The organism is Vibrio amylolyticus, from assembly GCF_023145695.1.
GTDB classification, from domain to species: Bacteria; Pseudomonadota; Gammaproteobacteria; order Enterobacterales; family Vibrionaceae; genus Vibrio; species Vibrio amylolyticus.
In genome coordinates, this window is record NZ_JAJHVV010000018.1 from 1 (window position 1) to 57671 (window position 57671).

At 42.8% G+C, this 57671-nt stretch carries 52 protein-coding genes (1 of these 52 running past the window's edge); 27 read left to right on the forward strand and 25 right to left on the reverse strand.

Going from position 1 to position 57671, the window contains the following annotated elements; translation table 11 throughout:
• Positions 1 to 94: 94 nt before the first annotated feature.
• The 5 genes from KP803_RS20595 to KP803_RS20615 all read right to left on the reverse strand — a co-directional run bounded on the left by KP803_RS20595 (position 95) and on the right by KP803_RS20615 (position 3764).
• On the reverse strand, positions 95 to 925 hold the full coding sequence (locus KP803_RS20595) for a hypothetical protein (RefSeq protein WP_248010725.1): 831 nt from the start codon (positions 923 to 925) through the stop codon (positions 95 to 97).
• A gap of 161 nt (positions 926 to 1086) precedes the next feature.
• Positions 1087 to 1509: a VOC family protein gene (locus tag KP803_RS20600; RefSeq protein WP_248010726.1), complete on the reverse strand. Its 423-nt coding sequence runs from the start codon at positions 1507 to 1509 to the stop codon at positions 1087 to 1089.
• Between the two features lie 536 nt (positions 1510 to 2045).
• Positions 2046 to 2507 (reverse strand): RidA family protein, encoded by a 462-nt coding sequence (locus KP803_RS20605; protein ID WP_248010727.1) that lies wholly within the window; start codon positions 2505 to 2507, stop codon positions 2046 to 2048.
• Between the two features lie 143 nt (positions 2508 to 2650).
• Positions 2651 to 3130, reverse strand: a complete 480-nt coding sequence (locus KP803_RS20610) for a hypothetical protein (RefSeq protein WP_248010728.1) — start codon at positions 3128 to 3130, stop codon at positions 2651 to 2653.
• 139 nt (positions 3131 to 3269) lie between these two features.
• Positions 3270 to 3764 carry a GNAT family N-acetyltransferase gene (locus KP803_RS20615; RefSeq protein WP_248010729.1) on the reverse strand — a complete coding sequence of 165 codons (495 nt, stop codon included), beginning with the start codon at positions 3762 to 3764 and terminating at the stop codon, positions 3270 to 3272.
• Positions 3765 to 3996: 232 nt separating this feature from the next.
• Here KP803_RS20615 and KP803_RS20620 point away from each other — a divergent pair, with 232 nt between their 5' ends.
• The 3 genes from KP803_RS20620 to KP803_RS20630 all read left to right on the forward strand — a co-directional run bounded on the left by KP803_RS20620 (position 3997) and on the right by KP803_RS20630 (position 6587).
• Positions 3997 to 4971 (forward strand): integron integrase, encoded by a 975-nt coding sequence (locus KP803_RS20620; protein WP_248010730.1) that lies wholly within the window; start codon positions 3997 to 3999, stop codon positions 4969 to 4971.
• Between the two features lie 142 nt (positions 4972 to 5113).
• Complete coding sequence (locus KP803_RS20625) at positions 5114 to 6106, forward strand: Gfo/Idh/MocA family protein (RefSeq protein WP_248010731.1); 993 nt, start codon at positions 5114 to 5116, stop codon at positions 6104 to 6106.
• A gap of 82 nt (positions 6107 to 6188) precedes the next feature.
• Entirely contained in the window at positions 6189 to 6587 is a 399-nt protein-coding gene (locus KP803_RS20630; RefSeq protein ID WP_248010732.1) for an OsmC family protein, read from the forward strand.
• Positions 6588 to 6663: 76 nt separating this feature from the next.
• Here KP803_RS20630 and KP803_RS20635 read toward each other — a convergent pair whose 3' ends face one another.
• The 3 genes from KP803_RS20635 to KP803_RS20645 form a co-directional block, all read right to left on the reverse strand.
• Positions 6664 to 8184: a DUF1254 domain-containing protein gene (locus tag KP803_RS20635; RefSeq protein ID WP_248010733.1), complete on the reverse strand. Its 1521-nt coding sequence runs from the start codon at positions 8182 to 8184 to the stop codon at positions 6664 to 6666.
• Between the two features lie 161 nt (positions 8185 to 8345).
• The gene (gene fghA, locus KP803_RS20640) at positions 8346 to 9185 is read right to left on the reverse strand and encodes an S-formylglutathione hydrolase (RefSeq protein WP_248010734.1); all 840 of its coding nucleotides are present in this window, start codon (positions 9183 to 9185) and stop codon (positions 8346 to 8348) included.
• 118 nt (positions 9186 to 9303) lie between these two features.
• Positions 9304 to 10452 carry an S-(hydroxymethyl)glutathione dehydrogenase/class III alcohol dehydrogenase gene (locus KP803_RS20645; RefSeq protein ID WP_248010735.1) on the reverse strand — a complete coding sequence of 383 codons (1149 nt, stop codon included), beginning with the start codon at positions 10450 to 10452 and terminating at the stop codon, positions 9304 to 9306.
• A gap of 204 nt (positions 10453 to 10656) precedes the next feature.
• Between KP803_RS20645 and KP803_RS20650 the strand changes: the two genes are divergently transcribed.
• Positions 10657 to 11538, forward strand: a complete 882-nt coding sequence (locus tag KP803_RS20650; RefSeq protein ID WP_248010736.1) for a LysR family transcriptional regulator — start codon at positions 10657 to 10659, stop codon at positions 11536 to 11538.
• Here KP803_RS20650 and KP803_RS20655 read toward each other — a convergent pair.
• Positions 11528 to 12112 (reverse strand): LysE family translocator, encoded by a 585-nt coding sequence (locus KP803_RS20655; protein ID WP_248010737.1) that lies wholly within the window; start codon positions 12110 to 12112, stop codon positions 11528 to 11530. The genes KP803_RS20650 and KP803_RS20655 overlap by 11 nt on opposite strands.
• Positions 12113 to 12227: 115 nt before the next feature.
• Between KP803_RS20655 and KP803_RS20660 the strand changes: the two genes are divergently transcribed.
• Both KP803_RS20660 and KP803_RS20665 read left to right on the forward strand, forming a co-directional pair.
• Positions 12228 to 12668 (forward strand): Lrp/AsnC family transcriptional regulator, encoded by a 441-nt coding sequence (locus tag KP803_RS20660; RefSeq protein ID WP_248010738.1) that lies wholly within the window; start codon positions 12228 to 12230, stop codon positions 12666 to 12668.
• Between the two features lie 257 nt (positions 12669 to 12925).
• The gene (locus tag KP803_RS20665) at positions 12926 to 14128 is read left to right on the forward strand and encodes a diguanylate cyclase domain-containing protein (RefSeq protein ID WP_248010739.1); all 1203 of its coding nucleotides are present in this window, start codon (positions 12926 to 12928) and stop codon (positions 14126 to 14128) included.
• Between the two features lie 214 nt (positions 14129 to 14342).
• Here the strand turns inward: KP803_RS20665 and KP803_RS20670 are convergent, their stop codons facing one another.
• Positions 14343 to 15803 (reverse strand): DUF3360 family protein, encoded by a 1461-nt coding sequence (locus KP803_RS20670; RefSeq protein WP_248010740.1) that lies wholly within the window; start codon positions 15801 to 15803, stop codon positions 14343 to 14345.
• A 365-nt stretch (positions 15804 to 16168) separates the two neighbouring features.
• Between KP803_RS20670 and KP803_RS20675 the strand changes: the two genes are divergently transcribed.
• Complete coding sequence (locus tag KP803_RS20675) at positions 16169 to 18727, forward strand: DUF294 nucleotidyltransferase-like domain-containing protein (RefSeq protein ID WP_248010741.1); 2559 nt, start codon at positions 16169 to 16171, stop codon at positions 18725 to 18727.
• Between the two features lie 111 nt (positions 18728 to 18838).
• Here the strand turns inward: KP803_RS20675 and KP803_RS20680 are convergent, their stop codons facing one another.
• Positions 18839 to 20953, reverse strand: coding sequence for a methyl-accepting chemotaxis protein (locus tag KP803_RS20680; protein ID WP_248010742.1), 2115 nt, complete (start codon positions 20951 to 20953; stop codon positions 18839 to 18841).
• A gap of 225 nt (positions 20954 to 21178) precedes the next feature.
• On the reverse strand, positions 21179 to 22066 hold the full coding sequence (locus KP803_RS20685; RefSeq protein WP_248010743.1) for a PA4780 family RIO1-like protein kinase: 888 nt from the start codon (positions 22064 to 22066) through the stop codon (positions 21179 to 21181).
• Between the two features lie 280 nt (positions 22067 to 22346).
• Here KP803_RS20685 and KP803_RS20690 point away from each other — a divergent pair, with 280 nt between their 5' ends.
• The 4 genes from KP803_RS20690 to KP803_RS20705 all read left to right on the forward strand — a co-directional run bounded on the left by KP803_RS20690 (position 22347) and on the right by KP803_RS20705 (position 26802).
• Positions 22347 to 22820, forward strand: a complete 474-nt coding sequence (locus tag KP803_RS20690; protein WP_248010744.1) for a peptide-methionine (S)-S-oxide reductase — start codon at positions 22347 to 22349, stop codon at positions 22818 to 22820.
• 280 nt (positions 22821 to 23100) lie between these two features.
• Positions 23101 to 25071, forward strand: a complete 1971-nt coding sequence (locus KP803_RS20695) for a methyl-accepting chemotaxis protein (protein WP_248010745.1) — start codon at positions 23101 to 23103, stop codon at positions 25069 to 25071.
• Positions 25072 to 25108: 37 nt separating this feature from the next.
• On the forward strand, positions 25109 to 26338 hold the full coding sequence (locus KP803_RS20700) for an ABC transporter substrate-binding protein (protein ID WP_248010746.1): 1230 nt from the start codon (positions 25109 to 25111) through the stop codon (positions 26336 to 26338).
• A 245-nt stretch (positions 26339 to 26583) separates the two neighbouring features.
• A complete protein-coding gene (locus KP803_RS20705) occupies positions 26584 to 26802 on the forward strand; it encodes a hypothetical protein (protein ID WP_248010747.1) in 219 nt (72 codons plus the stop codon).
• Between the two features lie 45 nt (positions 26803 to 26847).
• Here KP803_RS20705 and KP803_RS20710 read toward each other — a convergent pair whose 3' ends face one another.
• Complete coding sequence (locus KP803_RS20710; protein WP_248010748.1) at positions 26848 to 27477, reverse strand: SGNH/GDSL hydrolase family protein; 630 nt, start codon at positions 27475 to 27477, stop codon at positions 26848 to 26850.
• Between the two features lie 181 nt (positions 27478 to 27658).
• Between KP803_RS20710 and KP803_RS20715 the strand changes: the two genes are divergently transcribed.
• The 3 genes from KP803_RS20715 (at position 27659) to KP803_RS20725 (ending at position 30468) form a co-directional block, all read left to right on the forward strand.
• Positions 27659 to 27919 carry a DUF5062 family protein gene (locus KP803_RS20715; protein WP_248010749.1) on the forward strand — a complete coding sequence of 87 codons (261 nt, stop codon included), beginning with the start codon at positions 27659 to 27661 and terminating at the stop codon, positions 27917 to 27919.
• A gap of 236 nt (positions 27920 to 28155) precedes the next feature.
• Positions 28156 to 29157 carry a CobW family GTP-binding protein gene (locus KP803_RS20720; RefSeq protein ID WP_248010750.1) on the forward strand — a complete coding sequence of 334 codons (1002 nt, stop codon included), beginning with the start codon at positions 28156 to 28158 and terminating at the stop codon, positions 29155 to 29157.
• 36 nt (positions 29158 to 29193) lie between these two features.
• Positions 29194 to 30468: a peptidoglycan DD-metalloendopeptidase family protein gene (locus KP803_RS20725; RefSeq protein WP_248010751.1), complete on the forward strand. Its 1275-nt coding sequence runs from the start codon at positions 29194 to 29196 to the stop codon at positions 30466 to 30468.
• 94 nt (positions 30469 to 30562) lie between these two features.
• On the opposite strand, the gene gcvP is transcribed toward KP803_RS20725, so the two are convergent.
• The 3 genes from gcvP to KP803_RS20740 all read right to left on the reverse strand — a co-directional run bounded on the left by gcvP (position 30563) and on the right by KP803_RS20740 (position 35299).
• The gene (gene gcvP / locus KP803_RS20730) at positions 30563 to 33439 is read right to left on the reverse strand and encodes an aminomethyl-transferring glycine dehydrogenase (RefSeq protein ID WP_248010752.1); all 2877 of its coding nucleotides are present in this window, start codon (positions 33437 to 33439) and stop codon (positions 30563 to 30565) included.
• A 135-nt stretch (positions 33440 to 33574) separates the two neighbouring features.
• Positions 33575 to 33955 (reverse strand): glycine cleavage system protein GcvH, encoded by a 381-nt coding sequence (gcvH, locus tag KP803_RS20735; RefSeq protein ID WP_102405231.1) that lies wholly within the window; start codon positions 33953 to 33955, stop codon positions 33575 to 33577.
• Positions 33956 to 34003: 48 nt separating this feature from the next.
• The gene (locus KP803_RS20740) at positions 34004 to 35299 is read right to left on the reverse strand and encodes a serine hydroxymethyltransferase (RefSeq protein ID WP_248010753.1); all 1296 of its coding nucleotides are present in this window, start codon (positions 35297 to 35299) and stop codon (positions 34004 to 34006) included.
• A 390-nt stretch (positions 35300 to 35689) separates the two neighbouring features.
• On the opposite strand from KP803_RS20740, the gene KP803_RS20745 reads away from it, so the two are divergent.
• From KP803_RS20745 to KP803_RS20765, 5 genes are all read left to right on the forward strand, one after another.
• Positions 35690 to 36313: a helix-turn-helix domain-containing protein gene (locus KP803_RS20745; RefSeq protein ID WP_248010754.1), complete on the forward strand. Its 624-nt coding sequence runs from the start codon at positions 35690 to 35692 to the stop codon at positions 36311 to 36313.
• 401 nt (positions 36314 to 36714) lie between these two features.
• On the forward strand, positions 36715 to 37848 hold the full coding sequence (gcvT, locus tag KP803_RS20750) for a glycine cleavage system aminomethyltransferase GcvT (protein ID WP_248010755.1): 1134 nt from the start codon (positions 36715 to 36717) through the stop codon (positions 37846 to 37848).
• A gap of 142 nt (positions 37849 to 37990) precedes the next feature.
• Complete coding sequence (locus KP803_RS20755; protein ID WP_248010756.1) at positions 37991 to 39034, forward strand: S1 family peptidase; 1044 nt, start codon at positions 37991 to 37993, stop codon at positions 39032 to 39034.
• Positions 39035 to 39279: 245 nt separating this feature from the next.
• Positions 39280 to 39954: a response regulator transcription factor gene (locus KP803_RS20760; protein WP_248010757.1), complete on the forward strand. Its 675-nt coding sequence runs from the start codon at positions 39280 to 39282 to the stop codon at positions 39952 to 39954.
• Positions 39938 to 41230, forward strand: a complete 1293-nt coding sequence (locus KP803_RS20765; RefSeq protein ID WP_248010758.1) for a sensor histidine kinase — start codon at positions 39938 to 39940, stop codon at positions 41228 to 41230. Before KP803_RS20760 ends, KP803_RS20765 begins: the two co-directional genes overlap by 17 nt.
• Positions 41231 to 41330: 100 nt before the next feature.
• Here the strand turns inward: KP803_RS20765 and nagE are convergent, their stop codons facing one another.
• Together nagE and KP803_RS20775 are read right to left on the reverse strand one after the other, a co-directional pair.
• Positions 41331 to 42812: an N-acetylglucosamine-specific PTS transporter subunit IIBC gene (nagE, locus tag KP803_RS20770; RefSeq protein ID WP_248010759.1), complete on the reverse strand. Its 1482-nt coding sequence runs from the start codon at positions 42810 to 42812 to the stop codon at positions 41331 to 41333.
• A 165-nt stretch (positions 42813 to 42977) separates the two neighbouring features.
• Positions 42978 to 43595 carry a DUF1294 domain-containing protein gene (locus tag KP803_RS20775; protein WP_248010760.1) on the reverse strand — a complete coding sequence of 206 codons (618 nt, stop codon included), beginning with the start codon at positions 43593 to 43595 and terminating at the stop codon, positions 42978 to 42980.
• A 136-nt stretch (positions 43596 to 43731) separates the two neighbouring features.
• Here KP803_RS20775 and yddG point away from each other — a divergent pair, with 136 nt between their 5' ends.
• Positions 43732 to 44619, forward strand: a complete 888-nt coding sequence (gene yddG / locus KP803_RS20780; RefSeq protein WP_248010784.1) for an aromatic amino acid DMT transporter YddG — start codon at positions 43732 to 43734, stop codon at positions 44617 to 44619.
• A 50-nt stretch (positions 44620 to 44669) separates the two neighbouring features.
• Here yddG and KP803_RS20785 read toward each other — a convergent pair whose 3' ends face one another.
• On the reverse strand, positions 44670 to 45569 hold the full coding sequence (locus tag KP803_RS20785) for a cation diffusion facilitator family transporter (protein ID WP_248010761.1): 900 nt from the start codon (positions 45567 to 45569) through the stop codon (positions 44670 to 44672).
• Between the two features lie 203 nt (positions 45570 to 45772).
• The gene (locus KP803_RS20790; protein WP_248010762.1) at positions 45773 to 46651 is read right to left on the reverse strand and encodes a LysR family transcriptional regulator; all 879 of its coding nucleotides are present in this window, start codon (positions 46649 to 46651) and stop codon (positions 45773 to 45775) included.
• Positions 46652 to 46788: 137 nt separating this feature from the next.
• On the opposite strand from KP803_RS20790, the gene KP803_RS20795 reads away from it, so the two are divergent.
• Complete coding sequence (locus KP803_RS20795; protein ID WP_248010763.1) at positions 46789 to 47370, forward strand: class I SAM-dependent DNA methyltransferase; 582 nt, start codon at positions 46789 to 46791, stop codon at positions 47368 to 47370.
• A gap of 178 nt (positions 47371 to 47548) precedes the next feature.
• Here KP803_RS20795 and KP803_RS20800 read toward each other — a convergent pair whose 3' ends face one another.
• Complete coding sequence (locus KP803_RS20800) at positions 47549 to 49525, reverse strand: acetoacetate--CoA ligase (RefSeq protein ID WP_248010764.1); 1977 nt, start codon at positions 49523 to 49525, stop codon at positions 47549 to 47551.
• A 221-nt stretch (positions 49526 to 49746) separates the two neighbouring features.
• On the opposite strand from KP803_RS20800, the gene phhA reads away from it, so the two are divergent.
• Both phhA and KP803_RS20810 read left to right on the forward strand, forming a co-directional pair.
• Complete coding sequence (phhA, locus tag KP803_RS20805) at positions 49747 to 50541, forward strand: phenylalanine 4-monooxygenase (protein ID WP_248010765.1); 795 nt, start codon at positions 49747 to 49749, stop codon at positions 50539 to 50541.
• Complete coding sequence (locus KP803_RS20810) at positions 50531 to 50866, forward strand: 4a-hydroxytetrahydrobiopterin dehydratase (protein ID WP_248010766.1); 336 nt, start codon at positions 50531 to 50533, stop codon at positions 50864 to 50866. The genes phhA and KP803_RS20810 overlap by 11 nt, the downstream gene beginning before the upstream one ends.
• A 24-nt stretch (positions 50867 to 50890) precedes the next feature.
• Here KP803_RS20810 and KP803_RS20815 read toward each other — a convergent pair whose 3' ends face one another.
• Entirely contained in the window at positions 50891 to 51487 is a 597-nt protein-coding gene (locus KP803_RS20815) for a DUF3570 domain-containing protein (protein ID WP_248010767.1), read from the reverse strand.
• Positions 51488 to 51636: 149 nt separating this feature from the next.
• Here KP803_RS20815 and KP803_RS20820 point away from each other — a divergent pair, with 149 nt between their 5' ends.
• From KP803_RS20820 to KP803_RS20830, 3 genes are read left to right on the forward strand one after another with little or no spacing between them, the layout of a single operon-like run.
• Complete coding sequence (locus tag KP803_RS20820) at positions 51637 to 52287, forward strand: SH3 domain-containing protein (RefSeq protein WP_248010785.1); 651 nt, start codon at positions 51637 to 51639, stop codon at positions 52285 to 52287.
• 24 nt (positions 52288 to 52311) lie between these two features.
• The gene (locus KP803_RS20825) at positions 52312 to 52746 is read left to right on the forward strand and encodes a VOC family protein (protein WP_248010768.1); all 435 of its coding nucleotides are present in this window, start codon (positions 52312 to 52314) and stop codon (positions 52744 to 52746) included.
• A 12-nt stretch (positions 52747 to 52758) separates the two neighbouring features.
• A complete protein-coding gene (locus KP803_RS20830) occupies positions 52759 to 53532 on the forward strand; it encodes a phosphotransferase enzyme family protein (RefSeq protein WP_248010769.1) in 774 nt (257 codons plus the stop codon).
• A gap of 133 nt (positions 53533 to 53665) precedes the next feature.
• Here KP803_RS20830 and KP803_RS20835 read toward each other — a convergent pair whose 3' ends face one another.
• The 3 genes from KP803_RS20835 to KP803_RS20845 form a co-directional block, all read right to left on the reverse strand.
• Positions 53666 to 54898, reverse strand: a complete 1233-nt coding sequence (locus KP803_RS20835; protein WP_248010770.1) for a quaternary amine ABC transporter ATP-binding protein — start codon at positions 54896 to 54898, stop codon at positions 53666 to 53668.
• On the reverse strand, positions 54891 to 55790 hold the full coding sequence (locus KP803_RS20840) for an ABC transporter permease (RefSeq protein WP_248010771.1): 900 nt from the start codon (positions 55788 to 55790) through the stop codon (positions 54891 to 54893). The genes KP803_RS20835 and KP803_RS20840 overlap by 8 nt, the downstream gene beginning before the upstream one ends.
• Positions 55791 to 55959: 169 nt before the next feature.
• Positions 55960 to 56949 carry an ABC transporter substrate-binding protein gene (locus KP803_RS20845; RefSeq protein ID WP_427916975.1) on the reverse strand — a complete coding sequence of 330 codons (990 nt, stop codon included), beginning with the start codon at positions 56947 to 56949 and terminating at the stop codon, positions 55960 to 55962.
• A 556-nt stretch (positions 56950 to 57505) separates the two neighbouring features.
• Here KP803_RS20845 and KP803_RS20850 point away from each other — a divergent pair.
• Positions 57506 to 57671, forward strand: partial view of an ABC transporter substrate-binding protein gene (locus KP803_RS20850; protein WP_248010773.1) — the beginning only. Its footprint extends 1505 nt past the window's final position; the window shows 166 of its 1671 coding nt (coding positions 1-166); the start codon lies at positions 57506 to 57508; its stop codon lies off the right edge, out of view.

The window sequence follows — 57671 nt, forward strand, 5'->3', positions numbered from 1 at the left end:
CCGCATTAAGGTGTGAGCGGCGCTTGGCTATACTTGAGCGAAGCGAAACTGCCAAGCGTTGCGAATCACTCTTAAATGCTTTGTTATACGTATGCTAGTCGACATGCATTGCTGACACCGCATAACTTTCTAGCTTCTGTTTAGCCATGTCCAGTTTATTTCGTGCGGAGTTGTCATTGCTATTAGTCTTTAGGTATTCAGACAGGTACTTAACCTCAATGTGGGTTAAAGCGATTCGCAATGATAGTAGCCAGTTTGGAGTACCTAAATTATGAGACTCCCAATTACGGTTTTCAAAGGGGTTTTGGTAATATGGAACGTCTGTAAAAGTTGATTCTGGGATATTTTTTAGCTCCAGAAGTACATTTAGATCTTCGACTAACGCTTCATCACTTTCACGCAGTCTATTTAACAAAGCTTCAATACCAGAAACAGCATTATGTGCATCAGCTATGACCTCATCAAAACTTGCTTGCCCATTAACTTCCATCGCAAGCCCAGAATCGAGATTATAATGTTCGACTTGGTTTAAACGTTCAATGTTTGACCAATAGAGTTGCATTTCACTTACTAATTTTTGCAACTCCGCTTCATCAATTTTGAAGTCCGACTTCAAGAATTGTTGTTCGTGATCTAGCTTGATTTTACGCAAACATTCAATCGTATACTCGTCCGTATCGTCTGTTTCGATATGATGGGGATAACAGAAAATTACTAAATTATCATAGTTTCTTCGGTATTCATCGTTGCTAGCGGCATTAAACCTTTCACCACCCTCGGAGGCTGCTTCGATGTGACAGACTTGAGCAATGAACTTATTTTTACTGTTTACAACAGATTGAGTACAACCGGGGAATGCACATTGATTGCCTGAACGCGCAAACAGAGCTCTTAGAGTGTCTGCTTTTGGAGCTAATCTAGCCATAAATCTCCTAACTATGATAATACGTATAACGCCTTGTTAACTAGTGACAAAACAATGCCACTAAACCTAATATGACCACCTTAACCACAAAATATGACCATTACAAAAGTGCCAAGCGTTTTGGAATCCAGTTGAACAATTTGTTATACGATCTTTACCACTTACTCATACAAGTACATTTCATCAGGATTATCTGATAAATATTCTGTTAACTCCCACTCGAAACCAGCTGCATCGAAAAAATACGCTCGTTTACGATATGCTTCTTCCGGTGCAAGAATACCTCGACGGTAGCCTTCTTTAACCAGATTTTCCTCTATAATTTCAATACTTTCTACAACTAAAGCGATATGATTAACACCAAAGTTTTTGTAAGCTTTCTGAGCGTTACTTGGTGAAAGCGAGTCTAGGTGAGGCTCCTGAAGCGCAAAATAACACTGTTCATTTCCAACATGAGCCCAGCGATGACTGGTGTGAGATTTTACATCTTTTCGTACTTTAAAATCCGGCGCAATAATAGTTAAAAATGCTAGTGCTGCATCAATATCGGGAACGGTAATATTTAAATGCTCTAGTCTTGTCATTTTCAATTTTCCTTTTGAATGACTTATGGGAATTATGAATGAAGATAAAGCCTAACACCTCAACCTAACCTGAGGTAAAGCTAAAGTTTATTTGATCGTATAACGCCTTAATAAGTGGCTGTAACCACTAGATTTACCGAGCCTATCAGACTCCAAGCCGAAAATGCCCAGCGTTGATAAGTCCACTTAATTAACTTGTTAGTCGGTGGCTTTGTCATTGAATGCTGATTATTAGCACTAGCTTTTGCTATTAAAACCAATGCTCAACATTTGTAGAACTTACTTAGGTAACAACTCTGCATTTAACTCGGCCAAACGAAGCGCCCTAAATTGAACAGTAACATCATGCGATCCAGTAGCGCCAAAAAGCGTTGCCAATAAAACAATACGCCGAAAGTTACTGAACCAACTTTAACCTTAAAACCTTTCAAAGCATTAAACGACTAACGCCCTGTTAAGCGGTTAAAAATGTGTGCCATGTCTGAGCGAAGCGAGTCGGCACGCGTTTTTAATCCGACTTAAACAGATTGTTATGTTCAGTCCTCAACTTCGAAGATTGAATCAATTATGATTGGTAAATTACCTCTGACGGAAGTTGCTCCAAAAACAGAACGAGCATGAACACCTTTGTTTCCGAAAACCTCTGCCATTAAATCAGAGCAACCGTCCAATACCTTTGGGTGCTGCTCAAATTCTTCCGTTGCGTTCACAAAGCCTTGCAGCTTTACAACACGACTTATTTTATCAAGTGAGCCTAACTCTAATTCTAAGGCTGACAGAATATCGAGGCCTGTCGCTTTAGCAAACTCGTATCCTTGTGCCGTCGTATATTCCCGTCCAAGTTTCCCCTTAGGCACTGATTTAAGCCCAGCTACTGGGCCCTTGCCTGAAACATAAAGTAAATTACCTGTACGAACACAATTACAATAGCTACCTTGAGGGTCGCTCGCTTCTGGTAACGATAAACCAAGTTCTTTCAATCTACTTTCTATACTCATCATTCCTCCATGAATGCTAATGAACATAACGCCCGGTTAAGTGGTGAGTAACGCACCACCTAAATAAATTCAAACACCGTAATCACACAAGCCAAATTTGACACCAATAGTGCCAAGCGTTGCGAATCCACTTGAACCGTTTGTTATATGCCTGTGCGCAATAGTTTGATAAGCCTCAACCCGTCACTATCAACCCCCGCATAACCTAAAAACCACTCTCCGTATTGAATAGGAGCAATTGTTAAAAGGAACTGGAATACGGAAAACCAAGCGCCGAATCGCACTAGAAATACTATTATTTGGCCTTCGAGCACTCTACTCAATGCAAACAGTATCGCGGCACAAAGAGCTGAAACAATAGGTCCACCCATTATTGATACTATGTTCACTGCTTTTGTAAGCTCAGCTTGTGTTGAATAATAACCAACATTTAAAGGTATCAAACTGCTTTGAATTGATAGCCCACCGATAGATAACGAAGATACAAAATCAGAACTTCCTAATGTGATTTGAACTTTTTCGCCAGTAATTAAAATTGGAATGGCATGACCAATCTCATGGAGTAGCACTAAAAATGGCATTACAAATACAAAACCGATTAGCAATGCAAAAGCAGTAGTCAATGGTATCTCCTCTAATGGCATATAACGCCCGCTTAAGTTGTGAGTTACGCACCACTGAAGCCAAATTTTAAACCGTAATCACACAAACCAAAATTCCCACCAAAACCGCCAAGCGTTACGAATCAACTTGAAGCGCTTGTTAGGCATCTAGGGCTAGTTGCCAGTACCCAACGGAAACTTCTTGCCCAAACTTAACTCCGATTCGGTCAAACTCGCCAACCTTTTTAAAGCCCACACTCTCATGTAATGCAATACTGCTTGGGTTTGGTAGGGCGATTACACCTATAGCATTTTTAATGCCTTTACTTTTTAAGGAAGCGAGTAAATAGGTGTACAGAGCTTTACCAATCCCTTTACCAATGTTGTTAACGGCAATATATATAGAGGGTTCAACGGTATATTTATATGCGGAACGTTTGTTCCATTGGCCAGCATAAGCATAACCTTCAATTTGTCCGTTGGTTTCGGCGACAAGCCAAGGTAAACCTGCCGAGGTAACAATTTCAATTCGCTCTTTTAATGTCGCAGCGTTGATCGGTGTTTCTTCAAACGACACAGATGTAGTTTCGACGTAGTGGTTATAAATAGCCACCATTTGCTGAATATCGGACTCAACTATTTCTCTAATTATCATGCATCCTCCATGATGCCTAACGCTTTATAGACGGAAACTTTCCAGATAGTCTTCCACGCTACCGCCTTCTAGTTTTTTAGAATAATGACATGTTAATCCATATATTCATGTAAAACAGTGTATTAGGTTTTATTAAACTTGTTGCCCATCACAAAATACGGAATGTTTCCGTATAGTCTGCTTCATTCCCACTATTGTTTGTTGCTGTATGTATAAACAGTGTGGGTAAGCAATGAAATCACCATTTTTGAACTATATTCGCGAATACATGGCATCGCGGCATTATGCTCAGAAGACAATTAAGGCCTATGTGTATTGGATTAAGCAATACATTTTCTACCATAATAAGCATCACCCTAAAGAGCTAGGTGTAAAGGAGGTCGAGGCATTTTTGTCTGATCTTGTACTATCGCGAAATTTGGCGGCACGCTCACAGAGTCAAGCGCTGAATGCGCTCGTTTTCTTGTATAAACACATCATCGCAGAGCCTATCGATATAGACATGCGCTTTAGGCGTTCAGTCAAAGATAAAAAACTGCCGACAGTTTTGACACAGCTTGAGGTTAAGGAATTGCTTGTTAATGTCGATCCACTTTATTTGTTACCAGCTCAGCTTATGTACGGCTCAGGCCTCCGTTTAATGGAGTGTTTACGCTTACGGTATCAAGATATTGATTTTGACTATTCGGCGCTTAGAGTATGGAGAGGAAAAGGGAATAAAAATCGTATCGTGACACTTGCAAAAGAACTGCACCTACCTCTTAATCGTCAATTAGAACACGTGAAACTCATTTGGCAGCAAGACCGAAATCAACAAGACTACGAGGGCGTGTGGCTGCCTGATGCATTAGTGAAGAAGTACCCGAATGCTAATCAAGAGTTAAACTGGCAGTATCTATTTCCTTCCTTAAGGCGATCGGTGGATCCGACGAGCCTTTTGAGTCGTCGACACCACATTAATGAATCAAGCGTTCAAAAGGCCATTAAAAATGCAGCGAATAAGTCGAAGGTGAATAAAAATATTTCCTGCCATACGTTAAGGCATTCATTCGCTACGCACTTACTAGAAACAGGATCAGACATAAGAACCGTTCAAGAACAGCTAGGGCATACTGATGTTAAAACGACTCAAATCTATACACATGTATTAGACAGAGGGGCAAGTGGGGTTAAAAGCCCATTATCTCATATATTCGTAAATACTTAACAAGCCGCCCAGCCAATGAAAGAATTTTAGTACCGCCCTAAATATAGATTGGATATCTACCGAAATTAAGTTGATTCTCTTGAACATCCAATCATTTACGCTTTATCCTGAAAACAAGCATACTTAACAGGACGTAAAGAACATGATTCGACTGGCGGTAATAGGAACAAACTGGATAACAGATCAATTTATTGAAGCAGCACTTTTAACAGGTTCATATAGGTTATCAGGTGTTTATTCTCGCAATACAGAGAGTGCAAAGCAGTTTAGTGAAAAATACGTGTCACCAGAAATATTTACTGATCTCGATGCCCTTGCTCAGTCTGCGTTAATAGATGCGGTGTACATCGCGAGCCCGAACTCTTTCCACGCTCCACAAGCTGAGCAATTGCTAAAGGCGGGGAAGCATGTCATCTGCGAGAAGCCGCTTGCGTCAAACTATCAACTGGCTAAACAGCTTTATCAAACAGCACGTGATAATAACGTGATTTTGTTTGAAGCGTTTATGACTCCTCATCTGCCAAACTTCACAGTACTTAAGCAGGAATTGAATCAGATTGGTGCCTTGAGAAAGGCGACGATCAGCTATTGCCAATTCTCTTCTCGCTACCCGAAATACCTTAATGGTGAAAACCCAAATACGTTTAATCCAGAATTCTCAAATGGTTCTATCATGGACATTGGCTATTACTGTGTCGGAGCCGCCATTGCTTTGTTCGGTGAACCCATTTCAATAAAAGCTCAAGCGCATTTGCTCGACTCAGGTGTAGATGGTAACGGAAGCGCAATCTTTCAATACAGTGGCTTTGATGTAGTGATTAACCATTCAAAGACCAGCGACTCTTATTTACCCAGTGAATTCCAAGGTGAAGAAGCTGCTCTTCAAGTCGAAATGATTTCGTTGTGTAATCGAGTAGAGAAAATAACTCGCGGACCTACAAAACAGGATGTGAGTGTTGAGCAAGTCCCGAATCGCATGTTTTATGAGGCGAAAGCGTTCGCCAAACAAGTCGAAGAAAATACAATGGACGAGCATGACATCGAACGTTCACTTATAGTGTCTAAGGTTTTAACTGAGATTCGCAAACAAACGGGTGTCGTTTTTCCTACTGATGCTGTTCCAACTGATGTATAGCAGGGGGGAGAGTTTAAACTTGTTGAGTTGTACTAATACCTGTTATCTTTCGCACTAAGAATTGAAGTAGTGAGACGTAAAGATGCAAGCTGAAGTAAAGTGGATAGAAGATCTTAAATTCCTTGGCCAATCGCAATCGGGTCACTCCATTGTGATGGATGGTAGCGGTGGCGCAACGGCACCTAGCCCGATGGAAATGGTATTAATGGCCGCAGGTGGTTGTAGTTCTGTTGATGTGGTTGATGGCCTGAAAGAAGCAGGGCAGAAAGTAACGGGGTGTGTTGCCAAATTAACGACAGAACGTCGTGAAACCGCGCCACGTATTTTTACTCAAGTGAATATTCATTTTGATGTCTCTGGTGAATCACTAAATGAAGACGTCGTAGCAAAAGTAGCGGCAGACTCGTTAGAAAAGTACTGCTCTGTTTGTTTGATGCTAGGTGAAGGTATTGAAATGACACACAGTTGGGAAATCGTTTAAATACGAACTTGTTAACAAAAAAGGCTCTACCCCTTGGAATGGCCAAGTGAGAGAGCCTTTTTTAATGGGTGTGCATTTATTTCACAAGTTCTATATCACCTGGTTGCCAACTTTGGTCATACCAAGCTTCTTGTGGCCCGTAAAGACGTAGAATGGTAAACCAACCTTTACCTGGTACAGTTTCAATCCAGTTCGCGTCTTTCCCTTTTGGCGCTTTCGGTCCAAAGTATAAATCAACCGAACCATCGGGGTTTTCAATAAAATCGTCACGCTTGTTGTTCTTACTTGGGAACGGTTGACTGGTTTGCAGCTCTGAACGTGTTTGTGGATCATAAGCCACAACAGACCAGAAGTTTTTAGCCGGAACATTCGCTGGAATATTCAATTTGTACGTCTTACCGCCGTCTAAGAAGTGGCCATCTTTTGACTGGTCAGCCAGAGCATACTGCGATCCTTTATCGATCAATTTAAGCGCCATTGCAGGGGTATTGACAGTCGCAATATAGAAGAAGTAAGTGCGTGCATCAAGGTTACGTCCGCCTTTACCCTCATCAATTAGCCACTTGTAGTCGCCACCAATAAAGGCCGTTTTCCAAAGCTTGTTCTCGTACTTGTAAGCCGCTTTATCTCTGGGGTGGAAATAGAGACTACGTGCTGTTGCATTGCCAATTGCCACACCATCTTTGAGCAGTTTTTGCATTCGGGTGTCAGGATCAAAAGGTTTCCCTTTTTGAATACCAATACTAGCCATTAACCCGCGCAGTTCAGGATCAATAAAGCTGACAGGTTCTTTATCGAGAACGGGTTTGATCTCGTCGTAGAAGTGCTCATTATTTGCATGAACGGTATTAAATGATTTGCCACTGCCGGAAGTAAATTCCATTTTCGGCTGATCAGATTTTTTCGCTAATGGGTAAATCTTCAGTTTAGTTTTGAAATCGTGAATGGCGGAATCTGGCTTCCCATCTTTCAAAAAGCCCCGAGCAATAAACCAGTTGGTGTAGCTGGTGGAGGTTGAAACAAAATACCCTTTAGGAATATCACCTTTGTAATTGGGAGGCAGAATAAGGTATTTGCCACCTTTACCTTTGTCGGGCCCAACAACACCCAAATCAGTCACAAAGCGAAAGAAGGCATCATTGACGGTGGTTGGCCCCATTCCTGCGGGAACCTCAATCACGGTAGGCCCGTCGCGCTCTAAATCGAGAAAAGCTGAGGCGTAAACGGTGTCGGTATTTCCGGTGAGAAAAAGTGGGTTTGAATCCATTAGTTTATCAAACAGCACGACTTGATTGGATGTAGATACGCCAAGATCTAAATGACCTAATCTAATGGCTTCGATAGACGCCATCGGTATTGCATTTAAAAACACTTCGGTTGCGCGTAGCGTGTCTAAGTTGTCATAGAGTTTTTGGGTTGTATCGGTTGTGGGCACACCGTCTTTAAACTTTAGAGTACCAAGGCTCGTTTCGACTCTATCGGGCGTCATAATGCTGCTTGGAATGTCTGTATTATAGTGCTCTGTAGCAGCAAAAACGTGGCCACTAAGAATGATGGTGGTTGCCAACGCTAACGCTTTCAATTGAATTTTAATCATACTTGCTCCTAAAGATTATTTGATACAGTTCACGGTATCTAACTTTAAGCAACAATTCTGATATCGGCTAGGCTCAATAATGAGCAGTGAGAGGTGAATCTAGTTGGTATGGAGTAGGAATAAATAAAACAGCCACTATGAAAGTGGCTGTTTTACAGAGTTTATTTTAGTAGATGTGTCGCGTGGAAGGTTAAATGCTCGTCAATGAACGTTGAGATAAAGAAGTAGCTATGGTCATAGCCAGGTTGCATTCTTAACTCTAAAGGCGACTGATGCTTTTCGGCGGCTGCAACCAATAGCTCGGGCTTTAGCTGTTCCGCTAAAAAGCTATCTGCTTCACCTTGGTCAACTAAAATTGGAAGTGGTGATTGAGCTTTATTGAGCAATTCAGTCGCATCGTATTGCTTCCAGTCTTCTCTGTTCATACCCAAATAGGCATTAAAGGCTTTTTGTCCCCAAGGGCACGATACCGGGTGGCTAATTGGGCTAAAGGCTGAAATCGATTGGTACAGGCCTGGGTTTTTCAGTCCAATGGTTATTGCACCATGCCCACCCATGCTGTGACCAGAGATAGATTTAACGTTATTAACCGGGAACGTCGCTTCAATTAACTTAGGAAGCTCCTTAGTCACATAGTCATACATGTGGTAATGCGAAGCCCAAGGCTGTTGCGTAGCATTAAGATAAAACCCCGCACCTTTACCTAAGTCGTAGCCATCATCGTCGGCCACATCGTCACCACGAGGGCTAGTATCAGGCGCGACAATAGCGATGCCAAGCTCAGCGGCCTTTTTAAATGCGCCTGCTTTTTGCATAAAGTTTTCGTCAGTACAGGTTAGGCCTGATAACCAATACAAGACGGGTACAGGAGAAGATTTAGACGCATTTGGCGGAAGAAAAATGGCAAAGCGCATTGAGCAGTTGAGCGTATCAGACTCATGTGTGAATTGCTTGTGCCAACCGTCAGCGACTTTGGCTTGGCTGATGTTTTCAATGGTCATAATGGTTCCGTCGGTCAAAAGGGTTTGAGTGTCATAACGCAAAGTGTGAACGATAAAAACGCCTTGTCTTTCTTATTACGATAAAACAGAGTCAAGGCGTTTAATGGGGTAGTTCAGATTACTTATCCATATGTAAAACAGTACGGATAGACTCACCTTTGTGCATTAATTCAAATGCTTCGTTAACATCTTGCAAGCCCATAGTGTGAGTGATGAACTCTTGTAAGCCAAACTCACCTGCCATGTAACGGTTAACGATTTCTGGAAGCTCAGAGCGGCCTTTAACACCACCGAAAGCAGAACCGCGCCATACACGACCAGTTACTAGTTGGAATGGGCGAGTAGAGATCTCTTGTCCTGCACCAGCAACACCAATGATGACAGATTCGCCCCAGCCTTTGTGGCAACACTCAAGAGCTTGACGCATAACGTTCACGTTACCGATACACTCAAAAGAGTATTCAACGCCACCGTCGGTCATATCAACAATCACTTCTTGGATTGGCTTATCAAATTTCTGAGGGTTGATGCAGTGAGTCGCACCAAGCTGCTTCGCAAGCTCAAATTTGCTCTCGTTAATATCAACCCCAATGATGGTTTTAGCACCCGCCATACGGGCACCGATGATTGCAGATAGACCAATACCACCTAGGCCAAATACTGCAACGTTATCGCCTTCTTCAACTTTTGCCGTATTAAGTACAGCGCCCATACCTGTAGTTACACCACAACCAAGAAGACAGACTTCTTCAAGAGGTGCTTCTTTAGAAACTTTAGCTAATGAAATTTCAGGAAGTACCGTGTACTCAGAGAACGTAGAGCAACCCATGTAGTGGAAGATAGTCTCACCGTTGATAGAGAAACGGCTGGTTCCGTCAGGCATGAGGCCCTTTCCTTGCGTTTCACGAACCGCTTGGCACAGGTTTGTTTTACCTGACTTACAGAATTTACATTCACCACACTCTGCGGTGTAAAGAGGAATAACGTGGTCGCCGATCTCAACGCTAGTTACGCCTTCGCCGATCATTTCAACAATACCGCCACCTTCGTGACCAAGGATTGATGGGAAGATCCCTTCTGGATCGTCACCTGATAGTGTGAATGCGTCAGTGTGACAAACGCCAGTTGCAACGATACGAACAAGAACTTCGCCTGCTTTTGGAAGTTGTACATCCACTTCTTCCATTTTAAGCGGCTCACCAGCAGCCCATGCGACCATAGCTTTAGATTTGATAGAGGTTTGACCTGGTTTGATTTCAAGCGTCATTTGATGTTCCTTTATTTAGTGTTTTGTCTACTTGTTTTGTAGAGAGTAAAGCGTAGTAAAGCTTTTTGTTTTTCGCTTTCTCGTTTTGTTGGACCCAGTATATATATTTCTCATTTGATGATAATCCAGTTAAAATGAAAATGATTTTTACGCATTTGTAATAATTAAAGCGGCTTGCAGTCAAAGAAAGTGAATAAGGATGATATGGCAAATTGGGAAGGGGTAAGCGAGTTTGTTGCCGTTGCGGAAACCAACAGTTTCACTGGCGCGGCGAAAAAACGAAACACATCGGTTGCGCAGATTAGTCGTCGAGTCTCCTCGTTGGAAGATCGACTGGCGGTTAAGCTGTTAAATAGAACAACCCGAAAAGTAACACTTACCGAAGCCGGGCAACTCTACTTCCAACAATGTAAACACTTAGTGGAAGGGTTAGAGCTCGCGGAAATAGCGGTGACTCAGATGCAAACCTCACCGAAAGGCTTGTTGAAGATCACAGCGCCTGTCACTTATGGTGAAACGCATTTAGCGCCACTGCTGCATCAGTTTCTAGATCAATACCCTCAAGTGGATCTTGAGTTGCAACTCACGAATCAGAGAATAGATCTATTAGAGCAGGGGGTTGATGTTGCTATACGACTTGGGCGTTTGGAAGACTCAAGCTTAGTTGCTAAGCGCCTTGCTCAGCGTCAACTTTATATTTGTGCAAGCCCGACATATTTAGAACAAAGTGGTGAGCCCCATACTTTATCAGAGCTCAGTCATCATAGTTGCCTTGTTGGCTCATTGGAGTATTGGCGTTTTAAGGAGCAAGGAAAAGAGCGAAGCTTACGAGTCTCGGGCAGAATAAAATGCAACAGTGGGTTATCACTACTTGATGCCGCCAAACGACATTTTGGATTGGTGCAGTTGCCGGATTATTATGTCAGTGAAGCGTTAGAAAGTGGTGAACTAGTAGAAGTGCTGAGTGATTATCGCGATGATAAAGAGGGCATTTGGGCGGTGTATCCACAAAATAGGAATCTCTCGCCCAAAGTTCGCTTGCTGATTGATTTTTTAAGCGAGCAGTTAGGGCCGACTAAATCATAGGTACGGTTGACGCAATAAGCAGCACCGCCATAGAAACATTAAAGCTTCGAATACGAATTGGGGTTGTTAACCAGTGTTGAAGCTTTTGCCCTGCGAAGGTCCAGAAGCTAACCGAAGGAATATTTGCAAGAGTAAAGGCCACAGCAATAACTCCTAGCTCAAACCAAGCGCCACCGCTACTAAACAGTGTTACTGCACTTAATGCCATAGACCATCCCTTCGGATTTACCCACTGAAAACTTGCCGCACCAATGAAGGTGAGTGGCTTAAAGTCTTCCACCTCTTTTGCGCGTCCACTCATGGCAATTTTCGCTGCCAAATAAACAAGGTAGGCCAAACTTACGTATTTTAAAATTTGGTGACTAACGGGGTAGGCGTTGAATATCCCCATTAAACCAACACCAACAAGAATCACCATAAAGGCAAAACCTAAGGCGATTCCCAACATGTGCGGAATGGTACGAGCGAAACCGACATTCGCACCTGATGTCATCAACATGATGTTGTTTGGGCCAGGGGTGAAAGTGGATACAAAAGCGAAAAGTAGCAAAGCCCCAAGCTGTTCAAGTTCCATAAAATAACTCCGTTTTAATTCTTGTTCATTTGTTAAACACAATGTTAAGTAGAATTGGACGCAATTTTGTGTTTTTATTGAGTAATATTGAGCTAATTGAGCAATAAAAAACCAAATGGATAAGTTTGACGAAAGAATATTGCAACAACTTAAAGTGGATGGTCGAATTTCCAATGTAGACCTTTCTGAACGAGTTGGATTATCACCTTCTGCGACGCTTCGAAGAGTCCAAGAGTTGGAGCGAAGCCAAATTATTAAAGGCTACCGAGCGATTCTCAATGGCGAACCACTCGGTATTGGGTTTATCGCCTATGTTTCAATCGGTTTAGCCAGTCACAGTAAGAAAGCGCAGTTGGAATTTGAAGAGCATGTCCGCTTTGTAGATGAGGTGGTGGAATGTCACAACATTACAGGGGCAAACGAATATTTACTTCGAGTCGAGACCGCTTCACTTGCGAGCTATAAATTGATCCATGCCGATGTGCTTGGTGAGTGTGAGCACGTAAAGTCGATCACCACGATGGTCGTGATGGACTCACCAAAAGATGAACGTTAGTTGAAGCTGAAGGACTCATATTATTTTTCGTCAATTCAATCAGTTCGGAAAAATAATCCATTCACTCTACTATGCACTTCTCAAGTGATTCTACTAAGCTAAGGGTTCATAAGGGAATATGGTAGATGCATCGCCTGTTTCGAGTTTATCATTAAACGCTTGAGCTAAAATTACCCATGAGTGTCCGGTTAAAGCTAACAGTCATACTATTCATTTTATTTGCTGCATCAATTGGCAATTCCATACTGTTTTATTTTTTGGAATCCCACAGTGACGATAGAGTTCGTTGGGTCAATCATACCAACAGTGTGATTTATCATTCTCAATTACTCCTTAGTGCGATGAAAGATGCAGAAACCGGACAACGTGGATTTTTGCTGACCTTAAATCCTGAGTACCTAGAGCCATATCATGTGGGGCGGATACAAGCTCTTGGAGAGATACATCGTCTTAAAAAATTAACATCAGATAGCCAAAGTCAAAAAGAAAGAATCAATGAAGTGACTAAACATATTTCTCTTAAATTTGATGAGCTATCAGAAACGATCAAGCGAGCGGATGAAGGAAATCTCGACGATGCGATAAACATGGTTCGCAAAAATAGTGGCAAAATCCATATGGATGGCATTCGAACGATAATGGCAGAGTTTGTTCAATTTGAAGAGGGGCTATTGGCGAAGAGAAGAGCGCATTTAGACGAGTTAGATGCCTACATTCAGCTTATTCAAGTGATTGAAATTGTATTCTTTACGCTCTTCTCGATTATTACTTATGTCTTTGTTCATGACCGACTATTTGCGCCTATAAAAGTCCTGTTGGCCAATACAGAAAAAGTGAAAAAAGGAGAGGCGCTTATCATTTCTGATCATGTTCCAAAGGATGAAATGGGGACTCTTTTAGCCAGTTTTTATTCGATGAGTTCACAAGTTCAAGAGCGTACCGAGCGATTACACTATGAGTCGATTCATGATGAGCTTACAGGCTTAAAAGATAGAAAAACGCTAGATAACGAAATCCTTGAAGAAGTGGCACACTCTAGAGTAACTGAATCAAAATTGGCTCTATTCTATATTGATTTAAATAAATTTAAGCCAATTAATGATCAATATGGTCATGATGTGGGTGACCTTGTCCTTGTTGAAGTCGCCAATAGACTCACTTCAGCAGTTCGTTCAAATGATTCAATATTTAGAGTTGGCGGGGATGAATTCGTTATTCTTGTAAAGCAAATCAATATAGAGTCGGAAATTGATTTGGTTGCGAAAAAAATCATTTCTGCTTTTGGGCCTGACTTGATTGTGAATTCTTTAAAGTTAGACGTTTCGTTAAGTATTGGTATTTCAATCTCACCAGACCATAGCCATGATGGTCATAGCCTTATTCATTACGCTGATGTCGCGATGTTTCAAGCAAAGAAAACGGATGGATGTGATTGCGTCATATACTCTCCACAAGTATAAATAGATAACTCCGTCCACCTTCTGCTTTTGAGCGATGGTTTAAGAGTCGCTATTTAAGTATTGGGTCAAATTGATGTCGGAACTACATGAAATGGATTAAGGCGCTGTTGCGGATAAAACAGTAAAAACGTAAGAGACGCATTCTGTTAGGTTGAGTCATTTGAAAGTAACACAAAAGGCGCAGAGAGTGTCTGCGCCCAAGCATCGTGAAAAATTAATTACCAATAAGAGCCGGTATCCCCGGAAGCTGCCCAACCGCAGCCAATGAACCAACACAGATGACAAACGCTGCACCTGGGATAAGGTACTTGTCTTTGTTTGAAAGTTCTTTAGCTCGCTCGTGATCACCAATAAGACCCATGTTGTCGAGTAACATGGTTGTTGCCCAACCAAAAACAGGGTTTACAAATGCACAAGCAAAAATACAGATACCGGCACTTAGTGAGTCTTTATGCTTGTGGATCATTTGCATACCGGCTTCAAGTAGCGGTAAGAAAACACCTACGATCAAGGCAACGCGCAGAACAGGCTCCCACATGGCGAGATCCATCGGGTAGCCGATAACCGCAGCAGCGATACACATCACACCAGTGAGTAGAGCACCACCTGGAATAGGGCGCTTAGCGATGGCGGCAGGGATCATATAGGTCCCCCACGATGAAGCTAGGTTACCACCGCCTAGGAAAGACCCAATCCCTTGTCGTATAGAAGCAACCATCATGGTGTCATCAACGTCCATCAGAACGCCTTTTGCATCTTTAGGGTAGTTAAGTTCCTGGAATACACGGTGTCCAAGGTAGTCTGGAGACCACATCGCGACGGCCAGAAGTGCAAATGGCGTTACTGCAACAAAGTGAGCGAAGTTCGGCCAGCCCAGTTGCCAACCTGTGTCTTCACCCCACCAGTAGAACGGGCTGAAATGTGGTAGGCCAGGCTCGGTCGAGAAGGCAAATTCTGCCCCCATTACATAAGCGACAATACCGGCAATCAAAGAACATAGCGGGATAGCCAGCCAGCGTTTATTGATTTTTGCCAGATAAGCGTAAACCGCCAAAGTTACGCCTATTACAGCAAATGAAATGTACCCTTGGTCTGAGCTCGCTGCCCACGCTTCGGTTTTGTTGATTTGACCGATCAAACCCACTGCACCAAGGTAGATAAGTAAACCGCCCCGAACACCGACCCCCGTGAGGGTCATTAATTTTGAGCCACCTTTGGTATAAGCGAGTACAAGACCAAATACACACACCATAATACCGAGTGCCAGTGGATGTCCTCCAGCGGCGGCAATCAAGGGTATTAACGGAATCATCGGACCATGGGTACCGGCCAGGTTTGCGTTAGGGTTTAAAATTGCCGAGAATAAAATAACAAAAAGACCACCTGCAATGAGTAGCTCATAGCGAACGTTCTCTGCGACAAACTCAGGAGACAATCCAAACTGTGCAGCAAATACGGCAACCATAGCGGTGACCATCACAACTTTACCGATGGTAGCGGCAAGTGCTGGTACCAAATCTTCCAGCTCGACACTGTAGTCACGTGAAGGTAAGTGAATCCCCCAGCGACTAAAACTCATGATTTTTAGATCGTGATTTAGAAACTCTTCACGACTATCAAACTCTTGCGCCTTACGACGCATATCTCTATAAAAAGTCTTGCTTTTATTAGACATCTACTCTTTCCTTATAGGATTTCGAGCCAACCCATTTCGTTCTATCTCACTTACGCGTGGCATACTGACCTTCGATCAATACGGGGCGACATCCCAGACGCTACCATGCACCTTTATCGTTGTAATAAAGAGGAGATAGGATGAACTGTTGCTCGATAATAAATAAACGGGAACCTCTTGTTCCCGTATGAAATACGAACGACGACTTCATCATGAGTCTAGAAAATGCATTTACAGAACTTATTGATTTAGATTAATCAATAGTCAGGGAGCAGGTGAAGAGTGCCGTTAATTTTAATAAGATTGCAGCACACTGCACACTTTTGAGTGAATTATCAATTATCCTGTGGGCCGGTAAAAACAGAATGAAAATCTCCGAACATGCTAACCGCACCGAGCAACTCTTTGGTATTCGAGCCGAAGAAATCCATAAATGGATTGATGGTTTCTTTGATCACAATGGCAGTGATCACTCGTTAAGAATGTCCAGTAATATGGACTATGATCCTTACGATCATCGCCGTTTTCGCCACTGTAAAGAAGCACTTGCTGAAGCGGTAAAAGAGTTTGGCGATAAATATACCAATCAGCAAATCAAAGATGTTTTTGAAACCCATGTTCGCGATGACTATGCGGGTTATCTGCCATTAAGGGCCGATTTTGAAAACGGTACGTTTACAGCAAAATACCACGACGCGGCGCATACAGAAGAGATTCGTGAAGTTCTTGATGCGGGTGAGCTTGAAGATTATTTTAGTGGTTTTCATCACTCCCACCAAGAGAGTCACTCCTCCTTGAATACGTTCAGTTTTCGAATTGTCCTACCGACAATTATTGCAATTGTGATGTTCATAACCTCAATTATCTATGTCATTGTTCCGTTGATTGAAGATTCAATGCGTGGCCAAAAAAGGCAAATGCTTAAAGAGCTGACATCGACAGCGGTGAGTATTGTAGATAGTTACGTAACTCAGGAGCTGAATGGCTTGATGTCAACTGAGGAAGCGCAAAAAAAAGCAGCCTTAGAAATTAAAGCCATGCGTTACGGCCCTGAAAATAAAGACTATTTCTTTATAACTGATATGCACCCCAAAATGATCATGCATCCATATCGACATGACTTAACAGGGCAAGACCTTACCAACTATAGAGACAGCGAGAATACTACAGGTTTTCCGGTGTTTGTTGAGATCACTAAGCTAGTCAAAGCCAAGCAGCATGGATTTTTAGAGTATCAGTGGCAGTGGAAAGACGATCCAAACATTACGGCACCAAAAATGACTTATGTTCAGGGCATTGAAGAGTGGCAATGGATCATTGGCACAGGGGTCTATTTTCAAGATGTACAGCAAGGTATTGATCGTTTAGAAGCGACGTTATATCGAGTGTTTTTTATTATAACCTTAGGCTTGATTGGTGTGATGGGTTATGTGCTTTCACAATCAAAAGCGACTGAAATTCGTAAAAAACGTGCTGAAATGGCGCTACATGAAGCGAAAGATCGCTATCGTGCTCTAGTAGAGTCTTCCAATGAAGGTTACATTTTAGAAGCTGATGGCAAGATTATTTTTTCTAATAGCCGTTTACATCAGCTGCTTGGATATACTGATAGTGAGTTAAAAGACCATTCTATTTGGAAAGCGCTGTTTGCCGAAAGCCCGCAAAACAGAGAAGTGATTCAACACCTATTACAATTGTTTAACAATGAAAGCGAACCCGGAGAGTTTGAAGCGAAACTAAAAACCAAAAGTGGGAAACAGATCGATATCATTCTAAGTACCTCTAAGATATTTTTATCTGAAAAGCTAGGTCATGTGATCTCGTTTCGTCCGATTGTGCGCAAGATTTACGGTGGTCGCTTTGGGTCCGCGAATCAGGTGAGCAATTACCAAAAACTCAGTAGTGTCATTGTGATCGAAATTGAAAACGGGCAGAGTCATGGGCAAGTGGTGGAGTCGCTTAATCAACTGCCAGATCTGATCCGAGAAATGATAGAGGTAGGCTCACGTCCTGACTACCTTCGTCGTCTTATTGGTAGCACTTATGATGCGGCCATTTGCCGATTTATCGATCTGACCATTGAAGATATTGGGCAGCCGCCGGTGCCATTCTCTTTTATCTCTTTTGGCAGTAATGCTCGCCATGATATGACACTGTTTTCCGATCAAGATAATGCGATTGTCTTTGAAACGCCTGACGACACTGACCTGAAGTCTATTCGACGCTACTTCCTACATTTGGCAGAAAAAGTCTGCGGTATGCTTAATCAGGCAGGGTACAGCTATTGTGATGGTTTGATCATGGCATCTAACCATCAGTGGTGTTTAAGCCAAAAAGAGTGGCAGGCCAATTTTGGTAACTGGATTGCTCAAGCTTCGCCGGACTCCATTCTTGAACTCAATGTGTTTTTTGATATTAGAGCGACGTATGGTGAAACGCGTTTGGTTGATGCGATTCAGTCACACATTCAACTTTTACTTCGTCAGCACCCAGAGTTTTTACCTATTTACGCGCAAAACTGTTTGTCTTATGAAGTACCGCTTAATACCGATGATGAGATAAAAACGGAAAAGCATGACGGTAGAGAGTCGTTGAATTTAAAAGATTGTTTAAGACCAATGGAGATTTTCTGTAGGCTCTACGCGCTAAGGAATGACATTCGAGAAGTCAATACAATGGCGAGGCTAAAAGGGCTATTAGCGGAAGAAGAGGTTGATGCGAAAGCCTTTCGTGAAATGGTTTATATCTTTGATCATATTTGGCATCTGCGTTTTATGAACCAGATCATAGAATATACCGATCTACGAAAAGTGAATGATGTATTAGCGCTCAACGACCTCACTTATCTTGAGCAGAAGAACCTAAAGAATGTAGTAAGCCGAATTTCAATTTTCCACGATAAAGTAATGCGAGACTTTTTCTAATTTGTTCAAAGTGAATGACAGTACGTAAACATAGAAAGAGGTGGACTCATTAGTCCACCTCCTTTTTTATTTCATTGATTCTCTTTACTCTAATTTCTTTCTTTGAGCCTATTAAGTTTTTAGCCTATCAAGCTGTTCATACTGAGCCCGAACAAGCTCTGATAGGTGATTACTACTATCAAATGATTCATCAGCTAAGCGTGCGAGCTGAGCGGTTGAATCTGATATACCGGTGATGTTTCGGTTTATCTCTTCGGTCACGGCGCTTTGCTCTTCTGCTGCCGTTGCGATATGAGTGATCTGGCTTGAAACCGTATCAATCTGACCGACGATAGCGCTGATAGAAGACAGTGCTTCGTTAGTTTGTGATACCGCGAGCTCTGCTTTTTCGGTACCTGACTCAATGACTTTCGAGGCACTATTTACTTCAACTTGGAGCGCGTGGATAAGCTTAGTAATGTCATCGGTAGAGCTTTGAGTTTTAGACGCAAGAGATCGAACTTCATCGGCAACAACGGCAAACCCTCGGCCTTGTTCACCTGCTCGAGCTGCCTCAATGGCAGCATTGAGAGCGAGGAGGTTTGTTTGCTCGGCTATTGAGCTAATCACTTCAACAATCGAGCTTATATTGTTGCTGCTATCAGACACTTTGATTACGGCCTCTTTCGCTTCTATCGACTCTTTCGACATGGTGTCAACATGTTCCATTGCCAATACTAAGCTGTTTTCACAAGACTTGAGATTTTTCGACATATCTTCGGTTTCGCTTGCCGTTTGTTCTGATGCATTAGCTACTTCTGAAGCGGTTGCACTCATTTGATTCATTGCGGTGACAACATTCTCTATTTCACGGTTCTGATCATTAAGGCTGTCTCGAGTTTGTTGAGCGGTGGTCGCGGTTGAAGCACTGACATTCTGCGACTGATCCGCTAGCCCTTTCAGTTCGATGATCAAGGTTTTAAGCTTGTCTATAAATAAGTTAAAGCCGCGACTAAGTGCGATAAGTTCAGCGTGGGATTCGATGGTCACTGATTGGGTAAGGTCACCTTCTGAACTGGCGAGGTTTTCAACCCGAGACTGAATGGTTTTGATTGGGGCGACAATCCCTTTAATGACGATAGAAATACTGATGATCGCAATGACGGAAACGACAAATCCTATAATCATCTGCAGCCTTCCCAATGAGTTCGCCATTTCTTGCATGGAAGAACTTAGTACATTAGCAGTGCTAAAGGCTTCTTGAATTGGCACTTCTATGATCAGTGACCAACTGCTATTTGCTAACGGAATATCAATACTGTACGCAACGGCAATTTCACTATCATCTTCAAAATAACCTTTACCTTGATGAAGAGAGCTTAAAGCTTGAGCCAATCCAGCTGGAATAGCCTCGCTTAAGGGGCGACCTCTTTGATCGTAGTGACTGGCTGCAACGATGAGACCTCGTTCACTTAACAAGGTCACCTTTGCGTTGCCCCCATAGAGGCTTTGAGATAACTCATCGATTAATAGTTGGAAAGTGGGAAGATGAATATCTACCCCTACTACGCCAGAGAAACGGCCTTGTTTGATGACTGGCGCGACAAGCGAACTCATCATGACTTCCTGACCATTCACTTCCTCAAGGTAAGGCTCCATTACACAGGGCTTAAGGTTATCTTTAGAACATAAGTACCATTCCGCTTCTCGTAAACCAAACTCGTCAACCTCATTGGCGTATTTTTCGTCAGCATCTTCGACTTGTTCTTGTACAACGCTGCCGTCACTTTCTCGATAAAAATAGAGCTCTAGGCTGCCGACATCTGGCACACTGTGCGTGGTGTTTTGGAGGTTGTTAGCATCATCGCCATCAAATCCATTGGGTTCAAATTGAGCGTAAATAGCCGACAGGTGAGGGCTATTGTTTAACGTCGCACCGAGATTCCCCTCTACTGCCTCTCTTGAACTAAAAGAAAGCTCGGATGTCTCAGCAATAGAAGCGGCTATGGAGTAGGGAATTTGATAAGCGCTATTAATAAACCCTGCAATTTTTTCACCGTACAACCCTGCCGTTGAGGAAAGTTTGGCTTTTATCTCGAAGTGAATACCTTGTTGAACTTGGTTTGCCATTTGAGCGTTTTTCTCATTCAGCGTCCACCATAAGGAAATGGAAAGAAGGAGAACGATCGTTAGAAATAACGTCGATGTAATCCAAAGCAGCTTAGTACTGATCGATAAATGTTTCATAACTAACCTTCGGTTAATGTTGAATAAATAAAGAGATGGTTAGCCTTAAAGTTAGCAGTTGAGGAGTTAGTTACAAGGTACGGGCATTGAAGAGGAACAGACAAGTAATGAGTAGGTCAATTCGTGTATAGAAAATGCAGCTGTATTGACAGAGGAGGGGGGATTTGAACGCGTCACCAATAGTGGTGACGCGAATTGAATAGGTGTTGCTTCAACTAAGCCAAATCAGTCTTCAGCCCAATTGAATTTACTCTCGTCGACACCTTCTTTTGCTTCTTTAATACGCTCACGTCGGAATTGCTCCGCACGTCGAGCGTCATCAATTTCCTGCATAATAGCAGCGAGATCGGCGTCAATGTCTTGCTCGACAAACTTACCTGTAAGTTCTGTGTCAGGTTTCAAATCACCTTTTTCAAAGATAGCCCAAATCTCTTTTGCGTATTCGGTCTCTTTGAGCTGAGGAGCAAATTGGCTGTAGTAATCGCGAATATTGTTGATGTCACGGGTCAACATCCACTCTGCATTGTTATTGGCAGCTGCGTCAACGGCTTGCGGCAAATCAATGATCACTGGGCCGTATTCATCAACCAGTACGTTGAACTCGGATAGGTCGCCATGGATCAAACCTGCGCAGAGCATTTTAACCACATAAGTCATCATAACGGCGTGATCTTCAAGCGCTTGATCTTCTGGCATCATAACGTCGTTTAGTCTTGGTGCAACGTAACCTTCGTCGTCGGTAACCAATTCCATCAATAATACGCCGTCGTAGCATCCGTACGGGATAGGAACTCGAACACCAGCAGCAGCGAGCTTAAATAAAGCATCCACTTCTGCGCTTTGCCAAACTTTCTCTTGTTGATCGCGACCAAAGCCAGAGCCTTTTTCCATCGCACGGGCTCGGCGACTATTTCGGACCTTACGGCCTTCTCGGTAGGCAACGGCTTTTTTGAAGCTACGTTGAGTGACCTCTTTGTACACTTTGGCGCAACGGATCTCTTCGCCGCAGCGTACAACGTACACATCGGCTTCTTTGCCACTCATTAGTTGGCTAGTGACCTCGTCGACCAAACCATCGTCAACTAAAGGCTGTATTCTTTTCGGTATTTTCATAGCGTCGTTATACCTTAGTTAGCTCTAATATGTAATATTAAGGCGCGAAATAACCGGAAAATAGCCATTATTACGACAATTGATTATTACAATTTGCGGTAACTTGGCCTTCATGGTCGATGACTTACTCTCTTTAGTGGTGTTAATTAGGGATTATTGTTATTGGCTTAAAACGAGTAAAGCGAAATTCATTCAAGTGTCACGTAAGCTCTGATGAACCCCCAAGTATTATTGTGTACTATTGCGGTGCATTATTATGAACTGAGTACGAGAATCAAAAATGGAAGAGATAGTTTTTGCTGGCGGTTGTCTTTGGGGTGTTCAGGAGTTTATGAAACATCTGCCTGGTGTTGTTGTTACCGAAGCAGGAAGAGCGAATGGTGCGTCAGATACAACAGACGGCGAATACGATGGCTATGCGGAGTGTGTAAAAACTCAGTTTGATCCTGCTGTGGTGTCAGTCGAACAGTTGATGGAATACTTGTTTGAAATTATTGACCCTTATAGCATTAACCAACAGGGCGAGGATATTGGTGAGAAGTATCGAACTGGCGTATACAGTACGAATGTTCAGCACTTGCAACTCGCGAGTAAGTTTATTCAGTCTAGGATAGACGCGCATAGAATAGCGATTGAAGTGCTCCCGTTATCTAATTACGTAAAAAGTGATGAGGAACACCAAGACAGATTGACGTTGCGCCCCAACGATTACTGCCATATTCCCCAAAATATCTTACATAAATATAAAGTTTAAGCGTATTCGTTGCTCACTTGGATTAACTTTCGATTAGAAAAATCTGCGATCTTAAGAAAGCGTTCATGGCTTATGGTGCTACATAACCCTCTCGAGCATTACACAATAAAGCAATTCTAGATCATATGGTTATTCTCGAATGGCGACAAACCTTAAACAAGTATTCCCCTCAATTAAGCAAATTTCGAATCAAAAATTAACGACCTATCGTGATAAAACTGTGATCAGATCCGATTAATCTACTACGTTTATTGATAGTGTCCGTATTAGGTGAAGTCGTATGAAGTTAAGTATTGTCCAGAGAATTGTTGGTGGCTATTTCATCATGTTTCTTTTATTGGCATTGCTTGGGGGAAGCAGCTACCTCAAATTGGCAACAGTGAATGAACATGTTGGCCAAGTAACAAATGACGCGACGCCGCTACTTGTTGATACGTCTCAACTGCAAATATCCGTTCTTAAAAGTCAAAGAAGTCTTCTTGAATACATTACTTACACGGATGCAGGTTTCCTCCCGCCTATTCTCTCACTATTTAATGAGCAGAAAGGGGAGTTTTTGTCTATTTTGGAAAAAATTCGTACCTCTTCTTCAAGCATGGAGCAAACAAGCGCAATCGGTGATGCATCGACGTCCTATTTTTCAGTCGCTGATCAAATAATGGATCGCCATCGAGCGTCGATTGAACTTAATCTTAAATTGAACAGTGCTCGTGAAGTCTTTGTTAAATATGAAGACTCCTTTCAAAAAGTAACATTACTCCTCCTTGATAAGGTCAGTGGTAGCCGTTCTCAGAGCAATAAAGTGGATCGTCTCACCAGTGGAATCAAGCGAGATTTGAGAACACTGCGCGCTGCAAACCCCGACATGGACTTACAAAAGTTGGTTAAAACGTTCACCAGTAATGTCAGCCGAGCCAAAGAAGGGATAAGTAGTATCAAGGTGAGTGCAGGCGTTATCGCTCGATTTGAAAAAACGGTCGCAAAGCTTGAAGAAGCAGGCGTGTCAGAACAGGGTATGCTGCCTTTGATGATTCAACAGAGGCAGTTGCAGGCAGAGATACGAGGTCTGATTGAGCAAACACAACGAAATACTCGCTTAGTAGAAAATGAAGTAGACCAACTCGCGACGTTAGCGTTAGAAGAGGTAGAATCCACCAGTTTTGTCACTGCCCAATCAGTAGGCGCTGCAAAGGTAATGATTATCTCACTGACGATGGCGTCTGCATTGGTCGCGGCGATTATTGGATACTTAACGTCCAAAGCGATCCACAACCCGTTGTCACTCATCAATCGCGTACTACGTAAAATGACTCAGGGCGACATGACACATTACGTGAATTATCAATCCAGTTGTGAGTTTGGTGAGTTGTCTCAATCTATTGATAAGCTCGTGTCAGAGATGAAAAGTGTCCTTTCTCAAATTAATACTGGAACGGATAGTCTAGCCGAAGAAGCACAAAATGCTTCTCATATCAGTGAAGCTACCATGTCTCGTGTATCGACCCAGAAACAGCAAATTGAGTTGGTTGCCGCTGCTATTTCGCAGATGGAAGTGAGTGTTTCTGAAGTATTTCGTTCGACGGAGCAATCTCAAGGGGAAGTAGAAAGTGCCAATGCAAGTACGCAAGTGAGTCGGGAGCAAGTTGCGAGTAGTCTCATTTTAGTTGAAGAGTTATTTGAGTCGATTAATTCTGCGGTTGATATTGCTCATAAACTGGAAGAGTTTAGTAACAACATCGGCAGCATATTGGACGTTATTCGTGGTATCGCAGAGCAAACGAATTTACTTGCGTTAAATGCCGCAATTGAAGCGGCTAGGGCGGGGGAGCACGGAAGAGGTTTTGCTGTCGTTGCTGATGAGGTAAGAACTTTAGCAACCAGAACACAGCAGTCGACGGTAGAGATTCAAACCATGATAGAGCGCTTGCAAGAGAGTTCAGAGCAAGTTGTGGCTGTGATGAATACCAGTCAAGACAAAACCAAAGAGTGTGTGAGTCAGAGTCGAATAACGGATGAGACGTTGAAGTCGGTGGCAGAGCGTATGGAATCTATCAATGAGATGAGTATGCAGGTTTCTCACGCGTCAGAAGAGCAAATTGCCGTAAGTAAAGATATAGCAAAAACCATTAATGAAATTTCAGAAGTAGCAATAGAAACTGAAACAGAGGCGAGGGGAGCGGCGTCAGTCAGTGACGTATTAGCACAGCTCGCACAACAGCAACGGACACTGGTTCATAAATTTAAGTTGTAGTGAGTGCCCTTTGGTGAACGAAAAGGTAGGGAGTATTATGAGATATTTAATAAAATTGAGCCTATTTTTTGCGGTGTGTTTTTCAGCCGTAGGGCAGAGTGGAACGTTAGTCATTGAGAGTTGGCGTGAGGATGGAAAAATCTGGGACGAGAAAATAATTCCAGCGTTTAATGCGAAGCATCCTGGTATAAAAGTCGAATATCGGCATACGATAGCAACAGAGTATAACGACCAGTTAAACGGTCGACTCGCTGATGGTAGCGCCGGAGATATTATTACGTGCCGCCCGTTTGATGATTCTCTTAAGTTATTTGAAGCTGGGCATTTAGTGGATTTGACCGACGAAGATGGAATGGAAAACTTTCCTTCCTTTGCGCAGTCAGCTTGGCAAACCGATGACGGAGCGTCCACCTTTTGTCTTCCTTTAGCGTCTGTTATTCATGGGTTCTTTTACAATAAAACGATATTTTCTGAGCTAGGTCTGAAAGAGCCAAATACGGTTGAAGAGTTCTTTATGGCACTCGAAAAAGTGAAAGGGGATGGCAAATATGTCCCTTTAGCAATGGGGACTAATGATAAATGGGAAGCTGCAACCATGGGCTTTCAAAACGTTGGCCCAAACTATTGGAGCGGTGAGGATGGTCGTTTCTCGATAATCTCAGGCGAGGGTAAGTTATCGGCACCTGAATATGTTGCCGTCTTTGAACAGCTTGGTCGTTGGGGCCCTTATATGGGTGAAGGTTACCAAACTCGGGGTTATGGTGATGCCATTGAGATGTTTGGTGGTGGTAAAGCCGCTGTGTACCCGGCGGGCTCTTGGGATATTTCAGCGTTCAATAGTAAGATTGATTTAGGGGTATTCAGACCGCCAGTTGCTAATTCCGGTGATGATTGCTTTATCAGTGACCACACCGATATTGGGATAGGTGTGAATGCAAAAGGATCCAATCAAGAAGAAGCATTGATATTTATTAATTGGATGGCAAGTGAAGAATTTGCGGGTATTTTTACCAACGCATTACCAGGGTTCTTCTCTCTATCTAACCACTTTATCGATGTAGCAGATCCAACTGCGAAAGCAATGATCGCTTGGCGTGATGAGTGTGACTCAACGATTCGAAACTCATACCAAATATTAAATCGTGGTGAACCAAGTCTAGAGATGGAGATCTGGGAAACCAGCGTAGGGGTTATTAATGGTTCTATGATGCCAGCTGATGCGGCTACTCGTTTACAGACTGGTTTAGAAGCATGGTATAAGCCCTAGACGAAAATGATGACTAATTCACTCAATCGTTAAGTGATAAGAAAAAAGTGGAGAATCATTCTCCACTTTTTATGAGTTGGATAATGATCAGGCTTGTGGGTGACGAGTCTGCATCTAGGTACACAATAAGCAGAGCAGTACATTACTTATCAGTATCGTCTTACGTATTTGTTAACTAAATCAAAAAACAGAGCAAAAACAACCGTTAGCATAGTGATAGTTCGTTTTTAACAAGGTTAGTTAATATGGAAGACATGCAACGAAGCAAGGCGATCGTTATTTTATCGAGCATCACCTTTTTGGTGGGGTTCTTGTTTTTGATGGCTTCGGAGCAGAAGCTAGCCCCGATTATTATGATTCATATTTCATTTTGCATGTTTGTACTTCATGCTGATGTGTTCCGTTCTTCTTCCAAAGGTGATGATGCGGTATCTGGGTACCAGCGTGATAATCATATTTCTTGAGCGTAGTAGCCCTACACTCGCATACAGTGTAAGGCTTTCTATGGCTTAAGCTGCGGGGAGAATGCTTGGGATTAACTCCGCTAATGCTTTTGCTAACTTTGCGTGCTCTTCTTTGTTCCAATGCACGCCTTCTTGATCACAAGTCTTGATGACATCACCAGCGTTAAGAAAGTGACAACCTAATTCACTTGCTTGCTGTTCATAATAGTGTGCTAACTGCTTTGATTTTTCCTCTGCGTCAACAAAACTATCTTTAAAAGGGCCGACTTCAAGAACGGGTGGTGGCGAGACGAGAAGTACTTCCGCGGGTTTGTGCATAAAGCCGTGATGAAATTGCTGAACGATCTGTACTAAACGAGCCGCTCCCTTAGCAATATCATGGGCGGTGACGCCAAATCGTGTTTGTAGGTCATTGGTGCCTAAGAGAATAATCACCAAATCAGGGTGGTGGCTTTCCAAACAAGGTAATAGGTAATCTACGCCTCGTTTTCCTATTTCAAAAGGGTCTTCAAAAACAGTGGTTCGTCCATTCTGTCCTTCCTCAATGATACGATAATCCGCGTCTAAGTTTGATTGTAAACGCATCGTCCAACGCTCATTGGTATTAAATCGGCGTGGCTGACTAGGATCATAACCCCAAGTGTTGGAGTCTCCAAAACAGAGAATGGTTTTCATACACTTCCAGTAAGGGTTTGTTTTTGATTTCTTTATTATGCTCGAGAAATTCGTGTTTTGTTAACCTAAAACACTAATTTTTTGGTTTTTCTTAAGCGACTTAGAAATTTGAGAACAGCGTAATCATGTGAGTGAATCTGTTTGATATACTCATGATTCTATTGAGACAAAGGATGACGTTATGTCGAAAACCGCGAAGCTACTGAATGAAGATAAATTGGTAAAGAAAGCGTTAGAAGTCGGTTTTAAGATGGCTAAAATGCAAGGGCTAGAGTTACCGAGTTCATCCCAGCCGATAAAAATTAAGGCCGTGTATCTATTTTTAGTCGAGGTAAATCAAATCCCCCCGCTTCCTGCAGACAAACTCGACGGTGCAAATATCAAAAAGCGTCTAGCAATATGGCTACATAGCGCATTGCCTGATAATGATCCACTGAAATAGAAGCTCCATTTCTCATTTTTACCTCGGGTGCAGGTGTGAAAATACGTTTGCCCCGACCGACAACGATACTACATCGCTAATTTTTTCTTCTTTCCTCCATCAGAACGACAGCTTCTGTTAGATCATATTCGTCTATTTTATCTATGCTCAAACTAACTCAACGATGACAGTTTAATTTCACTAAGTGTTATGTTATAACGTTTGTGGTTTTGTTGTGGTCTATAAAGAGATGCTTAATGAGTTCGAATCACGCCTCTATTCATGCCGTCCCCACCAATATTATCACTGGTTTTTTGGGGGTAGGAAAAACATCAGTTATATTAAATCTATTACGAGATAAACCAGAGGGAGAGCGCTGGGCGGTTCTGGTTAATGAATTCGGTGAAATTGGCATTGATGGTAGCCTCTTGCGTGGCCAATCGCCTGATAACCGACATGTAATTATTCGTGAGGTGCCTGGAGGGTGCATGTGTTGCGCTGCAGGTCTTCCAATGCAAATTGCATTGAGCCAATTGCTAGCAGAAGCCAAGCCTGACAGATTATTGATTGAACCAACGGGGCTTGGGCATCCAAAAGAGGTGCTTCAGGTTTTATTATCTGGTCATTACCGAGAGGTTTTGTCTCTGCAGAAGACGTTGACTCTAGTTGATGCTAGAAAACTGTCGGATGAACGTTATACCCAACATGATACGTTTAACCAACAAATATCGATAGCCGATACTATCGTAGGAAGTAAGCACGATCTTTATCAAAGCGACGATGAAGAAAGGTTGATCTATTACGTTAAACATCAAGAAAACTCAAAAGCTAACGTTGTCTTTTCTCGCCACGGAGAGCTAGCGCTTTCACTGTTTGAAGGTGAAACCACATATACGAATCAATTAACTGATCACCATCATCATGGGCAAAGTAAACCACTGGTGTCGGAGTTAGTTCTACCTGAGTCAGGATTTCTGAAAGCGACAAATGAGGGAGAAGGTTTTCAAAGTGTCGGTTGGAGGTTTGAGCCGAGTAAGGTATTCGACCAACAAAAGCTCACCGCATTACTGACAGGATTGAGCACAGAACGAATGAAAGCTGTGTTCATTACCAATATGGGTATATATGGTTTTAACCTAACGCCTGATGGTTTGACCGTCATTGAATTGGATGAGTGTTTAGAAAGTCGCATTGAACTAATATCTGACACTATTGACGAGTCATTCCAAGCACAGTTGTTCGCATGCCTAGCTGTTTAACTCTCCAACCTTACCATTTTTAACGCTAATAATTTTATGACACTTTTCCGATACACATTAATTGCAATCGCGTTGATTGCTTTCTCACTTGCTGCGGTGATTACGTTAACTTCTACACCTAATAACGAAGTCACCGATATAAAAGTCACTTCCTACGAGAATCAAGAGCAAGAACCTACGCAGATCCTTAACACTTCAAACATTGCTCGAATCCATTACTTTGTAAAAGTTGGCGACTCATTAAGCACTATATTGTCATCTTGGGGGATAACCTTTGAAGTTACTCAGAAAGTCTTAGAGGCTGACCTTGAGTCACTTAAATTGGATACCATCAAACCGGGCGACCACCTAGAATTCCACCTAGATGGCGACTCACAACAGCTCGTTAAGTTGATCTATCATGAAAGCCTTGTCGAGCGCGCGATATATAAGAAAGTAAAAGGCGGCGATTACGTTTATGACTTTGTTGAAGAAGCAGGGGAGTGGAAAGAAAAGCTCATTTCTGGAACGGTTCATGGCAGCTTTTCGACATCAGCTCATAAACTCGGCTTAACAACGGCTCAGATCGCTAATATTACAAGAGTACTGAGAGATAAGGTTAACTTCTCTAGAGAGCTTAGGGCAGGCGACCGCTTTAATGTGCTCGTGAAGGAGCAATATTTAGGAAGTCATCTGACAGGCAATACCGAAATACAAGGCATTTCTATTTCATTACGCGGAAAAGAGGTCGCGGCCTTTTTAGCTGAAGACGGTCGCTTTTATGATAGGGATGGAGATAGCCTAGAGCAGGCATTTGTTCGTTACCCGATAGACAAGAAATTTCGTCGAGTGACATCGCCTTTTAACCCGAAAAGAAAGCACCCTGTCACTGGGCGAGTGACGCCACATAACGGGACTGATTTTGCTACGCCTGTTGGCGCACCTGTATACTCCACGGGAGACGGCAAAGTGATCGCGGTTCGAAACCACCCCTATGCAGGGAAGTATTTGGTTATTGAACACAACAGCGTTTATAAGACTCGATACCTTCATCTCGACCGCTTTTTAGTCAAGCGTGGTCAAAACGTTAAACGCGGTCAAAAGATCGCCCTAGCGGGCGCGACTGGGAGAATAACGGGGCCACATTTGCATTTTGAAGTGCTAGTCAGAAACCGAGCGGTAGACCCAATGACAGCTGATCTCCCATTAGCGACTTCGATTGATCAAAGTGAAAGGGCGTCGTTTATGGCGCGAGTATCGGTGTTTGATGATCTTGTTGCTGTAGAGCAACGCGCATCCAATACTAAACTTGAGGCTAAGTCAGACGTTTAATCGACCTAGCACTATAGACAAAAAAATGGACAAACCGAAGTTTGTCCATTTTTCAATTTAGGCTGTTATAAACTCCAACTGGAGATTTAAAAGCTTACTGGTAGTGATCAATGCTTGGGCAAGAACAAATCAGGTTACGGTCACCGTGCACGTTATCAACGCGGTTTACCGTAGGCCAGTACTTAGACTGCTTAGTTGACCATGAAGGGAAACACGCCAGTTCACGCGAGTAAGGGCGGTCCCACTCTTCGCTAGATAGGTCTACTTGTGTATGTGGAGCATTAACAAGTGGGTTGTTATCTAGTGGCCAAGCGCCTTCTTTCACTGCTGTCATCTCATGACGAATCGCGATCATCGCCTCACAGAAACGGTCTAGTTCTTCCAAATCTTCAGATTCAGTTGGTTCTACCATTAATGTGCCTGCAACTGGGAACGACATTGTTGGCGCGTGGAAACCGTAGTCCATTAGACGCTTAGCGATATCTTCTTCGCTGATGCCTGTCTCTTCTTTTAGCGGACGAATATCGATAATACATTCGTGCGCTACGCGGCCGTTAGTACCACGGTAAAGAACAGGGTAGTGAGGACGAAGCATTTCCATCACATAGTTTGCGTTTAGAATCGCAACTTTAGTCGCTTCAGTCAGGCCAGGCTCACCCATCATGGCAATGTAAGCCCAAGAGATAGGCAAAATAGAAGCGCTACCTAGATCCGCAGCAGAAACCGCGTAATCTGTGCCTTGTGAACCATTCTCGATGTGACCTGGTAGGAAAGGTGCTAGGTGCGATTTAACACCGATAGGCCCCATACCTGGACCACCACCACCGTGTGGAATACAGAACGTTTTGTGTAAGTTTAGGTGCGAAACATCCGAGCCGATAAAGCCTGGAGATGTTAGACCAACCTGTGCGTTCATGTTTGCGCCGTCTAGGTAAACTTGACCGCCTGCAGCATGAACCATTTCACATACTTCTTTCACTTGCTCTTCGTAAACGCCATGCGTTGAAGGGTAAGTGATCATGATGCTTGAAAGGTTGTCGTGGTGCTTCTCGATCTTCGCGGCTAGGTCAGCCATGTCGATGTTGCCATCGTCATCACACTTAACAACTACAACTTTCATAGACACCATTGATGCTGTCGCTGGGTTTGTACCGTGTGCAGAGCTAGGGATTAGACACACATTACGGTGACCTTCGCCACGGCTTGCATGGTAACGTTGAATCGCAATCAAACCTGCGTATTCACCAGAAGCACCAGAGTTAGGTTGCAGTGAGAAATCATCGTAGCCAGTGATTTCACACAGTTTTTCTTTTAGATCTTGTGCGAGTGCTGTGTAACCTGCAGCTTGCTCTAGTGGAGCAAATGGGTGCATTTCACCAAACTCAGGCCAAGTGACCGGAATCATCTCTGCTACGGCGTTAAGTTTCATGGTACAGCTACCTAGCGGGATCATACCGTGAGTCAGCGAGAAATCTTTATTCTCAAGCTGTTTCAGGTAACGCATCATTTGCGTTTCACTGTGGTGCGTATTGAAAACTGGGTGAGTTAGGAATTTAGACTCACGACGACAGCTTTCTGGAATTGCTGCAAACTCGTTCGTAGCAATTTCAGTGGACAGTGCATTGAAATCTTCAGTAACGTTGAAGATAGCGAATAGCGCTTCGATATCAGAGGTTGTTGTTGTCTCATCAAGACTAATACCAATCTGAGTTGGTAGTTTACGCAGGTTGATATCAGCCGCTTGAGCTTTCGCATAAAGCGCGTCTGTTTGAGTGCCTGTATTTAGCGTAATCGTGTCAAAGAAGCTGTTGTGAGCAAGCTCAAAACCAGACTTCGTTAGACCAGCCGCTAAGATTGCTGTCATGTGATGCGTGCGACGAGCGATAGTACGTAGGCCTTCAGCGCCGTGATAAACCGCGAAGAAAGATGCCATGTTCGCAAGCAGTGCTTGAGCGGTACAGATGTTTGATGTCGCTTTCTCGCGGCGGATGTGTTGCTCACGAGTTTGCATAGCCATGCGTAATGCTTGGTTGCCTTTTGAGTCTACAGAGACACCAATGATACGACCTGGCATGGTACGTTTGTGTTTGTCACGTGTTGCCATGAATGCAGCGTGAGGACCGCCGTAACCCATTGGAACACCAAAGCGTTGAGATGAACCGATGACAACGTCAGCGCCCATCTCACCAGCAGGTTTTAATAGAGTAGAAGCAAGTAGATCAGTAACCACAGTCACCAATGTTTTGTTTGCTTGTGCTGCAGCGATAATGTCAGTGAGGTCTTGTACTTGACCTGTTGTGCTTGGGTATTGAACCAGAGCGCCAAACACATCTTGTTGAGGTAGCGTTTCAAGTGCGCCAACCAACACTTCAAAACCGATGTACTCTGCGCGAGTTTTAACAACTTCTAGCGTCTGAGGGTGTACATCGTCTGCAACAAAGAAGACTTTGCTTTTGCTTTTACCTGCGCGCTTACAAAGCGTCATCGCTTCGCCAGCGGCGGTTGCTTCATCAAGCAGTGATGCGTTGGCAATATCCATCGCCGTTAAATCCATCACCATTTGTTGAAAATTCAGTAGTGCTTCTAATCGGCCTTGTGAGATTTCTGGCTGATAAGGTGTGTACGCAGTGTACCAACCTGGATTTTCTAGCACGTTACGTAGAATAACGTTAGGGGTAAAGGTGTTGTAATAGCCTTGTCCGATAAAGGTACGTTTAACTTGGTTCTTATTAGCGAATTCTTTCATCGCGACCAGCATGTCCGTTTCACTTTTTGGAGCTGCAAGCGTCATTGGCTTTTCAACGCGGATCTGCGATGGAACCGTTTCATCAATAAGAGAGTCAAGGCTAGCAGCATTAATCGCTTCTAGCATCTTTTGTTGATCCGCTTTATTTGGACCGTTGTGACGTGCAACGAATTCGTTTTGTGTGCCCAGATCGGCTAGTAACGGGCTTTGAAGTAATTCAGTCATTGTTCCTTTACCTTCTTTAACAGATGGAAATCAATCGCAATTCATTATGAAATTCGGTAATGATACGCTTAATATTCATCTTGAAAAAAAGCTGCCGTGTTGGAGTAACAGGGCAGCTTTAATTTGTCTTCCTAATTACTCATCTTCGATTGAGTTTAGGTATTCTTCAGCATCTTTTAGATTATCAAGCTCTGATGGATCAGAAAGCTTCACTTTAACGATCCAGCCACCTTCGTAAGACTCTTCGTTAATCAGTTCAGGGCTATCTTCTAGCTCTTCGTTGATTTCAACAATCTCACCAGTCACAGGCGCATAGATGTCTGATGCTGCTTTTACTGACTCAACCAAAGAGAAGCTTTCGCCTGCTTCGATTTCGTCTTCAACTTCTGGCAAGTCGACAAATACAACATCGCCAAGCATCTCTTGTGCGTGCTCAGAAATACCGATTGTTACAGTGCCGTCACCGTTGTCTTTTACCCACTCGTGGCTATCTGCAAACTTCAGTGTGTTATCCATTGCTTAATCTCCAAAAATAACTTTAGGTTCAAATGTTTATAATATGACTTATTGGTAAAGTGGGTAGCGAGAACACAATGTTTTCACTTGCTTACGAACACGCTGTTCTACTTCTGGATTACCTTCAGGGCTTTCTACAAGACCATCTAGTACATCACCAATCCACTCACCAATGAGCTTAAATTCTTCACTGCCAAAACCACGACTGGTTCCAGCTGGCGTACCCAAACGGATACCCGATGTAATCATAGGTTTTTCTGTATCAAATGGAATGCCATTTTTGTTACATGTGATCCCTGCACGTTCTAATGCTTCTTCGGCCTTGTTGCCTTTGAGTCCTTTTGGACGTAAATCAACCAGCATTAAGTGTGTATCGGTGCCACCAGTGACGATGTCACAGCCACGTGCTTGTAAGACTTCAGCGAGCACTTTGGCGTTATTGATGACTGAATCAATGTAAGTAGAGAACTCTGGCCCCAGTGCTTCACCGAATGCGACCGCTTTTGCAGCGATAACGTGCATTAAAGGGCCACCTTGAAGACCAGGGAATACTGCAGAGTTAATCTTTTTGTTGATGGCTTCGTCGTTGGTGAGGATCATACCGCCGCGAGGGCCACGCAATGTTTTATGCGTTGTTGTTGTTACTACATGCGCGTGAGGCAATGGGCTAGGGTGTGCACCTGTTGCGATAAGACCAGCGATGTGCGCCATATCGACCATTAGGATCGCGTCTACTTCATCGGCAATTTCGCGGAATTTAGCAAAATCGATAGTGCGAGGAATAGCAGAACCGCCAGCGATGATCATTTTAGGCTTATGTTCTTTTGCGAGCTCTAGCACGGCATCGTAATCAATTTCTAATGTTTCACGGTCAACGCCATATTGTACCGCATTGAACCACTTACCAGACATGGCTGGGCGAGCACCGTGAGTCAGGTGACCACCGGCGTCTAACGACATACCAAGGATTGTGTCGCCCGGTTGAAGAAGAGCCAGTTTAACCGCGCCATTCGCTTGCGCACCAGAGTGAGGCTGAACGTTCACGTAACCACAGTCAAAGAGTTTTTTTGCTCTTTCAATAGCAATCGCTTCTACAGTATCAACGTGTTCACAACCACCGTAGTAGCGACGGCCAGGGTAACCTTCAGCGTATTTGTTTGTTAGGCAGGTACCTTGCGCTTGCATAACCGCTTTAGAAACAATGTTCTCAGAAGCGATTAATTCGATTTGTTCGTTTTGACGTGTGTTTTCAGCTTGAATACCCGCAAATACGGCATCGTCTGTTGCACCAAGGTTTGTAGTGAAAAAACTGTCTAGGCTGTGGTTCGAATAAGCTTTGTTCATGGCAGAGGTCTTCCAATTTTATAGTAAGCTTGCATTATTGTTGTTGCTTACTAAGTCTTTCGTTTATAACCGTAATACTATTGATTGTTGCATAGCACCCAAGTTGTATTACAGCGCGAATATGTCCCTAAAATGGGTAAAATTGATCTAACCAAATGTTCGTTAACATGAACCTAGGTCAAACCAGAAACTGCATCTCTTCATCTAACAAGTCGATAACATACCTTTGGCTAGAAAAACAATCAACCAAAAATTTCCTATAGGAAACCTAGTTTCCATTTCTGTTACCGAGAGCACGCTTTATTTCTTACTGTAGTCTTTAATCAATGAGTCGCTTCATGCAACAATGTTTATTCACAGACAGGAAGTAAAAATAGTAGAGGGACAAGCATGTCTGAAGACATCTATGACGAGTACCCATCTTTAACGTTGGCCAAAGAATCAGCGGATCAAAATATAGAGCCATTAAAGCTTGGTGAGCGAATTAAAGACATTCGTGCCAAGTTAGGTATCACCTTAGAAGAGGCGAGTCAAAGAACGGGCTTGGCTCGTTCTACATTGAGTAAAATAGAGAACGAACAGATCTCCCCGACCTTCCAAGCGATGCAGAAATTGGCGCTTGGATTACAGATTAATATGCCTCAACTCTTTGAGCCACCTAGGAAAAAGGTTGCAACGGGGCGTCGGGATATCTCTAGATCTGGTCAAGGGAAATCACATCCTACGCCCACTTACGAACATGAGTTATTAGCGACACAGTTATCGAATAAAAAAATGATGCCTTTCAAAAGCCGTGTTCATGCACGTAATTTTGAAGAGTATGCAGACTGGGTGAGACACGATGGTGAAGAGTTCTTGTTGATCCTTTCTGGTGACGTTTTGTTCTACTCTGAATTTTATGAGCCAGTGCCGATGAGTGAAGGTGACAGTGTCTATTATGATGCAAATATGGGCCACATGTTGATCTCTACTAGTGAAGAAGATGCTCATATTTTGTGGGTGACTGCGAAGTAGTAAGGACAATTTAACTTATCTAATACAAAATAAGAGAATTTCCTATAGTGAAAGCAACCGTTTTCGTTCTTAAGTAAATCGCTAAAATTACGCCTATATGATCAGTTGAAAATCATATAGGCGTTTTTTATTTGCTCTGTATGTTGTAATTAGTATGTTAAATGTCACACTTTGAGCTGTATGGAACTTGTTAAAGGTGGAAAAGTTGCCATGCTTGTTTATTATAGGAAACAAGATTTCCACCTAACAAATATGGTAAGTGGAAAGCATACTAAGAGTTAGCCGTTTAATGAGTTGTAACATGAACTTATTAACTGCATCGCTTGTGAATTAAATAGCTTACGAGTGGTATAACTTACCCACCATATAAAGAGACGATGTCTGGCATCACGGAGAAGAAAATGACTCAAGAAATACTGAATCAAGAACTGCTTAAGACCCCATTGCATGCGTTGCATGTTGAAGTAGGCGCGAAGATGGTCCCGTTTGCTGGATACGACATGCCAGTTCAGTACCCACTTGGTGTTAAAAAAGAGCACCTTCACACTCGTGAGGCTGTGGGTCTTTTCGATGTGTCTCATATGGGGCAGCTACGTTTGCATGGTGAAGGCGCAGCGGCATTCTTAGAGTCATTGGTTCCAGTCGACATTATTGATCTTCCAAAAGGCAACCAACGTTACGCGTTTTTTACGAACGAGCAAGGCGGCATTATGGATGACCTTATGGTGGCAAACCTGGGTGATCATCTATTTGTTGTAGTTAACGCAGCATGTAAAGAGCAAGACATTACGCACCTTCAAGCGCATTTGCCTGCAGGTGTGGAGCTTGAAATCATTGAAGACCGCGCTCTGCTTGCATTGCAAGGACCAAAAGCAGTTACTGTCCTGTCTCAAATTCAGCCTACGGTTGCTGATATGGTCTTTATGGATGTAAGAACGTTAGAACTTGATGGTGTCGAGTGTATTGTTAGCCGAAGTGGTTATACAGGTGAAGATGGCTATGAGATCTCAGTTCCTGCGGATAAAGCCGATGCACTGGCTCGTAAACTGACGTCTTTCGAAGAAGTAGAGTGGATCGGTCTTGGTGCTCGTGATTCACTTCGCCTAGAGTGTGGGCTGTGTTTGTACGGACACGATCTTGATACAACAACAACACCTGTTGAAGCGAGCCTACTTTGGGGTATTCAAAAAGTACGTCGCACAGATGGTGCACGTGCAGGCGGTTTCCCTGGCGCAGATATTATTCTAAACCAAATTCTGACCAAAGATGTGACTCGCAAGCGTGTTGGTCTCGTCGGTCAAACCAAGGCACCAGTACGTGAAGGTACAGAACTATTTGACGCCGATGATAACAAAGTTGGTATCGTAACGAGTGGCACGGCAGGCCCTAATGCAGGCAAGCCAGTCTCTATGGCGTATGTTAGAGCTGACCTAATAGCGGTAGGTACTCAACTGTTTGCTGAAGTTCGCGGTAAAAAACTGCCAATGACGGTTGAAAAAATGCCGTTTGTTCCACAGCGTTATTTCCGTGGTTAGCTATACTTAGTACTAAAGATTGAAGTTTAAAAGCCCTCAGTCTGAGGGCTTTTTTATTGTGGGTACTTTTAATTATTGATGGTACTTAGGTATTATATGGATATATTTACCTAGTCTATGTTCTATTGGGAAGGATTGCTTGATGAACAAAAGTTATTTACGTTTCAGTGGCCTATTATTGGCCTGTGCTTCGCTGAGTTATAACACATTCGCATCTGATGTGAGTGCGTACATTGTTAATGGTACTGATGTGTCAGCATCAAAGTTAGATTCGAATTACCCAAACTTTGCGAGTCTATTTTTTGACGATGGCTCATTTTACGGTAACACCTGTGGTGCAACCGTTATTAACTCTCAATATGTACTGACCGCTGCTCACTGCCTGTACGGTGACTATGACATCATGCTTCACGGGTGGATTGCGCCTAAGCTCAGTGACCAATCAGACTATTTTGATTCAGGTGTAGAGAAAGCGAGAATAGAAGAGATTTATTACCCTGATGATTATTCAGACTCTAGCAGCGATTTGTGGGCCAATGATATTGCGGTTTTAAAACTCGAAACGGCGTTGAATGTTTCGGATTATAGTTATCTCGTCAACACAAGTCAGAATGACAGTTACCCTGATAACAACGGCTCCACGAGTTTTATGACTATCGGGCATGGTCTGATTGAAGGTAATGTGGATGGCGGTGATATTCTTCAAGAAACGAATCTACTTTTCCTCTCTGATAACTCTATTTGTGGTAGTGCGATGACGGATAAGCAGTTATGTTTTAATGGAGATACGGAAGGCGCCTATAAAGACTCGACGTGCAGTGGTGACTCCGGTGGCCCTGTCTATTGGTATGACGGCAGTAAGTATGTACAGATCGGGATTACCAGTTTCGGCCCGACAGACTGTGGGACCACTTCAGCAAGTTACACGTCTGCATTTACCGAAGTGTACGATTATCAGTCGTGGATTAGCTCAGTAACCAGCGGTTCTGAAACACCCAAGTATCACGTCGTTACGACGAATGGCGTTCGAAGCCTAATTCGTAACAGCGACTCAAATGTTGTGGATTCAGAAACAACAGAAACAGAATCATCAAACAGTTCAAACTCTAGTGGTGGTGTGTTTGGGATCTTTGCTTTGTTAGCTATGCCGTTAATTATTGGTTTTAGACGCAGAGTTGCTAGTTAGAAACGCAATGCTATTACTGGTTAGCTGACCTAATTCCTATTGTAAGTCGTGACATTAAGAATAATTAATGTTTTATAAATTAAAAACAAACAGTTACCCAGCAATACTACATCAGTCGCTTAAGACAATATAAACTCGCGGTTTACCCCCTAGACCGTTATGGCTCGCATTAGTCACGCGAGCCATTTTTATTTTACCCACCAAAATAATACGCTACAGTACTTCGCTTAGTATGAGGAGAACCTGTGAAAATACTTATCATCGAAGATGACTCAACGACAAGAGAGTTCGTTGCTAAGGGGCTACAAGAACACGGATATTCAGTAGACCAAGCTGAAGATGGAAAACAAGGTCTGATGATGGCGCTAAGCAGTGAGTACCAATTGGTTGTTCTTGACCGAATGCTTCCCTATTTAGATGGAATGAAAGTTTTAGCTGCAATAAAGGCCACTCAAGAAGATTTACCCGTGTTGATTTTGAGTGCGATGGACAGTGTTGAAGACAGAGTCGTTGGGTTACAGGCTGGCAGTGATGATTATCTGATCAAACCTTTCGCTTTAGCAGAGCTGATCGCTAGAGTTGATATCATAATTAACCGAACTCAAAGACAGACACCACTGCAAAGTACGCTTAGTTACGATTGCTTAAGTATTGATCTAAAAGCCCATAGTGCAACGTGTCATGATCAGCGAATGAGCTTGCAACCCAAAGAGTTTCAGCTTTTACAGTATTTTGTTGAGCATAACGAACAAGTCGTTTCTAGGATGCGCCTTTTCGAGAATATTTGGAGTTATCACTTCGACCCTAAAACTAACGTTATTGATGTGCATATTGCCAACCTCAGGCGAAAACTTGAAGAGCTTGGCTGTGTGGATTTATTGCATACGGTTAGGGGAGCTGGATATGTCCTTCGTCGATGATTATACATTAACGCGTTCTTCAATTTTTAAAACGCTCATTGGTTTGTTTGTTTTAGTGACCATGGTGAACGTTGTCGTCATTAGAAAAGTGTACTTAGATTCCGATGCGTTTCATCGGCAACAATTGGCTAAACAGCTAAATGATGAAGTTTTAGAATTCAGTTATTTTGCTAAGAAAGGGAAAGAGGAGCTGGAAAGCTTCCTTAAAACAAAGCAAATAACGGATAGCCCGTTCTTTTACACGCTTTCAGAGTATTCAGACGTTAATTATACCGCTCCTTACTATCCGATCAGTGCTTTACCGAAAGCAGACAAAACGATCATTCCCGTTGGTAAGAATCATCAATTGGAAATTGGTATTGATTCTAGAACGGTAGAAGCCTTTCGTCAGTCCTTAATTCCCATTGTGTTGTCCGGCATTGTTTTTCCAATTGCCGTGATGCTCATTGTCGCACTCTTTTTCACCGTGGTAACGTTGAAGAAAATTGAGTTGATTAACAAAACGATGAATCGTGTGTTATGTGGAGAGAGAGATGTCAAGCTTCCCGTCTCAAAGCAAGATGATGAATTTGATGTCATCGCTATTCATCTTAATTATATGATTGAACAGATGGCCCAAAATGAGTCATCACTCAAGTCTTTAACCGTCGGAATGGCACACGACATGCGCACACCGATGGCACGGCTAAAGTTGCGTTTGGAAGATATGCTGTCAAAAGAGGGGATGACAGATGCACAGCAACAGCAACTTTCAATTTGTCATGATGAGTTAGAGTTAATATTGTCACTGTTTAACAGTATGTTAGAAATAGCAAAGCTAAATAGTGGTCAATTAAACATTCAAACCGATAGGGTGGATCTTGGACAAATTGCTCGGGATGCTTTGGAATTTATTTCACCCGTTGCAGAGCAAAAGCAGCAAACGCTTGTAATACGAGAGGATCAAGCTTGTACTGTCGTTGGAGACCGTTCACTTCTTTTTCGTGCAATATTTAATTTAGTAGAGAACGCTGTGAAATATACTCCGGATAATGGCAGGGTAGAGATTATTGTTGATCACTTTGGTGTTGTCGTTGCGGACTCCGGAATAGGTATCTCTGATGAAGACAAGCCACAAGTATGTCGTCCTATGTATCGCGCGGATAAAAGTCGAAGTGAATATGGAAATGGGCTAGGACTCTCATTAGTTGACGCAGTAGTCCATCGACATAATGCTCGTTTGGTACTGAGAGATAACTCTCCAGGTTTGAGAGCGAGAATCTATTTTGAACGCTAGCGTCTGTTTTGAATGCCAGCATATTTTGAAGTGTTCAAATCTGTAAGAGGTAAAAAGCCAAAGTATTAACTTTGGCTTTTATTTATCTTTTTGTACTTGTCTATTGGGCTGGGATAGTCACCTTAGGCTCATCAGCATTGGCGGGAAACTGTTTCATTGCATGAGCAATCTCCTCCGCTTCTGTTCCCACGATAACTTGTAGGTTATTTCCGCCAATTTTGACGACCCCCATCGCTCCGATGGCTTTAAGCGCTTTCTCATCGGCTAACGAGATATCGTGTAATGACAGTCGTAAACGGGTAATACACGAATCAATGCTGTCTAAATTACGCTGCCCACCAAGAGCTTTTATGTATAAAGCCGCCTTGTCATGAGTACCAACTGCGACACTTTCTACCGCTTCTTCATCTTCACGACCTGGTGTTTTTAGGTCGAACTTCATAATGGCGAAACGGAACACGCAGTAGTAAACCACAGCAAAACACAGACCTTGCAAAATGAGCATGTAAGGCTTGATAGCAAGGGGAAGGTTGTAAGACAGCACGAAGTCAATGAGACCGCCACTGAATGTGAATCCCGCTATCCACTGCATGCTTGCTGCAATATAAAGAGAGAAAGCGGTTAGAAGTGCATGAATGACATACAACGCAGGAGCAACAAACATAAACGCAAACTCAATAGGCTCTGTAACCCCTGTTAAGATGGCCGTAAATGCAGATGCACCAAGAATGCCCGCGACTTTCTTTTTATTCTCTGATTTCGCACAGTGATACATTGCTAGACATGCAGCAGGTAAGCCGTAACCCATAACAGGAAAGAATCCACCTTGGTAAATACCAGTAACACCTAACTCGCCAGTGCCAGACCAGAACTGAGAGATATCGTTTATACCCACAAGATCAAAGATAAATACTTGGTTTAAGGCATGATGAAGCCCAACAGGAATCAATAGTCGGTTAAAGAATCCGTACAGACCCGCTCCGACAGCCCCCATTTCTGAAATGGCGATACCAAAATTAACCAAAGAGCCGTAGACCAATGGCCAAACGTAAACCATGATCAAACTGATTGTGATTGCGGCGATAGATGTGATGATGGGGACAAATCGACGACCACCAAAAAAGCCTAGAACAGCGGGAAGCTTTATTGTATGAAAGCGATTATAGAGTGTTGCGGCGACGAGACCCATCATAATACCAGTAAACGCACTGACCGACGCCCCCGACGCGATAAGCTCTGAGCTTGTCATTTGGTCAACAGGAACACCTGTAATTTGAGAGATTACCGCGACGTTACCAACGATCATCTCGACAATGAGTAAACCGAGCAATCCAGATAACGCAGCGGCACCATTGTTATCTTTGGCTAGTCCGTAAGCGACGCCTACCGCGAACAACCACGCTTGGTTATCCATGATACCTTTACCGCCGTAGACGAGTATGGTGGCAAGGGCACTATTGGCTCCCCAACCGCTTGGGTCGAGAGCGTAGCCTAAACCGAGCATTAAACCACCCGCAGGTAGTACGGCAATCGGCACCATGAGCGCCTTACCGATTTTTTGCAAATATCCGAGTATGTTCACCTTATGTCCTCTTTGATTATGATTATGAACATAGGATAAATAGAGTAGGGTTAAGGGAGCCTTGTGCTTTTATTAACGTTTATTAATGTAAGGAAAAGTGAGTAGAAGTTTTGGAAGGGGAATAATGAATATTTGAATTATTAAATCATGTCTCCAACAAGACATTTAGAGCATTTTATTTAGATCAGAGAGCAAGGGCTTAAGTGCGATTAGCTGTTGCTCTAGCCAAAAGCCCCCCGCGTGCGAGAGAGTCCAACTAAACAGGGTGACATGTCCAAAGACCACAATGAATAAAAGAGTTTGATAGAAGAATGATTTCTGTTTCAAGTGCCAAACGTAATGAAAAATGAGACTCGCTATCCAACCACCAAGCACCGCAAAAAAGAGATAGCTAGCCTCACCCGTTGTTGGCTTGTTTTTCTTGATTGCTCTAGAGTCTAACCAAACTATAAGGGTAACAATGCTGTTGATGAAATAGTAGTAATTGAGAACATCAATTGGGTAATCAAAGTACCAAACACAACCAGTAAGGCTTCCAAGAAACCAAACCGCAATGATGAGCATGGGGTGCAAGTGACGCTGTCGCTCTATCTTAACAGCATGGCTTTGGCCGGCCTTATCTTTCGATAGCTTAAAGACGACTTTATCATTAATTTGTAATATATCGGCATCGTTTTTAATGTCTTCAAATTTGAACTTAATGCGCAATGAACTTTGATCAGGCGTAATATACCCGTAATGCTGGTCTTCATATCGTTCAGATATTTTACCTTTTATGATCATGCATTTAATCCCAAGAATTCTTGATTTTTACTTACACCACACTAATTATAGATTAACGAAACAACTTCGCTGAAATATGAGGTTAGGTTCACAGTTAAGTTGTGATAGGGTGCGAAAAGAAATAATAAATTTAAAGATCACTGATTTGTACAAATACACACTGTGTGGTGTCACCGCCATTCTCTTATGGAGCTGCCTAATAGGGCTTACTCGAACCGTTGCAGAGCAGTTTGGTCCAATTGGTGGTGCGGCACTCATTTACTCGACCGCGTCTCTATTTCTCATGTTAGTCATGGGAGTCCCTAAACTCGGTCGGTTTTCTTGGCGCTACCTTTTGGTGGGTTCACTGCTCTTTGTTAGTTATGAAATATGTTTGGCGTTAGCGTTAGGGATGGCGAATGATCGTCTTCAAGCGCTCGAAATGGCGGTTATCAATTATCTGTGGCCAGCGCTGACGGTGTTATTAGCCGTTGTAGTGAGCAAAAGTCAGACCCACTGGTTAGTCTACCCAGGTATAGCTGTTGCTCTGTTTGGGGTGGTCTGGGCCGTAACCGGTGATGGCGACTTAACCATCGCTCAGCTCACAAGCAATATTGCCACCAATCCTACTACCTATAGCATGGCATTCATAGGCGCGTTCATCTGGGCAATCTATTGCAATGTTACCAAGCGCTTGGCTAACGGTCAGAATGCGATTGTGCTCTTTTTTATTCTGACGGCGATAACCTTATGGATTCAATATTTTATTAGTGACGAGCAGGGGATGAGCTTTACGCTGCCTTCGACATTAAACTTGATATTGACGGGCATGGTTATGGGAGGGGGGTATGCGCTGTGGAATTTTGCAATACTTAAGGGGAATATGGTCTTGCTTGCTTCTCTTTCATATTTCACCCCTGTGCTATCGACTCTGATCTCTTCCTATATTTTGAGTGTGAACTTAACATCAACCTTCTGGCAAGGTGTGGCAATGGTAACGTGCGGTTCACTGATCTGTTGGTGGTACACAAGAGAGCGATCGTAAACAGTAAGAGACCAAAAAAACCGAGCGAATTAGGCTTTGAGTCTCTTATCCTAGCTTGCTAAATTCATTGTCAGTTGAAGATCTAAAGGCAGTTTAGAAAGGCGCTTAGTCAATGCGTTACGCGTCTTTTCAATTTCACAGGTGTTTATTTGTTCACGGCTTGTATGGATGTCAACACTCACTCTTAGTTCGTTGCCGACCTTAGTGACTGCGGCAAGTTCTATGTCCATATCCTGATCGATCTCTTTATCGACAGCTACGATGTCTCTATCTACGGTTTCGCATAACTCATGGTTTGGGGTCATGGTTAGTAGCTCTTTTACTGCGTCTTTTAACATATCAAACGGCACTTTAATAAAGTAGAACGACATTAGCAGCATCATCATTGGGTCGGCATAAACCGAGTAGCCTGATAGTGCTGTAAATGTCATGAGCCATGCGACGACAAAACCCAGTGTCACAGCAACACTCAACAAGGTGTCCATCTGCCACTGTTTCGATTCAGCTTTGATAAGCCCCGAGCTAAAGTGCTTACTTTTATTCGCGATATACCACCAAGCGTAGCCACAACCAAGCACATTGACGACGCCAAATGCGGTTGCAATAGAGGCGTCGACTTCTCGACCACCGCTGAACATGGCAAGTGCCGCAGAATGGACTGAATAACCAACGATCATCAATATCGTGATTGCTTTGATAGCGATCACGACTGGTTCAAGAATCGCCTTACCGAGTGGAAAGTGGCTTTTAGAGGGCTTTTGGATATAACGTGAAGCCGCTAGTGACAATAAAGTTAATAGTAGGCTGACGAGAGAATAAACACCATCGAACATGATAACCAAGGAACCAACAAACCAACCAAGCGTAAGCCCACCAACTGCAAACCCAAGTGCTAAAAAGGCTGAGAAGCTAAGAACTTGTTTTTCATTTTGGTTTGTTTGGGCGCACATACATTATCACTCGTCAGAAACACCTTTTCATTCTTGGCTTGTGGGGAAAATATAGCAACGGTTAATAGTTTGTTAATTCGATGGTTTCACGTGTATTTAATATAAGTCCTTTATTATCAGTTCCTTATGTAACAACTATGCTGTCAATATTATTGACACTGGCTGATTTGTCATCAACTTACCATTCGCCAGTCAAAGTTAGATTAGAAATCAAACAGATAATCACTGAGTTTATCAGCAAGCCAAACCATACCTGGGTGCTCAGACATACCAGCCGCGGTAAACATGCAGTAGTCTTCTTGAGTTAGCCCATAAGTATGCTTGATAACCGAGAGTTTCTGTTGTCTTAAATGGTGTCGAATAAGTGGCTCTGGTAGAACGCCCCAAGCGTTTTCAGTCAGTATCGTGGAGAGCATATAATCAAAACTTGAGAAACCGATATGTCGAAGAGAAAAGGGTTGAAGCTCAGGGTTATCTTTTTCATTGAGGTAAACCATGATGGCTTGCATGGAGTCTCTAAGAACATCGTCGGATACTCGACCAAGTTTGCTAAGGGCGTGGTCGCTTTTGCAAACAGACATCATGCGAATTTTGCCTAAGGGCTGATAAGTGATGCGAGGGTCATCAGTTCGCTCGTAATCCACACCAAAAGCAAAATCAACTTGCTGAGTTTCAACGAGATTGGAAAGATCGCCGCTAGAAGCGAGAATGATATTAAAGGACGTTGCAGGAAACTGCTTGTTCATTGTATGCGCAAGATCTTGCCAAAATGCGTCCGGTAGGGAATCGTCGCGCGCGATCCAAATTTCTGCATTAAACTCGCCAGAGGCGTGTAAACAGGTTTGTTTGATCCGAGAGGCTGTCACAATAAGGTTTTCGCAATCTTTATAGATCGCTTTGCCTGCTTCCGATAATTCAAGATTATTACCACTACGAATGAAAAGCTCAGTCCCTAGCTCTTTTTCTAATGCCTTGATCGCCATACTTAATTTAGTACGGTTACATTCAAGTTGACGGGCTGCTTCTGAAACAGAGCCAGAATCAGCAACGACACAAAAAGCTTCAATTTGAGATAAGTTCATTTGTTGTACAATCCGGACCGAGTCCATGAATCATATACAAATATTGTTAATTTGTCTGTCGATTTGATACCTTCTCAGTTCATTTTGGTTTACTCTTGAGCCTATTGCCAAATGAAAGATTTTACAGGGAGATCATGATGGCGAACGAATGGGACGAATACGCGAAAACTTGGGAAACAGAACAAGCAACGTCTGAGTTTGCATCTCACGTATTTGAACAGTTGATAAAACAGACGAGCTTGAAAGGTAAGCATGTTCTAGATTTTGGATGTGGAACAGGCCTTCTTAGCCAGAAGATGGTCTACGCAGCAAAAGATATTGTTGCCTTAGACTCCTCAGAAGCGATGATCGAACAGCTTGATAAAAAAGAGCTAGCTAATGTAGAGCCCGTTGTAGATGAATTGACTCGTGGACTCGTGGCACAGCACCCTGCGTTTAGAAATCAGTTTGACATCGTTGTTGCCTCTTCAGTTTGCAGTTTCCTACCGAGTTTTTCAGAGACGGCTGACGTTATTTACTCGATCTTAGATAACGATGGTGTCTTCATTCATTGGGATTGGGTCGCTGAAAATGAAGGTGGCTTTGGACTTACTCAAACTAAGGTAGAACACGTATTAACCAGTGTTGGCTTTGAAGATGTATCTGTTTCGGTCGCGTTTGAGATGGACACTAAACAAGGAAAACGTTCAGTGTTGATGGGTGTAGGTAAAAAGCGCTAAACACAGTGTCAATATCCCTTTGATGTACGATAGCGTTGTAAAGCAATAGCACCAAGAGAGAAGCTATAAGCAATACGGTTACAAAGGCAAGACAGGTCAATAGACAAGTTAGTTAAACATAGCACTTGTTCTAAAGAACTGTGTAGATGTATTGCTTCTTACTCTCGGTTTATTCCGACTAGGCTTTTATAAGCAGTGCAATGTCATCGAGTCGTTCTGGATTAGCGATCGCTTCTCGATTCACTACCTCTTGCCCATTGGCTACCTGTTTTACTGCCAACTCGACTAACTTTCCTGACTTTGTTCTAGGTATATCTGAGACAGCAAAAATTTTCCACGGCACATGCCTTGGGGAACACTTAGCCTTTAGGCGTTGTTTTATATCCTCACATAAGGCCTCATTAAGCACTTGATTGTTGGTTGTTTGAACAAACAGTAGTATTCGCTCGTCTTCACCGTGAGTTTGTCCAACAGCAATGGAATCTTGAATGTAATCTAGTTGGTTGACTTGTTGGTAGATCTCCGCAGTGCCTATACGCACGCCTCCGGGATTAAGAGTCGTGTCACTACGGCCGTAAAATATCATCCCATCATTGTGAGTTAGAGTGACATCGTCACCGTGGTGCCAAGTGTTTGAATAGCGGTTCCAGTAAGCATTGTGGTACTTTTCCCCAGCATCTTGCCAAAAACCAACAGGTTGGTTTGGAAAGCTGTTTCTACAGACAAGCTCGCCTCTTTGATCGGTTATGGGCTCACCCTCAGGATTAAATACTGCTACATCAAGCCCAAGTCCTTTTACTTGACACTCTCCTTGGTACACTGGGTTAATAGGGCTGCCTAATACAAAGCAACCACAAATATCCGTACCACCTGAAATAGAGGCCAAATGTAAATCTGACTTAATGGCGCGATAAACATAGTCAAATTGAGTAGAGTAAAGTACTGACCCCGTAGAACATAGGGTTTTGAGAGCCTCAAGATTGTAGCTTTCGTTTGGTATTAATGGGCTTTTTTCCAGTGCTTGCAGGTACTTGGCTGATGTTCCAAACAGTGAAACCTTGGCCTCTTGAGCGAGTCGCCACAAACTATCGGCACTTGGATACATAGGGCTTCCGTCGTAGATAACGAGAGTTGCCCCGCTCGCCAGAGTTGAAACGTGCCAGTTCCACATCATCCAACCACAGGTTGTATAATAAAACACTCGATCCAGTGGTTGAATGTCACAGTGAAGTTGGTGCTCTTTTTGATGGTTAAGAACCGTTCCTCCAACTGAGTGGACAATGCACTTAGGCTTTCCAGTCGTTCCTGATGAGTAGAGGATAAAAAGTGGATCATTGAAGGCTATTCGCTGATAGCGAATCCCTCTTGGTAAGTAATTGGCTTGAATCGAGTCCCATTCTGAATAATGAGGTTGGTACTCACTATCGCTATTGCCTCCATCCATATAGGCGATTTCACATACGCTTTCAACGCTTTTTAAGGCGTCAATTATCGTGTTGTTCTTTTCTTTTAAAGAGAAGTTCTTTCCGTTAAATTGATAGCCATTGCAGCAAAAAAGCACCTTGGGTTTGACTTGTCCGAAACGTTCAATCACGCTGTCGCTGCCAAAGTCGGGTGATGTGGAGGTCCAAATAGCACCGAGGCTGGTAACCGCAAGCATTGCCACAACGCTCTCAGGTAAGTAGGGAAGATAACCAGCGACGACATCTCCCTGTTCGACCCCATTTTGTTTTAGCCATTGCTGCATAACCGAGACTTGGTCACACAACTGTTGCCAAGAGAATTGTTGAGTTTTACCCGCTTCATTATTAAACCAAATCGCCACTTCACTGGGTTGTTGGAAGGCGAAAGAGAGCAAGTTTTCAGCATAATTGAGTTGCGCTTGAGGGAACCAGATGGTATCTCGAGCAGGATAAAATTCCCCCCATTTAGCAATACCTTCACCAAAAATACACTCACCTCTATAGCCAATCACATCACAATACTGCCAAATTTCTAACCAAAACTGTTTTGTATCATCAATTGACCACTGATGCAGCGATTCATAATCCTCAATCACTTCACCCTGCATGTTGATATGTTGAATAAATTGGTGGAGATTAGACTCTTCAATCCGTTGTTGGCTTGGTGTCCAAATCGGGGTGTTATTTGGCATGCGATTCTCGATATTTCATGTCCATCATTGGCTAGCCTAAGTGTTGATGCTGATCGGCAATGTGTCAAATGTGCTCTTCAGCATGAGACTGAATAATAAAACAAAACTTGACGATGTAAATAAAATGTTACATTAAGTTTGGTTGGATTTGTCGCCGTTTATTGGCACCCTCTCACAATCGCAAATAGGCTTTACTTATTGGGGCGATGAAGGAACGGTCAATGAGTAAGTACCAATCAAAACCCGTCAATAGCGATGGATCGGTTGCATGGAGTAAAAGCGAAGATAAGGCCTGGAGCGAGCTGTACTTAAGACAACTTCCTTTAGTTAAGAGCCGAGCATGCCAAGCTTACATTGATGGCTTATCTATGTTAAATCTCCCTATTGATAGCGTTCCTCAGATAAAAAACATAAACAAAGAGCTAATGACTCAAACTGGTTGGAGGTTGGCTCCTGTACCAGCGTTAATCAGTTTTGATAGATTCTTTGAACTGCTTGCTGATAAACAGTTCCCTGTTGCGACATTTTTACGAACAAAGGAGGAGTTTGATTATCTACAGGAGCCTGACTTTTTCCATGAAGTGTTTGGGCATTGCGCGATGTTAACAAACCCAGATTTTGCACACTTCACTCATATCTATGGAACGTTAGGTAAACACGCAAGCCATACTCAGCGAGTCTACTTAGCGAGGCTTTATTGGTTTACGGTAGAGTTTGGCTTAGTCAAAGAAAACGGGGTGACTAAAATATATGGTGGTGGAATACTGTCGTCTCCAGGAGAAACTATCTATGCACTTGATGATCGCAAACCGATACACGCGGATTTCTCTGTGATTGATGTATTACGTACACCCTATCGCATCGACATCATGCAACCTATCTACTACGTTTTAGAAGATCTAAAGCAACTTTACCATTTAAGCCAGGATGATCTTATCAATGCAGTGAATTTGGCAATGGAGCTAGATCTCTTTCCAGCATTATTTGAGCCTAAGGAAATATCAAATGTTAAATGACATGAAGTGTGAAGCATGCGGTATCGACTCTGTCGCGCTTAGTGAAGAAGAACAGAGTGTATTGTTGCGCCAGCTTATTGAATGGAAATTAAACCATCATGATGATATTCCTCAGCTTGAAAAAGTGTATAGTTTTAAGAACTATAAGCTTGCTTGGGCGTTTGCCAATCGCGTTTCAGAACTAGCGGAACTTGAAGGTCATCACCCCGCAATCTTACTTGAATGGGGGAAAGTGACGGTAACCTGGTGGAGTCACTCAATTCGAGGATTGCATAAAAATGATTTTATCTGCGCCGCTAAGTGTGATGCATTAAATTTAAGCTAGCTCCATGCGTGTGAGTTTACGTTACTAATGGTCTAAATACGGATCTAATTTGATGCTTCCTTGAGAATTTTTTTTTGCCTCTGAAAGCGTGTCGGCCTCAGTCATATAAAGACGGTGCATTAGAGAAAGTTTTGCGTGTAGTAAGGCCATCTCTTTGATTAATTCATTGTTCGCGTCGACGTATCGGTGGCTTGATAATGCATTGATATTGAGATCGGCCTCTTCACAGTGTGAAATGAAATTCTGCCACTTTTCTTGAATTCGTCTTACCTTCGGTTCACCTTGTTTCAGAGTGGCTTTTTCTTTGTCGATGAGTTCTGCGTACATGAGCGCTGCTGCTATTTGCTGATCCATTTTAGTGTGGAACTCAGTGGCCCCTGGTCTCCAAAATGAGATTATCTCATCCGAACTGAACTCTTTATGCAGTAATACTTGCTGTTGATAGACGGTAAATAGATGATTAAAGTGAGTCGCACGTTGATTATACCAACGTTCTATATCGGTTTGTTCACTGAGAGCTTGATTCCATTGTGCTTCAACACAATGCTGACTTTCCACCACTAGAGGTAAAGAGATCAGTAATGTAGCCGCTATACTAAGGAATACCGAATATTGGCGCATAGAGTTTTAGATAGTTGTCGAACCTGTAATGATTATAGGAAGCTTCCTAGTTAAATGACGCTAATAAAAGCTAAATGGCGTCAATAAAAAAGAGAATTGAGTAAATGAAGCCCACACGTAGGTTTGGTTGATTGATGAAAAAGATAATAATGGTTCTGTTACTTGTTTTAGGCCTAGCAGGTGCTGGTGCAGGTTTTTACCTGTTCTATTGGTTACCCATGCAAGAAGCCAACGAGATGCCTTCCATGATGGAAGAGGAAGAGGACATTGCAGAGGTAAGCGACCCGGAACAAGCAATAGCCATGCCTAAAGTGGTGACAGAGTATTATGTTAATACGCCAACGTTAGGCGTGAGAGAGCGCCCAGATTATGAAGCATTTATTGAGAGCGTATTGTATAGAGGTGATGATGTCACCATTTTGGAAGAGCGTGATGGTTGGGGGAGAATCTCGGTCTACTACGTCTATGAAGAGGGCGGTGAAGAAGTAGCGGAATGGATTCCTATGGAAGCGCTGGTGGAAGACGCACCTGTGATCACCAAGCAGGAGCGTCACGATACCCTCATGGCTTATATCAATAAGTCTGATGATTTTAAAATCCATGAAGTGATGTTCTTATCCAAAACTGATGAGTTATTAAACAGTGATACCTGTACCCCCCTAGACTTTGAAGAGCTTGGAGGGTGGGTTCGCTCCATTCGTTATAGTGAAAGAGACGTCTACTTTGTCTATTGCGGTGGTATGAAACAAGCGGACAAAATCTACTTAGATGTGAATAGTGGTGAGATATTTTATAAATAATGAGAGCCAATCAAGGATGAATAAATGGAACCAAGGGTCAGTATTATTACGTTAGGGGTGAGTGATTTAGATCGTTCATATCAATTCTATACTGCGATGGGTTTTGAAAGCTCAAAGTCACCAGAAGAGGGTATCATCTTCTTTAAAACCCAAGGTGTCTGTTTAGCATTGTACCCTTTACAAGAGCTATCAAAAGATGTGTCGGAAAAGTTTGCTAAGAACGAGGTTGCGAGGTCGTTTTCTGGCGTGACCCTCGCACACAATACTCGCCGTAAAGAAGAAGTGGATGAGATTCTACAAAAAGCCGTGTCGTTAGGATCTACGCTCGAGAAACCAGCGCAAGATGTATTCTGGGGCGGATATAGCGGCTATTTCTCTGACCCTGATGGCCACTTGTGGGAAATTGCTTATGCTGATTTCTGGCAGTTTAAGGATGATGGTAGCTTGGTCATTGATTAGGATGGATTTGCGATGGAAATGTTAGAAGGTGGTCGTGAGAATGCTGTTTTTCTTGATGGAAAGAATGTTGTTAGACCTCTAAACCCTTGGTCTTCTACTATTCATAGGTTACTTAGCCATTATCAAGCTGAAGGGTTAACAGAAACACCAAGGCTAGTCAGTACGACAAATGCCAATGAAGTGCTCAGCTACGTTGAAGGTGATACCTATAATTACCCGTTAGCTGGCGCAATTGCATCACAGACTGCCTTAGTGTCTGCGGCGAAACTGCTACGAGCGTTACATGATGCTTCCGTCAGTTTTATTCAACGCAACGATATTCATGACTTTCCTTGGATGTTACCAATCAGAGTCCCATCGGAAGTGGTATGTCATGGTGACTTCACGCCCTATAACGTTGCTTTAAGCGGCAGTGAAGTAACAGGCGCTTTCGATTTTGATACCGCACACCCAGCACCAAGAGTTTGGGATGTTGCGTTTTCTGTTTATTGCTGGGCACCATTTAAAACCGATATCAATGATCGTTTAGGAACGTTAGATGATCAGATTGAGCGTGCGAAACAATTTTGTGATGGTTATGGTTTGGGCACTAGCGACAGAGAGAAACTGGTTGGCGTGATGATAGACAGGATTCAATCTTTGGTCGACTACATGATGGAGCAAGCAGAAAACGGCGACGTTCACATTCAAAAGAATATTGAAGATGGCCATCATCTCACTTATTTGAAGGATATTGAGAACCTTCGTTCAAATAAGAACGCCATAACTTACGCTCTCAAATCATAGCTGACCATAAAAAGAAAAGCGCCACTGAAGATTATCCAAATAGGATAAGGTCAATAGCGCTTCTAATATTTTCTAGTCAGTGAGATTACAAATTAGTGAACTAACCAAATCGGTGAACGAGTAACCGAAGTCATTAACTCGCTTTTTGAACCTCACTCTCTACCTTTTTTTCATCTGACTCTGATGTGTTATCGACAAAGATCTCTGCGACTGCACTACGTTCTAGTTCACCCTTAAGGTTCCCATCCTCATCGACAACGGGCAACGAATAGTCACACGCCATCGTTTCAGGAAGAACCGCTTCAATTGCGTCATCGGGAGAAACTGAAGGAACTTCTTCGTAGATATCTTCACTAAACTCGCTGATAGACGCATCATCAGAGGCGTCTTGTAAGCCTTCTTGGGTTAGAACCCCTTGATAGCCCTCTTCTGTAACATGATAAGCGTAGTCATGCTTACTCTTCTTCATCAGAGTTAACGCTTCTTCAATGGTTTCAGCAGTAATTCGGTACGCTGGTGGCTGCATCACTGTTTCAACGGTTAATGCTCGAGCTCGGTTTACGTCTTTAACGAATGCTTCCACGTATTCATCAGCAGGGTTAAGTAGAATTTCGTCAGGCGTACCTTGCTGAACGAGCTCGCCATCTTTCAAAATTGCGATGCGGTCACCTAAACGAAGTGCTTCATCCAGATCGTGTGTGATAAAGATAATCGTTTTATGCAACTTCTGTTGTAGCTCAATCAACTGATCTTGCATCTCACTACGAATCAATGGGTCTAATGCAGAGAATGCTTCGTCCATTAGAAGTATTTCAGCATCAGTACTTAGCGCGCGAGCTAAGCCAACGCGTTGTTGTTGACCACCTGATAATTGCGATGGGTATTGATCGCCATAACCTTTTAAGCCAACGGTTTCGATCCACTCATTCGCTTTCGCCAGACGTTTTTCTTTGGCAACACCTTGAATTTCAAGACCATAAGCAACATTGTCTAACACTTTACGGTGAGGCATTAAACCAAAGCGTTGGAAGACCATCGACATTTTGTGACGACGAAACGCTTCAAGTTCTTTCTGGCTTAGTGTCATGACATCGGTGCCTTCCACATCGATTTGACCTAACGTTGGGTCAATCAATCGGTTGAAGTGACGAATCAGTGTCGATTTCCCTGAACCCGATAGGCCCATTATCACGAAGATTTCACCTTTATTAATGCTTAAGTTGATGTCTTTTAGGCCAACCGTATGGCCTGTTTCTTCTAGGATTTGGTCTTTGCTTACGCCAGCTTTAACACGGTCGATAACACTTTTAGGTTTTGGACCGAAAACTTTGTATAAGCCACGGATTTCAATAAGTGGTTTAGTCATGTTTTAGATCTCCAAGGTGTGCTTGAGTACGTTTAGCGTACGCTTGAGATGCGCGGTCAAATAAAATAGCGAGTGCTACGATAGCAAAGCCATTAAGAAGCCCCAGAGTAAAGTATTGGTTAGTGATTGATTTAAGAACCGGTTGACCAAGGCCTTTAACACCGATCATTGATGCGATCACGACCATTGAAAGCGCCATCATGATGGTTTGGTTGATACCAGCCATTATGGTCGGCATTGCAAGAGGAAGCTGAACACCAAATAGACGCTGTTTACTACTAGCACCAAAGGCGGTTGCAGCTTCAAGCACTTCCTTATCAACCAAACGAATGCCAAGGTTGGTTAACCGAATGACTGGTGGAATGGCGTAGATAACCACGGCAATAAGCCCCGGGATTTTACCAATACCTAATAACATAACGACTGGAATCAGGTAAACGAAGGCTGGCATGGTTTGCATGACGTCAAGCATTGGTGTGACGGTAGATTGAACTCGATTAGAACGAGCCATAGCTATACCTATAGGAATACCTAAGAATATAGCGAGCAAGGTACACACGGTAATGATGCTTAATGTCCGCATCGTGTCTTCCCACATGCCAAAGTAGCCAATCATGATAAAAGAGATTAGGCCACCTAAGGCCAATTTCCACGAGCGGCTCGCAGCGTATACCAGCCCGGTGGTCAGTGCCAATACGATAAACCACGGGGTAGAAATTAGAAGTTTTTCAAACCAAACGAGAAAGGAGAGGAGTGGGTCGAAAAAAGATTCAATCATGTCGCCGTATTCACGAGAGAAGTCTCGGTATGCGCCATCAAGAGTTTTGCGGATGAGTCTAAGATCAGAACGATCCATTTCTGGGAAACTGTTCAGCCAATTACTGTCAGCCATTATTTTGTCCTTTTTATTCCAAGGCAAGCTAAACAGCTTGCCTTGGTTTTTTAACTTAATACGACGTGTCCTACGTCGTTACTACAAGTAGTCCACTTTTAACGTTACAGCACTTTTAACGTAGATATATTTAGCTTTTCTTCACGATAATCACGGTGTTATTCGTTAATTATAGTGCTTTTTCAACTTTCTTGGCGACGTCAGCAGACACCCATTTATGCCAAACTTGTGGATATTCGCTCAGGAAGTGGAACATTCCTTCTTCACCATCCGCTTGGTTATCTTCCATCCATGCTAAAAGCTCATTCATATTCGCATTAGTGAAACCACGAGAACCAAGGTATGCATAGGCTTCAGGCGCACGAGAAGCGAAAGCCTCGGTTGTCATGGTATGCACAGGTGATGGCGGGTACATGGTTGCTTTTGGCGATTCACACTCTTCGCTGGTGGTACAGTTAACAAACTCTTCTAAGTCTACACCGCTACCAAAATCGACTTTAACCATGTTGTACTTACCAAGTACCGCAGTAGGCGCCCAGTAGTAACCAAACCAAGCTTGTTCACGTTCGTAGGCTTTCGCGATTGAACCAGAAAGGCCAGCACTAGAACCTGGGTCGACAATTTCAAAACCTGCGTCTTCAAGATTCAACGCTTCAAACAGGTTCCCCGCACTGATTTGACAGTTCCAACCAGCAGGGCAGCTGTAGAAAGCTGAAACGTCTTTGCTTTCAGGGTGTTTAAACAGTTTAGCGTGCTTGATTACGCCTTCAATTTTTGCAATTTCAGGATATTGGTCAACAAGGTACTGTGGTACCCAAAAGCCTTCTTCACCGCCATTTACAAGTGATTTACCTGCATAGCGTAGACGACCTTCTTCAACACCTTTATCCAGTGCATCTTTCATTGAGTTACTCCAGAACTCTGGAGCAATATCAGGTTGACCTTTTTCAATCATGGATGTGCCGGTTGGCATGGTATCTCCAGGGATTAAGTCGGCATCACAATCGTAACCATGTTCAAGAATGAATTTATCAATATTTGCGATTAGACTCGCGGATGACCAGTTCATATCAGCAATAGTGACTGATCCACATTCACTTGCGTTTACCGTCGTTGCAGCGGTCGAACTCGCCAATAGTAGCATCGTTGCCAGTTTCATCTTCATAGAGTTTCCTTGCTCTTTCTAAGCGAAAAAATAACAAAATCGTTTCGTTATAAATTAAAAATCACGTAACGTGAGTTATTAATTTAACACATTATTGCGCTAAAACGGGGAATTTGGTCGTATTATTCACTGAACATCCAACTTTGCTCATATGATTATTTTACCGCGGCTCTATAAAACGATGTTTTTTATTGTTGTTTCTGTGCTTTGTTTCTAAAGAATATAAATTGAAATATGGCCGGTTTACAATGAGTGAAATATGATGTTTTTTGCGCGACAAATGGTGAAATATCGAATCACTCGCAAAATGGTAAATAGTTTAATTTGTTACACATATTTACTGGTGTAGTAAAGTTACTTTCAATTTAATTTTATACTCGAGCCTTATCCCAATTAATGTAGTTTTTGTTTAATTAAAACAGTATCTTGACTACATATAATCAATAGATTTATCAGTACTATGTGCGGAGTGTGTTTTTGCCTTATTGAGTGGTTGAATATCGTTCTTTTTCTAGCTAGTTTTCCTGTAAATAACTACTAGGGCGTAACCATGAATACATCGTTAATACTGAGTGCCATAACCACCGCATTACTGTTTTCTCCCACTGTAAACTCTGCAGAACTATCAGGGAAATCCCAACTGACAATTATTCCAAATCACAATGCTTCTTTGATTCGAAACTTTAATCCATTTTCTGTTTCAAGAATGCATACAG

Excerpts from the sequence above, each read along its gene's own strand:
- KP803_RS20595 (WP_248010725.1), bottom strand. The coding sequence starts at position 925 with ATGGCTAGATTAGCTCCAAAAGCAGACACTCTAAGAGCTCTGTTTGCG.
- KP803_RS20600 (WP_248010726.1), bottom strand. The coding sequence starts at position 1,509 with ATGACAAGACTAGAGCATTTAAATATTACCGTTCCCGATATTGATGCA.
- KP803_RS20605 (WP_248010727.1), bottom strand. The coding sequence starts at position 2,507 with ATGAGTATAGAAAGTAGATTGAAAGAACTTGGTTTATCGTTACCAGAA.
- KP803_RS20615 (WP_248010729.1), bottom strand. The coding sequence starts at position 3,764 with ATGATAATTAGAGAAATAGTTGAGTCCGATATTCAGCAAATGGTGGCT.
- KP803_RS20620 (WP_248010730.1), top strand. The coding sequence starts at position 3,997 with ATGAAATCACCATTTTTGAACTATATTCGCGAATACATGGCATCGCGG.
- KP803_RS20625 (WP_248010731.1), top strand. The coding sequence starts at position 5,114 with ATGATTCGACTGGCGGTAATAGGAACAAACTGGATAACAGATCAATTT.
- KP803_RS20630 (WP_248010732.1), top strand. The coding sequence starts at position 6,189 with ATGCAAGCTGAAGTAAAGTGGATAGAAGATCTTAAATTCCTTGGCCAA.
- KP803_RS20635 (WP_248010733.1), bottom strand. The coding sequence starts at position 8,184 with ATGATTAAAATTCAATTGAAAGCGTTAGCGTTGGCAACCACCATCATT.
- fghA (WP_248010734.1), bottom strand. The coding sequence starts at position 9,185 with ATGACCATTGAAAACATCAGCCAAGCCAAAGTCGCTGACGGTTGGCAC.
- KP803_RS20645 (WP_248010735.1), bottom strand. The coding sequence starts at position 10,452 with ATGACGCTTGAAATCAAACCAGGTCAAACCTCTATCAAATCTAAAGCT.
- KP803_RS20650 (WP_248010736.1), top strand. The coding sequence starts at position 10,657 with ATGGCAAATTGGGAAGGGGTAAGCGAGTTTGTTGCCGTTGCGGAAACC.
- KP803_RS20655 (WP_248010737.1), bottom strand. The coding sequence starts at position 12,112 with ATGGAACTTGAACAGCTTGGGGCTTTGCTACTTTTCGCTTTTGTATCC.
- KP803_RS20660 (WP_248010738.1), top strand. The coding sequence starts at position 12,228 with ATGGATAAGTTTGACGAAAGAATATTGCAACAACTTAAAGTGGATGGT.
- KP803_RS20670 (WP_248010740.1), bottom strand. The coding sequence starts at position 15,803 with ATGTCTAATAAAAGCAAGACTTTTTATAGAGATATGCGTCGTAAGGCG.
- KP803_RS20675 (WP_248010741.1), top strand. The coding sequence starts at position 16,169 with ATGAAAATCTCCGAACATGCTAACCGCACCGAGCAACTCTTTGGTATT.
- KP803_RS20680 (WP_248010742.1), bottom strand. The coding sequence starts at position 20,953 with ATGAAACATTTATCGATCAGTACTAAGCTGCTTTGGATTACATCGACG.
- KP803_RS20685 (WP_248010743.1), bottom strand. The coding sequence starts at position 22,066 with ATGAAAATACCGAAAAGAATACAGCCTTTAGTTGACGATGGTTTGGTC.
- KP803_RS20690 (WP_248010744.1), top strand. The coding sequence starts at position 22,347 with ATGGAAGAGATAGTTTTTGCTGGCGGTTGTCTTTGGGGTGTTCAGGAG.
- KP803_RS20695 (WP_248010745.1), top strand. The coding sequence starts at position 23,101 with ATGAAGTTAAGTATTGTCCAGAGAATTGTTGGTGGCTATTTCATCATG.
- KP803_RS20700 (WP_248010746.1), top strand. The coding sequence starts at position 25,109 with ATGAGATATTTAATAAAATTGAGCCTATTTTTTGCGGTGTGTTTTTCA.
- KP803_RS20705 (WP_248010747.1), top strand. The coding sequence starts at position 26,584 with ATGGAAGACATGCAACGAAGCAAGGCGATCGTTATTTTATCGAGCATC.
- KP803_RS20710 (WP_248010748.1), bottom strand. The coding sequence starts at position 27,477 with ATGAAAACCATTCTCTGTTTTGGAGACTCCAACACTTGGGGTTATGAT.
- KP803_RS20715 (WP_248010749.1), top strand. The coding sequence starts at position 27,659 with ATGTCGAAAACCGCGAAGCTACTGAATGAAGATAAATTGGTAAAGAAA.
- KP803_RS20720 (WP_248010750.1), top strand. The coding sequence starts at position 28,156 with ATGAGTTCGAATCACGCCTCTATTCATGCCGTCCCCACCAATATTATC.
- KP803_RS20725 (WP_248010751.1), top strand. The coding sequence starts at position 29,194 with ATGACACTTTTCCGATACACATTAATTGCAATCGCGTTGATTGCTTTC.
- gcvP (WP_248010752.1), bottom strand. The coding sequence starts at position 33,439 with ATGACTGAATTACTTCAAAGCCCGTTACTAGCCGATCTGGGCACACAA.
- gcvH (WP_102405231.1), bottom strand. The coding sequence starts at position 33,955 with ATGGATAACACACTGAAGTTTGCAGATAGCCACGAGTGGGTAAAAGAC.
- KP803_RS20740 (WP_248010753.1), bottom strand. The coding sequence starts at position 35,299 with ATGAACAAAGCTTATTCGAACCACAGCCTAGACAGTTTTTTCACTACA.
- KP803_RS20745 (WP_248010754.1), top strand. The coding sequence starts at position 35,690 with ATGTCTGAAGACATCTATGACGAGTACCCATCTTTAACGTTGGCCAAA.
- gcvT (WP_248010755.1), top strand. The coding sequence starts at position 36,715 with ATGACTCAAGAAATACTGAATCAAGAACTGCTTAAGACCCCATTGCAT.
- KP803_RS20755 (WP_248010756.1), top strand. The coding sequence starts at position 37,991 with ATGAACAAAAGTTATTTACGTTTCAGTGGCCTATTATTGGCCTGTGCT.
- KP803_RS20765 (WP_248010758.1), top strand. The coding sequence starts at position 39,938 with ATGTCCTTCGTCGATGATTATACATTAACGCGTTCTTCAATTTTTAAA.
- KP803_RS20775 (WP_248010760.1), bottom strand. The coding sequence starts at position 43,595 with ATGATCATAAAAGGTAAAATATCTGAACGATATGAAGACCAGCATTAC.
- KP803_RS20785 (WP_248010761.1), bottom strand. The coding sequence starts at position 45,569 with ATGTGCGCCCAAACAAACCAAAATGAAAAACAAGTTCTTAGCTTCTCA.
- KP803_RS20790 (WP_248010762.1), bottom strand. The coding sequence starts at position 46,651 with ATGAACTTATCTCAAATTGAAGCTTTTTGTGTCGTTGCTGATTCTGGC.
- KP803_RS20795 (WP_248010763.1), top strand. The coding sequence starts at position 46,789 with ATGGCGAACGAATGGGACGAATACGCGAAAACTTGGGAAACAGAACAA.
- KP803_RS20800 (WP_248010764.1), bottom strand. The coding sequence starts at position 49,525 with ATGCCAAATAACACCCCGATTTGGACACCAAGCCAACAACGGATTGAA.
- phhA (WP_248010765.1), top strand. The coding sequence starts at position 49,747 with ATGAGTAAGTACCAATCAAAACCCGTCAATAGCGATGGATCGGTTGCA.
- KP803_RS20810 (WP_248010766.1), top strand. The coding sequence starts at position 50,531 with ATGTTAAATGACATGAAGTGTGAAGCATGCGGTATCGACTCTGTCGCG.
- KP803_RS20815 (WP_248010767.1), bottom strand. The coding sequence starts at position 51,487 with ATGCGCCAATATTCGGTATTCCTTAGTATAGCGGCTACATTACTGATC.
- KP803_RS20820 (WP_248010785.1), top strand. The coding sequence starts at position 51,637 with ATGGTTCTGTTACTTGTTTTAGGCCTAGCAGGTGCTGGTGCAGGTTTT.
- KP803_RS20825 (WP_248010768.1), top strand. The coding sequence starts at position 52,312 with ATGGAACCAAGGGTCAGTATTATTACGTTAGGGGTGAGTGATTTAGAT.
- KP803_RS20830 (WP_248010769.1), top strand. The coding sequence starts at position 52,759 with ATGGAAATGTTAGAAGGTGGTCGTGAGAATGCTGTTTTTCTTGATGGA.
- KP803_RS20835 (WP_248010770.1), bottom strand. The coding sequence starts at position 54,898 with ATGACTAAACCACTTATTGAAATCCGTGGCTTATACAAAGTTTTCGGT.
- KP803_RS20840 (WP_248010771.1), bottom strand. The coding sequence starts at position 55,790 with ATGGCTGACAGTAATTGGCTGAACAGTTTCCCAGAAATGGATCGTTCT.
- KP803_RS20845 (WP_427916975.1), bottom strand. The coding sequence starts at position 56,949 with ATGAAACTGGCAACGATGCTACTATTGGCGAGTTCGACCGCTGCAACG.